General features: G+C 65.7%; 59 protein-coding genes (2 of these 59 running past the window's edge). 24 read left to right on the top strand and 35 right to left on the bottom strand.

What is annotated here, in order from left to right; translation table 11 throughout:
- From KYG_RS16645 to KYG_RS16610, 8 genes are all read left to right on the top strand, one after another.
- Nucleotide 1: a 1-nt sliver of an enoyl-CoA hydratase gene (locus KYG_RS16645; protein ID WP_008906101.1), read on the top strand. The gene continues 791 nt to the left of window position 1, outside the view; a 1-nt sliver of its 792-nt coding sequence is all that appears in the window; the start codon falls outside the window, past its left edge; its stop codon straddles the left edge of the window (only 1 of its three bases is visible, at nt 1).
- Nucleotides 2-6: 5 nt separating this feature from the next.
- The gene (locus tag KYG_RS16640; RefSeq protein ID WP_008906100.1) at nt 7-1,353 is read left to right on the top strand and encodes a mechanosensitive ion channel family protein; all 1,347 of its coding nucleotides are present in this window, start codon (nt 7-9) and stop codon (nt 1,351-1,353) included.
- Between the two features lie 195 nt (nt 1,354-1,548).
- Nucleotides 1,549-2,298: an electron transfer flavoprotein subunit beta/FixA family protein gene (locus KYG_RS16635; protein WP_008906099.1), complete on the top strand. Its 750-nt coding sequence runs from the start codon at nt 1,549-1,551 to the stop codon at nt 2,296-2,298.
- On the top strand, nt 2,299-3,231 hold the full coding sequence (locus tag KYG_RS16630) for an electron transfer flavoprotein subunit alpha/FixB family protein (protein ID WP_008906098.1): 933 nt from the start codon (nt 2,299-2,301) through the stop codon (nt 3,229-3,231).
- A gap of 76 nt (nt 3,232-3,307) precedes the next feature.
- The gene (locus KYG_RS16625) at nt 3,308-5,098 is read left to right on the top strand and encodes an acyl-CoA dehydrogenase (RefSeq protein ID WP_008906097.1); all 1,791 of its coding nucleotides are present in this window, start codon (nt 3,308-3,310) and stop codon (nt 5,096-5,098) included.
- A gap of 131 nt (nt 5,099-5,229) precedes the next feature.
- Nucleotides 5,230-6,183 (top strand): nitronate monooxygenase family protein, encoded by a 954-nt coding sequence (locus tag KYG_RS16620; RefSeq protein WP_008906096.1) that lies wholly within the window; start codon nt 5,230-5,232, stop codon nt 6,181-6,183.
- Between the two features lie 312 nt (nt 6,184-6,495).
- Entirely contained in the window at nt 6,496-7,629 is a 1,134-nt protein-coding gene (locus tag KYG_RS16615; RefSeq protein ID WP_008906095.1) for an ABC transporter substrate-binding protein, read from the top strand.
- 148 nt (nt 7,630-7,777) lie between these two features.
- Nucleotides 7,778-8,896, top strand: coding sequence for an acyltransferase (locus tag KYG_RS16610; RefSeq protein ID WP_034695013.1), 1,119 nt, complete (start codon nt 7,778-7,780; stop codon nt 8,894-8,896).
- Nucleotides 8,897-8,930: 34 nt separating this feature from the next.
- Here the strand turns inward: KYG_RS16610 and tolA are convergent, their stop codons facing one another.
- From tolA to KYG_RS16555, 11 genes are all read right to left on the bottom strand, one after another.
- Nucleotides 8,931-9,839, bottom strand: a complete 909-nt coding sequence (tolA, locus tag KYG_RS16605) for a cell envelope integrity protein TolA (protein ID WP_008906093.1) — start codon at nt 9,837-9,839, stop codon at nt 8,931-8,933.
- Between the two features lie 25 nt (nt 9,840-9,864).
- Nucleotides 9,865-10,293, bottom strand: coding sequence for an ExbD/TolR family protein (locus KYG_RS16600; protein WP_008906092.1), 429 nt, complete (start codon nt 10,291-10,293; stop codon nt 9,865-9,867).
- An 11-nt stretch (nt 10,294-10,304) separates the two neighbouring features.
- The gene (gene tolQ, locus KYG_RS16595) at nt 10,305-11,018 is read right to left on the bottom strand and encodes a protein TolQ (protein WP_008906091.1); all 714 of its coding nucleotides are present in this window, start codon (nt 11,016-11,018) and stop codon (nt 10,305-10,307) included.
- Entirely contained in the window at nt 11,015-11,434 is a 420-nt protein-coding gene (gene ybgC, locus KYG_RS16590) for a tol-pal system-associated acyl-CoA thioesterase (RefSeq protein ID WP_008906090.1), read from the bottom strand. The genes tolQ and ybgC overlap by 4 nt, the downstream gene beginning before the upstream one ends.
- A 6-nt stretch (nt 11,435-11,440) precedes the next feature.
- A complete protein-coding gene (locus KYG_RS16585) occupies nt 11,441-12,625 on the bottom strand; it encodes a pyridoxal phosphate-dependent aminotransferase (protein ID WP_008906089.1) in 1,185 nt (394 codons plus the stop codon).
- A gap of 106 nt (nt 12,626-12,731) precedes the next feature.
- Complete coding sequence (gene nusB, locus KYG_RS16580) at nt 12,732-13,289, bottom strand: transcription antitermination factor NusB (RefSeq protein ID WP_008906088.1); 558 nt, start codon at nt 13,287-13,289, stop codon at nt 12,732-12,734.
- On the bottom strand, nt 13,286-13,750 hold the full coding sequence (ribH, locus tag KYG_RS16575) for a 6,7-dimethyl-8-ribityllumazine synthase (protein WP_008906087.1): 465 nt from the start codon (nt 13,748-13,750) through the stop codon (nt 13,286-13,288). Before ribH ends, nusB begins: the two co-directional genes overlap by 4 nt.
- 19 nt (nt 13,751-13,769) lie before the next feature.
- Nucleotides 13,770-14,891 carry a bifunctional 3,4-dihydroxy-2-butanone-4-phosphate synthase/GTP cyclohydrolase II gene (gene ribBA, locus KYG_RS16570; RefSeq protein ID WP_008906086.1) on the bottom strand — a complete coding sequence of 374 codons (1,122 nt, stop codon included), beginning with the start codon at nt 14,889-14,891 and terminating at the stop codon, nt 13,770-13,772.
- A gap of 384 nt (nt 14,892-15,275) precedes the next feature.
- The gene (locus tag KYG_RS16565) at nt 15,276-15,572 is read right to left on the bottom strand and encodes a 2Fe-2S iron-sulfur cluster-binding protein (RefSeq protein ID WP_008906085.1); all 297 of its coding nucleotides are present in this window, start codon (nt 15,570-15,572) and stop codon (nt 15,276-15,278) included.
- 13 nt (nt 15,573-15,585) lie between these two features.
- The gene (locus KYG_RS16560; RefSeq protein ID WP_008906084.1) at nt 15,586-16,224 is read right to left on the bottom strand and encodes a DUF938 domain-containing protein; all 639 of its coding nucleotides are present in this window, start codon (nt 16,222-16,224) and stop codon (nt 15,586-15,588) included.
- Nucleotides 16,225-16,779: 555 nt separating this feature from the next.
- The gene (locus KYG_RS16555) at nt 16,780-17,061 is read right to left on the bottom strand and encodes a DUF427 domain-containing protein (protein WP_008906083.1); all 282 of its coding nucleotides are present in this window, start codon (nt 17,059-17,061) and stop codon (nt 16,780-16,782) included.
- Nucleotides 17,062-17,389: 328 nt separating this feature from the next.
- Between KYG_RS16555 and KYG_RS16550 the strand changes: the two genes are divergently transcribed.
- Both KYG_RS16550 and gshA read left to right on the top strand, forming a co-directional pair.
- Nucleotides 17,390-18,298: an SDR family oxidoreductase gene (locus tag KYG_RS16550; protein ID WP_008906082.1), complete on the top strand. Its 909-nt coding sequence runs from the start codon at nt 17,390-17,392 to the stop codon at nt 18,296-18,298.
- Nucleotides 18,299-18,369: 71 nt separating this feature from the next.
- A complete protein-coding gene (gshA, locus tag KYG_RS16545; RefSeq protein ID WP_008906081.1) occupies nt 18,370-19,896 on the top strand; it encodes a glutamate--cysteine ligase in 1,527 nt (508 codons plus the stop codon).
- Nucleotides 19,897-20,093: 197 nt separating this feature from the next.
- On the opposite strand, the gene KYG_RS16540 is transcribed toward gshA, so the two are convergent.
- Together KYG_RS16540 and KYG_RS16535 are read right to left on the bottom strand one after the other, a co-directional pair.
- Nucleotides 20,094-20,309, bottom strand: coding sequence for an oxidoreductase-like domain-containing protein (locus tag KYG_RS16540; protein ID WP_008906080.1), 216 nt, complete (start codon nt 20,307-20,309; stop codon nt 20,094-20,096).
- Between the two features lie 11 nt (nt 20,310-20,320).
- Nucleotides 20,321-20,572, bottom strand: a complete 252-nt coding sequence (locus tag KYG_RS16535) for a hypothetical protein (protein WP_008906079.1) — start codon at nt 20,570-20,572, stop codon at nt 20,321-20,323.
- Nucleotides 20,573-20,657: 85 nt separating this feature from the next.
- Between KYG_RS16535 and ylqF the strand changes: the two genes are divergently transcribed.
- Together ylqF and KYG_RS16525 are read left to right on the top strand one after the other, a co-directional pair.
- Nucleotides 20,658-21,635 carry a ribosome biogenesis GTPase YlqF gene (ylqF, locus tag KYG_RS16530; protein ID WP_008906078.1) on the top strand — a complete coding sequence of 326 codons (978 nt, stop codon included), beginning with the start codon at nt 20,658-20,660 and terminating at the stop codon, nt 21,633-21,635.
- Between the two features lie 155 nt (nt 21,636-21,790).
- On the top strand, nt 21,791-24,097 hold the full coding sequence (locus KYG_RS16525) for a bifunctional diguanylate cyclase/phosphodiesterase (protein WP_008906077.1): 2,307 nt from the start codon (nt 21,791-21,793) through the stop codon (nt 24,095-24,097).
- 104 nt (nt 24,098-24,201) lie between these two features.
- On the opposite strand, the gene KYG_RS24865 is transcribed toward KYG_RS16525, so the two are convergent.
- Together KYG_RS24865 and KYG_RS16520 are read right to left on the bottom strand one after the other, a co-directional pair.
- A complete protein-coding gene (locus KYG_RS24865; protein ID WP_008906076.1) occupies nt 24,202-24,345 on the bottom strand; it encodes a hypothetical protein in 144 nt (47 codons plus the stop codon).
- A 248-nt stretch (nt 24,346-24,593) separates the two neighbouring features.
- Nucleotides 24,594-27,686 (bottom strand): hypothetical protein, encoded by a 3,093-nt coding sequence (locus tag KYG_RS16520; RefSeq protein WP_008906075.1) that lies wholly within the window; start codon nt 27,684-27,686, stop codon nt 24,594-24,596.
- 105 nt (nt 27,687-27,791) lie between these two features.
- On the opposite strand from KYG_RS16520, the gene KYG_RS16515 reads away from it, so the two are divergent.
- A complete protein-coding gene (locus KYG_RS16515; protein ID WP_008906074.1) occupies nt 27,792-28,727 on the top strand; it encodes a succinylglutamate desuccinylase/aspartoacylase family protein in 936 nt (311 codons plus the stop codon).
- A gap of 19 nt (nt 28,728-28,746) precedes the next feature.
- On the opposite strand, the gene KYG_RS16510 is transcribed toward KYG_RS16515, so the two are convergent.
- The 3 genes from KYG_RS16510 to rnk form a co-directional block, all read right to left on the bottom strand.
- The gene (locus tag KYG_RS16510) at nt 28,747-29,286 is read right to left on the bottom strand and encodes a DUF924 family protein (RefSeq protein ID WP_008906073.1); all 540 of its coding nucleotides are present in this window, start codon (nt 29,284-29,286) and stop codon (nt 28,747-28,749) included.
- A 114-nt stretch (nt 29,287-29,400) separates the two neighbouring features.
- Nucleotides 29,401-29,799 (bottom strand): hypothetical protein, encoded by a 399-nt coding sequence (locus KYG_RS16505; protein WP_008906072.1) that lies wholly within the window; start codon nt 29,797-29,799, stop codon nt 29,401-29,403.
- 77 nt (nt 29,800-29,876) lie between these two features.
- On the bottom strand, nt 29,877-30,290 hold the full coding sequence (gene rnk / locus KYG_RS16500) for a nucleoside diphosphate kinase regulator (protein WP_008906071.1): 414 nt from the start codon (nt 30,288-30,290) through the stop codon (nt 29,877-29,879).
- A gap of 209 nt (nt 30,291-30,499) precedes the next feature.
- Between rnk and KYG_RS16495 the strand changes: the two genes are divergently transcribed.
- The gene (locus tag KYG_RS16495) at nt 30,500-31,663 is read left to right on the top strand and encodes a PA0069 family radical SAM protein (protein ID WP_050813885.1); all 1,164 of its coding nucleotides are present in this window, start codon (nt 30,500-30,502) and stop codon (nt 31,661-31,663) included.
- A gap of 97 nt (nt 31,664-31,760) precedes the next feature.
- On the opposite strand, the gene KYG_RS16490 is transcribed toward KYG_RS16495, so the two are convergent.
- Nucleotides 31,761-32,831, bottom strand: a complete 1,071-nt coding sequence (locus KYG_RS16490) for a sodium-dependent bicarbonate transport family permease (protein ID WP_034695050.1) — start codon at nt 32,829-32,831, stop codon at nt 31,761-31,763.
- Between the two features lie 85 nt (nt 32,832-32,916).
- Between KYG_RS16490 and KYG_RS16485 the strand changes: the two genes are divergently transcribed.
- Nucleotides 32,917-33,816 carry a LysR family transcriptional regulator gene (locus tag KYG_RS16485; RefSeq protein WP_008906068.1) on the top strand — a complete coding sequence of 300 codons (900 nt, stop codon included), beginning with the start codon at nt 32,917-32,919 and terminating at the stop codon, nt 33,814-33,816.
- A gap of 11 nt (nt 33,817-33,827) precedes the next feature.
- Here the strand turns inward: KYG_RS16485 and KYG_RS16480 are convergent, their stop codons facing one another.
- The gene (locus KYG_RS16480; RefSeq protein ID WP_008906067.1) at nt 33,828-34,220 is read right to left on the bottom strand and encodes a Rid family hydrolase; all 393 of its coding nucleotides are present in this window, start codon (nt 34,218-34,220) and stop codon (nt 33,828-33,830) included.
- A gap of 121 nt (nt 34,221-34,341) precedes the next feature.
- Here KYG_RS16480 and KYG_RS16475 point away from each other — a divergent pair, with 121 nt between their 5' ends.
- The 7 genes from KYG_RS16475 (at nt 34,342) to sufT (ending at nt 41,292) form a co-directional block, all read left to right on the top strand.
- On the top strand, nt 34,342-35,277 hold the full coding sequence (locus KYG_RS16475) for a LysR family transcriptional regulator (RefSeq protein ID WP_008906066.1): 936 nt from the start codon (nt 34,342-34,344) through the stop codon (nt 35,275-35,277).
- Between the two features lie 185 nt (nt 35,278-35,462).
- Entirely contained in the window at nt 35,463-36,917 is a 1,455-nt protein-coding gene (sufB, locus tag KYG_RS16470) for a Fe-S cluster assembly protein SufB (protein ID WP_008906065.1), read from the top strand.
- Between the two features lie 33 nt (nt 36,918-36,950).
- Nucleotides 36,951-37,721, top strand: coding sequence for a Fe-S cluster assembly ATPase SufC (gene sufC / locus KYG_RS16465; protein ID WP_008906064.1), 771 nt, complete (start codon nt 36,951-36,953; stop codon nt 37,719-37,721).
- Nucleotides 37,722-37,723: 2 nt separating this feature from the next.
- Nucleotides 37,724-39,028 (top strand): SufD family Fe-S cluster assembly protein, encoded by a 1,305-nt coding sequence (locus KYG_RS16460; RefSeq protein ID WP_008906063.1) that lies wholly within the window; start codon nt 37,724-37,726, stop codon nt 39,026-39,028.
- Nucleotides 39,021-40,277 carry an aminotransferase class V-fold PLP-dependent enzyme gene (locus tag KYG_RS16455; protein WP_008906062.1) on the top strand — a complete coding sequence of 419 codons (1,257 nt, stop codon included), beginning with the start codon at nt 39,021-39,023 and terminating at the stop codon, nt 40,275-40,277. Before KYG_RS16460 ends, KYG_RS16455 begins: the two co-directional genes overlap by 8 nt.
- Entirely contained in the window at nt 40,274-40,747 is a 474-nt protein-coding gene (gene sufU, locus KYG_RS16450) for a Fe-S cluster assembly sulfur transfer protein SufU (RefSeq protein WP_008906061.1), read from the top strand. The genes KYG_RS16455 and sufU overlap by 4 nt, the downstream gene beginning before the upstream one ends.
- The gene (gene sufT, locus KYG_RS16445) at nt 40,744-41,292 is read left to right on the top strand and encodes a putative Fe-S cluster assembly protein SufT (protein ID WP_008906060.1); all 549 of its coding nucleotides are present in this window, start codon (nt 40,744-40,746) and stop codon (nt 41,290-41,292) included. Before sufU ends, sufT begins: the two co-directional genes overlap by 4 nt.
- Before the next feature lie 22 nt (nt 41,293-41,314).
- Here the strand turns inward: sufT and fdxA are convergent, their stop codons facing one another.
- The 3 genes from fdxA to KYG_RS16430 form a co-directional block, all read right to left on the bottom strand.
- Complete coding sequence (gene fdxA, locus KYG_RS16440; RefSeq protein ID WP_008906059.1) at nt 41,315-41,638, bottom strand: ferredoxin FdxA; 324 nt, start codon at nt 41,636-41,638, stop codon at nt 41,315-41,317.
- Between the two features lie 15 nt (nt 41,639-41,653).
- Complete coding sequence (locus tag KYG_RS16435; RefSeq protein ID WP_008906058.1) at nt 41,654-41,950, bottom strand: DUF2249 domain-containing protein; 297 nt, start codon at nt 41,948-41,950, stop codon at nt 41,654-41,656.
- 65 nt (nt 41,951-42,015) lie between these two features.
- Entirely contained in the window at nt 42,016-43,233 is a 1,218-nt protein-coding gene (locus KYG_RS16430) for an NnrS family protein (RefSeq protein WP_008906057.1), read from the bottom strand.
- A gap of 120 nt (nt 43,234-43,353) precedes the next feature.
- Between KYG_RS16430 and KYG_RS16425 the strand changes: the two genes are divergently transcribed.
- Both KYG_RS16425 and KYG_RS16420 read left to right on the top strand, forming a co-directional pair.
- Nucleotides 43,354-43,923 carry an Rrf2 family transcriptional regulator gene (locus tag KYG_RS16425; RefSeq protein WP_008906056.1) on the top strand — a complete coding sequence of 190 codons (570 nt, stop codon included), beginning with the start codon at nt 43,354-43,356 and terminating at the stop codon, nt 43,921-43,923.
- Between the two features lie 42 nt (nt 43,924-43,965).
- Nucleotides 43,966-44,223, top strand: coding sequence for a DUF2249 domain-containing protein (locus KYG_RS16420; protein WP_085942601.1), 258 nt, complete (start codon nt 43,966-43,968; stop codon nt 44,221-44,223).
- On the opposite strand, the gene KYG_RS16415 is transcribed toward KYG_RS16420, so the two are convergent.
- From KYG_RS16415 to KYG_RS16360, 12 genes are all read right to left on the bottom strand, one after another.
- Nucleotides 44,210-44,509, bottom strand: coding sequence for a GNAT family N-acetyltransferase (locus KYG_RS16415; RefSeq protein WP_008906054.1), 300 nt, complete (start codon nt 44,507-44,509; stop codon nt 44,210-44,212). The genes KYG_RS16420 and KYG_RS16415 overlap by 14 nt on opposite strands.
- A 112-nt stretch (nt 44,510-44,621) precedes the next feature.
- Nucleotides 44,622-46,367, bottom strand: coding sequence for a phosphoethanolamine transferase (locus KYG_RS16410; RefSeq protein ID WP_008906053.1), 1,746 nt, complete (start codon nt 46,365-46,367; stop codon nt 44,622-44,624).
- Nucleotides 46,368-46,458: 91 nt separating this feature from the next.
- A complete protein-coding gene (gene fghA / locus KYG_RS16405) occupies nt 46,459-47,331 on the bottom strand; it encodes an S-formylglutathione hydrolase (RefSeq protein ID WP_034695006.1) in 873 nt (290 codons plus the stop codon).
- Nucleotides 47,332-47,416: 85 nt separating this feature from the next.
- The gene (locus tag KYG_RS16400) at nt 47,417-48,532 is read right to left on the bottom strand and encodes an S-(hydroxymethyl)glutathione dehydrogenase/class III alcohol dehydrogenase (RefSeq protein WP_008906051.1); all 1,116 of its coding nucleotides are present in this window, start codon (nt 48,530-48,532) and stop codon (nt 47,417-47,419) included.
- A gap of 47 nt (nt 48,533-48,579) precedes the next feature.
- Nucleotides 48,580-48,846, bottom strand: a complete 267-nt coding sequence (locus KYG_RS16395; RefSeq protein ID WP_008906050.1) for a metal/formaldehyde-sensitive transcriptional repressor — start codon at nt 48,844-48,846, stop codon at nt 48,580-48,582.
- A gap of 216 nt (nt 48,847-49,062) precedes the next feature.
- Complete coding sequence (locus tag KYG_RS16390) at nt 49,063-50,373, bottom strand: citrate synthase (RefSeq protein ID WP_008906049.1); 1,311 nt, start codon at nt 50,371-50,373, stop codon at nt 49,063-49,065.
- A gap of 78 nt (nt 50,374-50,451) precedes the next feature.
- On the bottom strand, nt 50,452-50,772 hold the full coding sequence (locus tag KYG_RS16385; protein ID WP_008906048.1) for a succinate dehydrogenase assembly factor 2: 321 nt from the start codon (nt 50,770-50,772) through the stop codon (nt 50,452-50,454).
- A gap of 18 nt (nt 50,773-50,790) precedes the next feature.
- Entirely contained in the window at nt 50,791-51,495 is a 705-nt protein-coding gene (locus tag KYG_RS16380) for a succinate dehydrogenase iron-sulfur subunit (RefSeq protein ID WP_008906047.1), read from the bottom strand.
- A 21-nt stretch (nt 51,496-51,516) separates the two neighbouring features.
- Nucleotides 51,517-53,325, bottom strand: a complete 1,809-nt coding sequence (gene sdhA / locus KYG_RS16375) for a succinate dehydrogenase flavoprotein subunit (protein ID WP_008906046.1) — start codon at nt 53,323-53,325, stop codon at nt 51,517-51,519.
- A gap of 22 nt (nt 53,326-53,347) precedes the next feature.
- On the bottom strand, nt 53,348-53,713 hold the full coding sequence (gene sdhD, locus KYG_RS16370) for a succinate dehydrogenase, hydrophobic membrane anchor protein (RefSeq protein ID WP_008906045.1): 366 nt from the start codon (nt 53,711-53,713) through the stop codon (nt 53,348-53,350).
- A 64-nt stretch (nt 53,714-53,777) separates the two neighbouring features.
- Nucleotides 53,778-54,212, bottom strand: a complete 435-nt coding sequence (sdhC, locus tag KYG_RS16365) for a succinate dehydrogenase, cytochrome b556 subunit (RefSeq protein ID WP_008906044.1) — start codon at nt 54,210-54,212, stop codon at nt 53,778-53,780.
- A gap of 134 nt (nt 54,213-54,346) precedes the next feature.
- Nucleotides 54,347-54,865: the 3' portion of a GntR family transcriptional regulator gene (locus KYG_RS16360; protein ID WP_008906043.1), read on the bottom strand. 270 nt of this gene lie beyond the right edge of the window; the window shows 519 of its 789 coding nt (coding positions 271-789); its start codon lies beyond the right edge, outside the window — the gene reads right to left on this strand; it ends in the stop codon at nt 54,347-54,349.

Below are 54,865 nucleotides of genomic sequence, written 5' to 3'. Positions count from 1 at the left end.
AACCCCATGGCTGCGACCGACCTGCCCATGCTGCAAGACCTGGGCCGCTGGGCCGAGGGGTTTGTTCGGCCCACCGTGCTGATCGAGCTGGCAACGCTGGCTGCGTGTGTCGGCCTGGCTTGGTTGCTGGTGTCCGCGCTTCAGCGCGGGCTTCACCGGGGGGATCCCCGTTCCATTCTGTTTGGCGCGCGGATCGTGGACGGTGCGCTGTTCCCGCTCGCCCTGCTGGGCCTGGCCTATGTGTCGCGCACCTTGCTGGTGCTGTGGTTTCCCCTGGCCGTTTTCAAGGTGGCTGTGCCGGTGCTGGTGTCGCTGGTGGTGATCCGCATTGGCGTCAAGGTCCTGCAGGTGGCTTACCCGGATGCGGCCTGGGTGCGCCCGATGGAGCGATCGATCTCCTGGCTGGCATGGCTGGGCATGGTGCTGTGGGTGACAGGGCTGCTGCCGCTCGTGCTGGACGAGCTCGACAAGATCCAGTGGAAAGTGGGGGGCGCCACCCTGTCGGTGCGAACGCTGATCGAGGGCGCGCTGACCGCCGGGGCGGTGCTGCTCATTGCACTGTGGATATCTGCCGCCATCGAGGCGCGCCTGATGCGCTCGGCCACCGGCGCAGAGCTGTCGCTGCGAAAGGCAGTGAGCAATGCCGTGCGCGCGCTGCTGATTTTCGTCGGGCTGATCATGGCGCTGTCGGCTGTGGGCATTGACCTGACCGCGCTGTCGGTGCTGGGCGGTGCCGTGGGTGTGGGCATTGGCTTTGGCCTGCAGAAGCTGGCGTCCAACTATGTGAGTGGCTTTGTGATTCTGGCCGAACGCAGCATGCGCATTGGCGACAACGTGCGGGTGGACAACTTCGAGGGGCGCATCACCGGCATCAACGCGCGCTACACCGTGGTGCGTTCGCCGGCAGGCCGCGAGTCCATCGTGCCCAACGAGATGCTGATCATCCAGCGGGTGGAGAACCTGTCGCTGGCAGACCCGCGGGTGTGGTTGTCCACCGTGGTCAGCGTGGGGTACGACAGCGATGTGGACCTGGTCACCCGGCTGCTGGGCGAGTCAGCACTTGTCAACCCCCGGGTGCTGCGCGATCCGGCCCCCAGCGTGGCCCTGTCGGCATTTGGGGCAGACGGCCTGGAGTTCACCGTGGGCTTCTGGATCGCCGACCCCGAGAACGGGTCGCTGGGGCTGCGCTCGGACATCAACCGGGCCATCCTCGCGGCCCTGCGCGCCCACAAGATCGAAATCCCTTATCCGCAGCGGGTCATGCATGTGCAGGTGGAGGGGCCAGTTCCGGTGGCTGGGGCCGTGGTGGAACAGGTGGCATCGCGTGCCGACCAGCCCCCACGGCAGCGCTGAGCATGTTGTTCGCCCAGGCGACAGCAAACTCTAGACAGCGCGCCCGCTGCGTCGCCTATAATTCTGAAAAAGCACGATCGTTCTTTTTTGATCGCGTGGTCTATGTCCCGGCTCCGTAGCGATTTCGCTGCAGTGCGACATAGAATGATCCAGTTTACGTAAACGTCAATTCAACCAACTCTAGGAGCCGCAGCAATGAAGGTCTTGGTCCCTGTCAAGCGCGTGGTGGACTACAACGTGAAGGTCCGCGTGAAGTCGGACAACACGGGTGTGGACATCGCCAACGTGAAGATGAGCATGAACCCCTTTGACGAAATCGCCGTTGAAGAGGCCGTGCGCCTGAAAGAAAAAGGCCTGGTGACCGAAGTCATCGCTGTCTCCTGCGGCGTGGCCCAGTGCCAGGAAACCCTGCGCACCGCCATGGCCATTGGTGCCGACCGTGCCATCCTGGTCGAGACCGACGTGGAACTGCAGCCCCTGGCCGTGGCCAAGCTCCTGAAGGCCCTGGTGGACAAGGAACAACCTTCGCTGGTGATCCTGGGCAAGCAAGCCATCGACGACGACGCCAACCAGACCGGCCAGATGCTGGCGGCCCTGGCCGACCTGCCCCAGGCCACGTTTGCCAGCAAGGTGGAACTCGCTGCTGACAAGGTCAGCGTGACCCGCGAAGTGGACGGCGGCCTGGAAACCCTGCAGCTCACGCTGCCCGCCGTCATCACCACCGACCTGCGCCTGAACGAGCCCCGCTACGTCACCTTGCCCAACATCATGAAGGCCAAGAAGAAGCAGCTCGACACCGTCAAGCCCGAAGACCTCGGTGTGGACGTGGCGCCTCGCCTGAAGACCCTCAAGGTGACCGAGCCCGCCAAGCGCGGCGCTGGTGTGAAGGTGGCTGACGTTGCTGCCTTGGTCGAAAAACTCAAGAACGAAGCGAAGGTGATCTAAATGTCGGTACTCGTTATTGCTGAACACGACAACGCGTCCATCAAGGGCGCCACGCTGAACACCGTGACGGCCGCTGTAGCCTGCGGTGGCGACGTGCACGTGCTGGTGGCCGGCCACAATGCCGGCGCTGCTGCCGCTGCTGCCGGCCAGATCGCCGGTGTTGCCAAGGTCATCCACGCTGATGCCCCCGGCCTGGAACACGGCCTGGCCGAAAACGTGGCCGCGCAGGTGCTCGCCATCGCCTCCAGCTACAGCCACATCCTGTTCTCCGCCACGGCCAGCGGCCGCAACATCGCCCCCCGCGTGGCGGCCAAGCTCGATGTGGCCCAGGTCAGTGACATCACCAAGGTGATCTCCGCCGATACCTTCGAGCGCCCCATCTACGCCGGCAACGCCATTGCCACCGTGCAAAGCGCCGACAGCGTGAAGGTCATCACCGTGCGCGCCACGGGCTTTGATGCCGCAGCCGCCACCGGTGGCTCTGCCGCGGTGGAAACGGCTGCCGCCACGGCAGACAACGGCAAGAGCACGTTCATGGGCAGCGAAATCGCCAAGAGCGACCGCCCCGAGCTGACGGCTGCCAAGGTCATCGTCTCCGGCGGCCGCGCCCTGGGCAGCAAGGAAAAGTTCGACGAAGTGATGACCCCCCTGGCCGACAAGCTGGGTGCCGCTTTGGGCGCCAGCCGCGCTGCGGTGGACGCAGGCTACGCCCCCAACGACTGGCAAGTGGGCCAGACCGGCAAGATCGTGGCGCCGCAGCTGTACATCGCCGCTGGCATCTCGGGTGCCATCCAGCATTTGGCCGGCATGAAGGACTCCAAGGTGATCGTGGCGATCAACAAGGATCCTGAGGCGCCGATCTTCAGCGTGGCCGACTATGGGCTGGAGGCTGATCTGTTCACGGCTGTGCCAGAACTGGTCAAGGCCCTGTAAGAACGCCACTGTGCACACAAAGGCATCGCTTGCGATGCCTTTTTTTTGACGAAATTTCGCTTTCCCGGAGACACCCATGAGCTACACCGCCCCCGTCAAGGACATGTTGTTCGCCATCGAGCACCTGGCCAACATTGAACAGATCGCCCAGATCCCCGGCTTTGAAGACGCCGGCCTGGACACGGCGGCTGCCGTGCTGGAAGAGTGCGCCAAGTTCAATGAAGGGGTGCTGTCGCCGCTCAACTGGGAAGGCGACAAGAACCCGTCGAGCTGGAAGGACGGCGTGGTCACCACCACCCCTGGCTTCAAGGAGGCCTTCCGCCAGTACGCTGACGGTGGCTGGCAGGGCCTGCAGCACCCCGCCGACTTTGGCGGCCAGGGCCTGCCCAAGACGATTGGCGCCGCCTGCATCGAGATGACCAACAGCGCCAACATGAGCTTTGCGCTGTGCCCGCTGCTGACCGACGGCGCCATCGAGGCGCTGCTCACCGCAGGCAGCGATGAACTCAAGGCCACGTACCTCGAAAAGCTGGTGACCGGCCAATGGACCGGCACCATGAACCTGACCGAACCCCAGGCAGGCTCGGACCTGGCCCTGGTGCGCACGCGCGCCGAACCCCAGCCCGACGGCACCTACAAGATCTTCGGCACCAAGATCTTCATCACCTACGGTGAGCACGACATGGCTGAGAACATCATCCACCTGGTGCTGGCCCGTGTGCAGGGCGCGCCCGAGGGCGTCAAGGGCATCAGCCTGTTCGTGGTGCCCAAGTTCATGGTCAACAAGGACGGCACGCTGGGCGCGCGGAACGACGCGCATTGCGTGAGCATCGAGCACAAGCTGGGCATCAAGGCATCGCCCACCGCCGTGCTGCAGTTTGGCGACCACGGCGGCGCTGTGGGTTACCTGGTGGGCCAGGAAAACCGCGGCCTTGAATACATGTTCATCATGATGAACGCCGCCCGCTATGCCGTGGGCATGCAGGGCATTGCGATCTCCGAGCGCGCCTACCAGAAGGCCGTGCAGTACGCCAAAGACCGCGTGCAGAGCCGCCCGGTGGATGGCAGCATCAACGCCAGCGCCGCCATCATCCACCACCCCGATGTGAAGCGCATGCTCATGACGATGCGCGCTACCGTCGAGGGTTGCCGCGCCATGGCCACGGTGGCCGCAGCAGCGTTCGATGCTGCCCACCACCACCCCGATGCGGAAACGCGCAAGCAGAACCAGGCGTTCTATGAATTCATGGTGCCGCTGGTCAAGGGCTACAGCACCGAGACCAGCCTGGAAGTGACCAGCCTGGGCGTACAGGTGCACGGTGGCATGGGGTTCATTGAAGAAACCGGCGCGGCGCAGTACTACCGCGACGCCAAGATCCTGACCATCTACGAAGGCACCACCGCCATCCAGGCCAACGACCTCGTGGGCCGCAAGACGGCGCGTGACGGCGGCCAGACGGCCAAGGGCATCGCTGCGCAGATCGAGAAGACCGAGGCCGACCTGCTGGCCAGCGGCACACCCGCTGCACTGGCCGTGGCCAAGCGCCTCACGGCTGCGCGCAAGGCGCTGCTCGATGTGATTGACTTCGTGGCCGGCGGCACCAAGGCCCAGCCCAACGCCGTGTTCGCGGGCAGCGTGCCCTACCTGATGCTGGCGGGCAGTGTGGTGGCGGGCTGGCAGCTGGCGCGCAGCCTGCTGGTGGCGCAAGAGCTGTTGCAAAAGGGACAGGACGCAGCCTTCATGCGCGCAAAAATCACTACGGCCCAGTTCTACGCTGATCACATCCTGGTGAAGGCCCCGGGCCTGCGCGACAGCATCGTGGAAGGCGCGGCCAGCGTGACCGAACTCGCGCTGGAAGCGTTCTGAAGTTCGATCGTGTTGTGAGGAGACGGCCCCGTTCATGGGGCTTGTTGATATAAAAATGATAGCTTTTGGCGCTTGATGGATAAGCGCTAGAGGCTTGTTTCATATAAATTTCTGTCCTGGAAGTTGTTGCCATGTCCAAACTGCCCGCCGCACTGCAAAACCTCTCGCTGCCCGTCATCGGCTCGCCGCTGTTCATCATCAGCAACCCCAAGCTCGTGATCGAGCAGTGCAAGGCCGGCGTAGTGGGCTCCATGCCTGCGCTCAATGCCCGCCCCGCCGAACTGCTCGACGAATGGCTGGCCGAGATCACCGAAACCCTGGCTGCCTACAACAAGGCCAACCCCGACAAGCCCGCCGCGCCTTTTGCCATCAACCAGATCGTGCACAAGAGCAACGACCGGCTGGAGCACGACATGCAGGTGTGCGCCAAGTACAAGGTGCCGATCATCATTACCAGCCTGGGCGCGCGCGAGGATGTCAACCAGGCCGTGCATGCCTGGGGCGGCGTGGTGCTGCACGACATCATCAACAACAAGTTTGCGCACAAGGCGATCGAGAAGGGCGCTGACGGCCTGATCGCCGTGGCCGCGGGTGCGGGCGGCCATGCGGGCGTGAAAAGCCCCTTCGCCCTGATCCAGGAAATCCGCCAGTGGTTCGACGGCCCCGTAGCGCTCAGTGGTTCCATCGCCAGCGGCGATGCCGTGCTGGCAGCGCAGGCCATGGGCGCGGACTTTGGCTACATCGGCTCGGCCTTCATCGCCACGCACGAAGCCCGCGCCAGCGATGCCTACAAGCAGGCCATCGTGGACGGCAGCTCCGACGACATCGTCTACAGCAACCTGTTCACCGGTGTGCACGGCAACTACCTGGCCCCGTCGATCCGCGCTGCGGGCATGGACCCCGACAACCTGCCCGAGTCCGACCCCAGCAAGATGAACTTTGGCGGCGACGCCAAGAAGGCCTGGAAAGACATCTGGGGCTGCGGCCAGGGCATTGGCGCCATCAACGCCGTGACCAGCACGGCCGAGCTGGTGGCCCGCCTGCGCAGCGAGTACGAGGCCGCCCGCGCGCGCCTGAAGTTGTAATGCTCTAACGCTCGAATCGGCTGGGGGTTGTGATGGGTCTGCCCTGCAACTTGCAACGCCCGTAGACACCGCTGTTTTCATTTCGCCCGCCCTGTGCATCCGCGCAGGGCGGGCGATGTGCTTTTGGGCGGCACGCACAAGGGCAAACCCCCATCAATACTTTGGAGGTTGCGGGGAAAATGGTGATATTAAGTAACTAAATGCCGATGGCCGTGCAGCGCCGCGGCATGGCTGCTGACGTTATACAGGGTGCGTTCCGCCGGATGACTTGCGCGGTTGCACCCCCGTGTGTCCAACAAGGAGGGAGAAGTTTTGCGCAATTTCATGATGATGCTGGTGTTGGCGCTGGGCATGGCCGGAGCGGGCCATGCCCGCAACGAAGGGGTGACCGACACCGAAATCCACCTGGGCGCGTCGGTCGTGCTTTCAGGGCCTTTGGGGCCGCAGACGGTGCAGTACACCGAAGGCTCGCGGCTGCTGTTCGAGTCCGTCAATGCCAAGGGTGGAGTGCACGGCCGCCAGATCCGCTACACCACGCTGGACGACGGCTTCGACGCCCAGAAGGCCGTGGCCAACACGCGCCAGCTGCTCGAAGCGGACAAGGTATTCATGATCTACCACAGCACGGGCACGGCGCAGACCGCTGCCATCCTGCCCCTGGTCAATGAGCACCGCACCTTGCTGTTCGGGCCCGTCACCGGCGCCTCTGCGCTGCGCGAAACCTTCAACCCCCTGGTGTTTCACGTGCGCGCGGGCTACGCGAGCGAAGCGCAGAAGATCGTCTCACAGCTGCAGCGCCAGGGCATCACCCGCGTGGCGGTTCTTTATCTGGACGATGGCCTGGGCAAGGCCCTCGTGGCAGAGCTGCGCAAGGCATCGGAGGCACTGCAGCTGCCCTTCATGGCGGAGTTCAAAGTCGATCCGCAGAAGCCGGACTTCGCTGCAGCGGCGGCGGCCACGGACAAAGCACAGCCGCAGGCCGTGATCGTGGCGACGGGGGGCGCCTCCTTCACCAACTACATCTTGGAGGTGCAGACCACCAGTGCGCGGCCCGCCTACTATGGTTTCTCGGTCATGAGCCTGGACGTGATCAACCGCGAGCTCAAGGAAAAAGCGCGCGGCATCATCCTGGCGCAGATCATGCCGTCGCTGCGCAACACCACCATCCCGGTGGTGGCCGACTACCTCAACCTGCTGCGCGCCAAATCACCTGGCGCCCAGCCGTCGGCAGCGCAGTTTGACGGGTTTGTGCATGCGCGGCTGCTGGTCGAGGGACTGCGCCGCACGGGACGCAACCTGACCACCGAGAGCTTCATCAAGGCCATGGAAGATGCGGGCGAAATCTCGTTCGGCCGTTTCAACGTGAAGTACTCCCCCAAGAGCCGCAATGGCTCGACGTATGTGGAACTGGCCATCGTGGATGCAGAGGGCAGTCTGCGCTACTGAATCATCTCCACGGAGGGTTGTGCGGTGAGGCCCGGCGCGGCGGTGCAGACAGCAGGGTGGCAAGCCGCCCATCCTGACCGGCGACAATAGCGCCTGGGCCTCACGCGGACGGCGCGGGAAGATGGGGCCGGTTTTCGGCTACCTTCGCATGTCCTCCCCCAGCTCCCGCACGCCCCTGATCGACATGGTCAAGGGGCTCGCCTGCATCACGATCATCTGGCACCACCTGGCGTTCTACGGGCCCATGTCGGACATTGCCCAGCCTTTGGCGCCTGCGCTGATGGCATGGCTGTATGACTACGGTCGCATGGCGGTACAGGTGTTTCTGGTACTGGGCGGGTATCTGGCGGCTGCAAGCCTTGCGCCCCACGGGGTGGCGCGTTTCGACCATGCAGGACATGCGGTGGCCAAGCGGTTTGTGCGGCTGGTGGTGCCCTATGCGGTGGCGGTGCTGCTGGCGGTGGTAGCTGCTGCAGCGGTGCGCGGGGTTACGGACCATCCGTCCGTTCCCGACGAGCCCACGCTGGCCCAGCTTCTGGCCCATGCGCTGCTGCTGCAGGACATCGTGGGCGAAGACGCCCTGTCAGCGGGTGTCTGGTACGTCGCCATTGATTTCCAGCTGTTTGTGTGCAGCGTGCTTTTGTTGACGGGCGTGCGCGCCTTGCCGGGCGCGTGGGCCAGGCGCCACGGCGCCCGCCTGGTCCAGGCTGGCGTGGTGGTGGGCGTGGCTGCATCGCTGTGGGTGTTCAACCGCATGGCCGAGCTGGACATGTGGGCCATCTACTTTCTGGGTGCCTACGGCCTGGGCATGCTGGCGTATTGGGCCGTGCAGTCCCCTCGCCCGCTCGTGTGGGTGGGCCTCATCGTGGCGCTGGGCGGGATCGCCTTGGTGCTGGATTTCCGGGGGCGCATCGTGGTGGCACTGGTCACCGCACTGTGCCTGGTGGGCGCCTTGCGAACCGGACCTTTGCGCGCCTGGTGTGGCCTTGCGCCGCTGGTGCGCCTGGGCCAGATGTCGTACTCGATCTTTCTGGTGCACTTTGCAGTGTGTCTGGTGGTCAACACCGTGGTGGGCCGGCTGTGGCCCGAGGCGCCGGTGCCCAACATGCTGGGCATGGTGCTGGCGTTTGTCCTGTCGCTGGCCGCCGGGCGACAGCTGTATGTGCGGGTAGAGCAGCATGTGCCATCGTGGTCCACAGCCCTCAGGTGGCAAGTGGGTTTGGTGGGCACGGGCATGTTGGTCGCGGGGCTGAACAACTGGGCATGAGCCCAGCCATATCGGCCTGTGGAGCTGACGGATCTCAGTCCTGCGGCCGGAATCCGATGGTCAGCGAGGCGGGCACTCGCCCATCCACATCGCGCGGCAGGGTTTCGGTTTTATCGAGGGCGCGCAGCACTGCGTCATCCCAGGCCTTGTTTCCGCTGGACTGCACCAGCCGCTTGCCCACGATGGTGCCATCAGGTGACAGCCGCACTTCCACTTCCGCACGCGGATTGCCGGAAATGAGGTCGGGGTACACGATGTTGGGCCGGACCTTGGCAGCCACCCTGCCGCCATAGCCGCCCGAAGGGCCTGCACTGCGTTGGGCGGTGCCCGTTGCGGTCTCGCTGCCGGTCGCGCCTGCCAGGCCTTGAATGCGGCGCAGATTTGCTTCGCGCTGCTCGGCCAGTTGCCGGGCCTGCTGCTCTTCCTTGCGCTTTTCCTCTGCCAGCCGTTTCTGCTTTTCCTGTTCGGCCTTCTTCTGCTCGGCCAGCTGTTTCTCGCGCTGCTCTTTTTTCTCTTGCTCCAGGCGCTCGCGGCGCTCGGCTTCCTTGCGCTCGCGTTCGCGTTTCTCGCGCTCCAGTTGCTGCTCGCGCGCTTTCTTTTCCTGCTCCAGGCGCTTCTTTTCGCGCTCGATGGCGATGTCGGCCTCCCGGGTGTCGGGGGGCTCAACGGCACGTGGGGTCGGTGCAGGGGCGGGGGCTGGCTGCCTTACCTCGGGGGTGGGAGGTGGGGGTGGGGGTTCTGCGGCACGTGGGGCCGCCTGCTGGGGCACCGCGGCCCAGAGTTCGGCTTCTACGGCGGGTTGATCGGCGCTGTTCTTCCAGTTCACGCCCCAGGTGAGCGCACCGATCAGCACCACATGCACCAGCACCGCAAGCGACACGGCGCGCAGGCGTGCCGGGGGCCTGGGTGGGGCAAACTGGTCGAGGTCGTTGTGGGCGTGCATGGAACAGCGGATTCGCGTGACCGGCTCAGCCACCCTGTTTGACGGACAAGCCGACGCGCTGCACGCCCGCCTTTTGCAAAGCGTCCATGGCCTTCACCACGGTTTCGTATTGCACGCCCTTGTCGGCACTGATCACGACTGCGCTCGCGCTGTCAGCGCCCTGGGCTTTCTGCCAGCGGCTCGCGGCCTCGCCAATCTCGCGCTGGTTCAGGCTGCGTGTGGCTTCGGGCGTCTTGAATTGCAGCGAGCCATCCTTGTTGACGATGACCTGTGCCACGACCTTGGGCATGTTCTTGCCTTTGCCCACGCTGGGCACATCAACCACACCGGGCGTCAGCATGGGCGCAGTCACCATGAAGATGATGAGCAGCACCAGCATCACGTCGATGAAGGGCACCATGTTGATCTCGTTGATGGTGCGGCGGCCGCGGCCGCGGGATGCCATGGCGGGCATGGGCGTATCCCTCAGTGGCCCGAGGCCGTATGGCCTGCGGGGGCGGGCTGGGCGCCCAGGTTGCGCTGGAGAATGTTGGAGAACTCTTCAATGAAGGTCTCCTGGTGCGTGGCCACGCGGTCAATGTCGCGCGCGAAGCGGTTGTAGGCGATCACGGCCGGGATGGCGGCAAACAGGCCCAGGGCCGTGGCGACCAGCGCCTCGGCAATACCGGGTGCCACGGTGGCGAGCGTGACCTGCTCCATGCCAGCAAAGCCGGTGAACGCATGCATGATGCCCCACACCGTGCCGAACAGGCCCACGTACGGCGACACCGAGCCCACCGATGCCAGGAATGAAAGGCTCGACTCCACCACGTCCATTTCGCGCTGGAAGCTGGCGCGCATGGCGCGGCGTGCGCCGTCGAGCAACGTACCGGTGTCCGCTATGCGGCGCTCGCGCAGCTTCTGGTATTCGCGCATGCCACTGGCAAAAATGCGTTCCATGGGCCCGGCCTGCTTGGCGTTTTGCGCGGCGGCGGCGTACAGGTCATTCAGGCTGGTGCCCGACCAGAATTCGCGCTCGAAGTCTTCGTTCAGTGTCTTCACGCGCTTCAAGGCAAACAGCTTGCGGAAGATGGCGGCCCAGCTGGCCACCGAGACGATCAGCAGCAACAGCATGACGAGTTGCACCACCCAGCTGGCGTGCAGCACCAGGTTGATGATGGACATGTCTTGGGAGTTCATGGTGTGAGTTGTTCCAGAAGGGAGTTCGGGATTCGTGCGGGGCGCAGGGTGGCGGCATCCACCCATCCGATGCGGATGGTGCCTTCGCTCAGCAACAACGGGGTCTGTTCGGTCATCTGCTCTGGTTTCAGGAGCGCACTCTGCACTATTGTCAACGATGCGCGGCCTGCAGCCTGCAAGGCGGCGGTAACAATGAGTTCGTCGTCCAGCCGTGCCGGCCGGTGGTAGCGCAGCTGGGCATCCGTTACGACAAACATGCCCCCGGTTTGTTCCCGCAATTGCTGCTGGCCCACGCCCAGCGAGCGCAGCCATTCGGTGCGCGCGCGCTCAAAAAACTTGAGGTAGTTGGCGTAGAACACGATGCCGCCGGCATCGGTGTCCTCCCAGTACACACGGATGGGAAACTCGAACGCCATGGCGCTTTACCCCAGCACACTGCGCAGGCGCGCCACCGACTCCTGCAGCTGCGCCATGGAATTGGCCGTGGAAAAGCGCACGAAACGTTCGGGTTCGGCCGTGCCAAAGTCGCGTCCCGGTGTGACGGCAATGTGCGCGCGGCGCATCAGCTCGAACGCACACTCCCAGCTGCCGGTCACGCCGAGCTGCTGCGCGGCCTGCGTGCAATCGGCCCAGGCATAAAAAGCGCCATCGGGCATCACGGGCACATTCAGGCCCAGCGACTGCAGCGCGGGGATGAAGAAGTCGCGCCGCGCCTTGAACTCGGCGCGGCGGCGTTCGTACTCGGCAATGCTCTCGGGCTCGAAGCAGGCCAGCGCCGCATGTTGCGACACCGTGCTGGCGCAGATGAACAGGTTCTGCGCCAGGCGCTCGACCACCGGCACCATGGCGTCGGGCACCACCATCCAGCCCAGGCGCCAGCCGGTCATGTTGAAGTACTTGCTGAAGCTGTTGATGCTGATGATGTTGTCGTCGATGGCAAGGGCCGTGTGGCCAAACTCTTCCTCGTACGAAAGCCCCAGGTAGATCTCGTCGATCATCGTGATGCCGTCGTGCGCGCGCACCACGTCATGGATGCGCCGCAGCTCGTCGGGCGCAATCGAGGTGCCGGTGGGGTTGGACGGCGAGGCCAGCAGCACGCCGCGCGTTTTTTCATTCCATGCGGCACGCACCTTGTCGGCGCTCAGCTGGTAGCGCTCTGCCGCCGTGGTGGGCAGCAGCACGGCCTTGCCCTCGGCGGCGCTCACAAAGTGGCGGTTGCAGGGGTAGCTGGGGTCGGGCATCAAAATTTCGTCGCCCGACTCGATGAGCGCCAAACACGCCAGCTGCAGTGCGGCCGATGCCCCCGCCGTGACCACGATGCGGCGTGCTGGCACGTTCACGCCAAAGCGGCTCTGGTACCAGCCGCTGATGCGTTCGCGCAGGGGCTCCAGGCCCAGGGCGTTGGTGTACTGCGTGGTGCCGCTGTGCACGGCGCGCAGTGCAGCTTCCTGCACCAGCGGGGGCGCGGTGAAGTCGGGCTCGCCGATGTTCAGAAAAATCATCGGCTCGCGCGTGCCCGCCACCTCGCGGGCCAGAGCCTGCGCAGCCTTGGCCACTTCCATCACGTAGAACGGTTCGATGCGCTCGGCGCGCGTGGAAAACTTCATGGGACGGTGTCCTGCCCGAGCGGATCGGGGGGTGGGGAGATCAGGGGGGCGCCCTGTGCGTGGCCGCAGAAAGCGCTACACAGCAGGGCGGGCGGATGGGGCCCGCTCAGGCTTCGTCGGCGGGCGCGGGCGGTGTGGCGCCAGAGGCCTTGTCGGCGGCCACCTCCTGTGCGCGCAGCTTGGGGGCCAGGCCGTTGAGCACGGCGTTCACATACTTGTGGCCGTCGGTGCCGCCAAACTCCTTGGCCAGCTCAATACATTCGTTGAGCACCACGCGCCAGGGCACATCCAGGCAGTGCTGGAACTCGTACACGCCGATCCACATGCAGGCGTGCTCGATGGGCGAGATTTCCGCCATCTTGCGGTCCAGCAGCGGGGTGACCAGGGCGTCCAGGTCGGCAGCGTTTTCAATGCAGCCATGCAGCAGGGCGTCGTAGTGCGCCGAGTCGGCCTTGTGAAAACCCGCCAGGTCGCGCGTGAACGCGTCGATGGCCGTGGCGTCGTTGCCACCCACAAGGTGCTGGTACAGCGCCTGCAGCGCAAACTCGCGCGCGCGGCTGCGGTTGGACTTGGAGGCTGCCTTGCGCGCCCCCGTGCTCGTGAGACCGGTGCGGGTTTGCTTGGGTGGGCGTGCCGACGACGGCGTGGGGGTGTGTTCGCTCATGACAGCTCATCCAGCAGGTTGGCCATTTCCACCGCCACGCGGGCCGCGTCCACGCCCTTTTCGGTCTGGCGGGCGACGGCTTGTTCCATGTTCTCGGTGGTGATGATGGCGTTGGCAATCGGTATCTGGTAGTCCAGCGACAGGCGCGTGACGCCCGCGCCGGATTCATTGGCCACCAGTTCAAAGTGGTAGGTCTCGCCACGGATGATGCAGCCCAGCGCGATCAGCGCGTCGTATTCGTCGCTCTCGGCCATGGCCTGCAGGGCCACGGGTACTTCGAGTGCGCCAGGCACCAGCACATGCTTGATGTGCTTTTCCTGCACGCCCAGGGCCAGCAGCTCGGTGCGGCAGGCAGTGGCCAGGGTGTTGGTAATGCTCTCGTTGAAACGGGCCTGCACGATGCCGATGTGCAGCTTCTTGCCGTCCAGTTTGTCTGCGGTGCCTTTGTCTGCGCCAAACATAGTGATCCTGTTCCTGTCTTTATTCTTTGGGGATGAAGCCGGTGATTTCGAGGCCATAGCCCGCCATGCTGGGCATGCGGCGCGGCTGGCCCATCAGGGCCATCTTTTGCACGCCGCATTCACGCAGGATCTGCGCGCCCACGCCATAGGTGCGCAGGTCCATGCGGCCGCGCTCGGGTGCCTGGGCCGAGCGCGCAGTGCCTTCAAACTGGGCCAGTAGCTGGGTGGCGCTTTCGCCGCAGTTGAGCAGCACAGCCACGCCCTTGCCTTGTTTGGCCAGGTATTGCAGGCTGGTGTCCAGGCCCCACGAGTGCATGGAGCGGTTGACTTCGAGCGCATCGAGCACCGACAGCGGCTCGTGCACACGCACGGGCACCACGTCGTCGGCGCTCCACTGGCCCTTGACCAGCGCCAGATGCACGGCCTGGCTGGGCTTGTCGCGGAAGGCGTGGGCGGTGAACTCGCCATACGCCGTCTGCAGCGTGCGGGTGCCGACTTTTTCTACCAATGACTCGTTGCGGCTGCGGTGTTCGATAAGGTCGGCGATGGTGCCGATCTTGATGCCGTGCTCGGCCGCAAACAGCTGCAGATCGGGCAGGCGGGCCATGGTGCCGTCGTCCTTCATGATCTCGCAGATCACCGATGCGGGGCTGCAGCCTGCCATGGCGGCCAGATCACACCCGGCTTCGGTGTGCCCTGCGCGCATCAGCACGCCGCCGTCCACCGCCTGCAGCGGGAAGATGTGGCCGGGCTGCACCAGGTCGCTGGGCTGGCTGTTGCGGTCCACCGCCACCTGCACGGTGCGGGCGCGGTCAGCCGCCGAGATGCCGGTGGTCACGCCTTCTGCCGCCTCGATGGAGACGGTGAAAGCCGTGCTGTACACCGTGCCGTTGCGTGCGGCCATGGGCGGCAGCTTGAGGAACTCGCAACGCTCGCGGGTGAGCGTCAGGCAGATCAGGCCCCGGCCGAAGCGGGCCATGAAGTTGATGGCCTCGGGCGTCACGTGGTCGGCGGCCAGGACGAGGTCGCCTTCGTTTTCGCGGTCTTCTTCATCCACCAGGATGACGATGCGCCCGGCGCGCATCTCGGCCACGATGTCCTCGACGGGCGAGATCGGCACGGGGTTAAGGGGGGTGTTCATGGAAGGCTGGGGCTTTCTGTGGAGCCGCTGGCGACTTGCCAGCTGGCGGTGTGCTGCAGCACAGGTTCCTGTGGCCGGGGGCCATGGTGTGCCCCCAAGAAACCGCCCCAAAGAACATGCGATGCGGCGCTGCCGCACGTCAAAGGAGCTGGGGAGCCTCTACATGAATCATCGCACCGCGTGCATCTGCGGTCTCGGGCGGACTGCTGCGTTGCAAATGCTCGCAATAGCCCCGCTATTGCTGTGCTTTGCGCCTTGCAACCCATCCCGATCCGCAGCGCACACGCCGCGTCATTCATGCAGAGGCTCCCTTGCCCCCGAAGCCCCGGATTTTAGTGCACCGGGGCCTGCTTGGCTTCTGAAAGGTCCGGCGCCTGACGCAGATCAGATGGCGCTGCCCTGCAGCACCACATCCGACGCGGGGTAGGCCACACAGGGCAGCACGCAGCCTTCGGCCTGTTCTTCGGCGCTCAGGCCCGGCCATTCGATGGCGTAGCGCACCGTGCCCTCGACCAGCTGGCCAAGGCAGGTGCGGCAGGTGCCGTTGCGGCAGGAGCTGGGCCAGTCGATGCCGCCCTGCTCCATCGACAGCAGCAGGGGCTGTTCGGGCCAGGCGTCGCACTGGGCGCCGTCGGGCTCGATCCTGGCGGTGAAGAAGGGGGCGGTGTCGGGTGTGCTCATGGGGGCGTTTTGTTCAAGCGTTGCGTGTGGCGTGGGTCCACACCAGCAGCAGGTTGTTGGCGGGCAGGGCGTGCCGTGCGGCCAGGTGCAAGCCGGCCTGGGCGGCCACAGCGGCCACGTCTTCGAGGCGGCGGATGCCCCAGGCGGCGTCTTGTGCACGCAGGCTGGCATCAAAGGCCAGGTTGCCGGGGGCTGTGGGCACGTCGTCTTCCAGGTAGGGGCCGTAGGTGACCAAGTGGCCGCCCGGCGCCAGGTGGCGGGCGGCGCCCTGCATCAGCCCCGTGCAGCAGGCCCAGGGGGCGATGTGCAGCATGTTGGCACAGTAGATCAGGTCGAACGCGGCGGCGCCGAAAGCGGGGCCCTCGCTGGGCCAGCGGTCGCGCAGCACGTCCAGCCGCCGTGGCGCCTGCACGTTGCGGGCACCAGCCTGCGCTGCCCAGCCGGTGATCGAGGTGAAATGCGTGTCGTGCAGGTCGGTGGGCTGCCAGGTCCAGCCGGGCAGGGCGGCGGCAAAGTGCGCCGCGTGCTGGCCGGTACCGCTGGCGATCTCCAGCGCGGCGCCGCTTGGGGGCAGCACGGCCAGTAGTTGCGCCAGGATAGGCGTCTGGTTGCGCTCGGCGGCGGGGCTGTGCTGAAGGGGTGTGGGAGACACTGAGAATATGGGGTTTTTGGCTTCTGGCGCTTATCCATAAAGCGCTGACAGCTATGAAATTATGAGCGTTTTATGGCGCGCCGCTGTGCACTGTACCGCAGACGCTTTACCCGGGTGGCACTGCCTGTTTTTTGGGCGAGACAAGAAGTTGGCTTGCAAATCAACGACTTATGTCTGTCATACAAGGCTTGTTCAGAGTTATCCACAAGATTGTCCAGTGTGGACAGGGATAACCGGGTGTTTTCTGGCCTTGCAAAGGGTGACCAACGTAGGGCTGGAAAGGGTCTGGCAATTGCCTGTTTTTTGTGCGGATCAAGGATAGTCCTTTTAAATCAAGCACTTAAAACGCTCATACAAGGCTTGTTCAAACTTATCCACACCATTGTCCAGTGATGGCAGGGATAACCCATCCCAAGGGCGTCTTGTATTGCCTAAAAATGAGGCAATACGGTGTGTTTCTTTACAAATCAAGCACTTGGCGCTGTCATACAGCGCTTGTCAAAACTTATCCACATGATTGTCCAGCGCTGGCAGGGATAACCTGCTGGCAGACATTCAGGGGGTCACTGTCACGCCCTTCCAGAACGCCACGCGGCCTTTGATTTCTTCGGCTTCGGGCTTGGGGTCGGCGTAGAACCAGGCCGCATCGGTGTTCATTTCGCCGTTGACCAGCAGCGACAGGTAACTGGCCTGGCCCTTCCAGGCGCAGGTGGTCTTGTGGTTGCTGAAGGTGAAGTGTTCGCGCTTGAGTGCGCTTTCGGGGAAGTAGTGATTGCCTTCGACCACCACGGTGTCGTCGCTCTCGGCAACCACGACGCCGTTCCAGACTGCTTTCATGGGAAATCCTTGGTAAAAATGGCCTCTAGCGCTTGATAGGTAAGCGCTGATAGCTATGAAATTGTGAGTGATACGGTGCCGCCGCAGGTGCGCCCCCGGTAACGGGTTTGCGAGGCCGATTATTCCCAATGCGCCGCGGCTGTGCACGTGCCCGTGGCAACGCGGGGTCTTCGGGCGTGTGATTCAGTCGCCTGCGCAACCGGCTGCCCCCCGCGCGTGGCTTACAGTGCAGCGCGCGGCGCCAACGCCTTCGAGCAGGTGCCAGGTTTTTTCGCTTCGTTCAGTCATTCATTCATCGACCCATTGAGACAACAGGAGAACCTTCACCATGGTTATTGATTTCAAAGGCCGTGTGGCCATCGTCACAGGCGCCGGTGGCGGCCTGGGCCGCCAGCATGCGCTGGCGCTGGCCAGGCGGGGCGCCAAGGTGCTGGTCAACGATCTGGGCGGCGCAGTGGACGGCAGCGGCGGCACGGTGACGGCTGCGCAGGCCGTGGTCGATGAGATCCGTGCCGCAGGCGGTGAGGCGCTGGCCAATGGCGCGTCGGTCACCGACTTTGCCGCCGTCGAGGCCATGGTGCAGCAGGCCATCGATGCCTGGGGCCGGGTGGACATCCTGGTCAACAACGCGGGCATCCTGCGCGACAAGTCGTTTGCCAAGATGAGCATGGATGATTTCCGCCTGGTGGTGGATGTGCACCTGATGGGCGCTGCCAACTGCTGCAAGGCCGTGTGGCCACACATGGTGGCCCAGCAATATGGCCGCATCGTCATGACCACGTCGTCCACCGGCTTGTACGGCAACTTCGGCCAAAGCAATTACGGCGCCGCCAAGCTGGCCCAGGTGGGGCTGATGCAGACCCTGGCCATCGAAGGCGCCAAGTACAACATCCACGTCAACGCCCTGGCCCCCACGGCCGCCACGCGCATGACCGAGGGCCTGATGCCCCAGGAAGTGCTGGACGCCCTGAAGCCCGAGGCAGTTGTGCCCGCCATGCTGGTGCTGGCGCACGAGAGCGCGCCCACGCGCACCATCCTGTGTGCGGGCGCGGGCACGTTTGAAGCGGCTCACATCACCCTCACGCAGGGCATCCATCTGGGCATTGGCGCTGATGTGCCCGAGCAACTGGCCGCCCGCCTGGCCGAGGTGACCGAGCGCGCAGGCGAGCAAGTACCACAAAGCGGCGCAGCGCAGGGCACCAACGAAGTTGGACGCGCTTTGGCGGCAAGGGCTTGATGCCCGTTCAGGCGGGTCAGCGCTCGGCGTGCTAAGTTCCGGGCCGACAGAAGTTGGATCGGTAAAAAACCATGAGCACATTGCACGAGAGACTGGCCGCCTGCCCGGCGGACGCCCTGGGGGGGATTCGCCGCGGCATTGAAAAGGAAGGGCTGCGCGTGCTGCCCACCGGCGGCCTGGCCCTCACGCCACACCCGCTGGCCCTGGGCTCAGCCCTTACACACCCCCTGATCACGACCGATTACAGCGAGTCGCAGCTGGAGCTGATCACCGGCGCCCACAAGGGCGTGCAGCAGTGCCTGGACGAGTTGACCGAGGTGCACCAGTTCGTGCACCACACCCTGAAGGACCACGGTGGCGAGCTGCTCTGGGCCTCCAGCATGCCCTGCGGCCTGCCCACCGACGAAACGATACCGCTGGCGCGTTATGGCAGCTCCAACATCGGCCGCGCCAAAAGCGTGTACCGCATGGGCCTGGGCCACCGCTATGGCCGCCGCATGCAGACCATTTCGGGCATTCACTACAACTGGTCGCTGCCGGGCGTAACGAGCGAACAATACTTTTCGCTCATCCGCAATTTCCGCCGACACGCGTTTGTGCTGCTGTACCTGTTCGGCGCATCGCCCGCCTTGTGCCCCTGTTTTGTGGAAGGGCGCGAACATCGCCTGCAGCGCATGGAAGGTGGCAGCGCGCTGTACCTGCCGCACGCCACCTCGCTGCGCATGGGCCGCCTGGGCTACCAGAGCGACGCGCAGGCCACGCTGGCCGTGAGCTACAACGGCCTCGCCGGCTACGCCAACTCGCTGCACGAGGCGCTGACCAAGCCGTACCCCGCCTACGAAACCGTGGGCGTGCGCAACCCCGGCGGCGACTACAACCAGCTGGGCACCAGCCTGCTGCAGATCGAAAACGAGTTCTACGGCACCATCCGCCCCAAGCGCACCGTGCGCACCGGCGAACGCCCGCTGCACGCGCTGCGCGAGCGGGGTGTGGAATACGTGGAAGTGCGCCTGATGGACCTGGACCCGTTCGTGCCCGTGGGCATCACCGCGCCCACCATGCGCCTGCTCGACGTGTTCCTGCTGCACTGCCTGCTGTCCGACAGCCCGCCCGACACGCCGGCCGAGATTGCCGAACTCAAGCAGAACCAGCACCTCACCGCAGAGCGGGGCCGCGAGCCCGGCCTGCACCTGTCGCGCAACGGCCAGAGCGTGCTGCTGACCGAATGGGGTGCCGAGGTGCTGGCCGCCTGCGAGCCGCTGGCCGCCGCGCTGGATGCCACCCATGGCACCGATGACTACAGCGCCGCGCTGCGCGACGCCCGCGCCCTGATGGCTGCGCCCGAGCGCACACCGTCGGCCCGCGTGCTGGGCAGCATCGTGCACAGCCACCAGCACAGCTTTGAAGCCTTTGCCCGCCAGCAGTCCATGGCTGCGCGCGATGCGCTGCTGGGCCTGCCCTGGACGCCTGAGCAGCAGGCGCGCTACCTGGCGATGGCCGATGAATCGATCGCTGCGCAAAAGGCCATCGAGGCGGCAGACACGCTGCCGTTTGAGGAATGGCGCGAGCAGTACATGGCAGTAAAAGAGTTGGGGTGACCCCCTGAGCGGCTGCGCCGCTTCCCCCAAGGGGGACGCCACCGGTGGCCTGGCGAAGCCAGTTCCACGGTGGCACTGGATTTGGGCCGCGCCAGTTTCAGGCGACGCCTGCTACATGGCAGAATTGTTGGGTACTCTGAATTTGATAGCTGCTAGCGCTTATCCATCAAGCGCTAGAGGCTAATTTGGCTTGAAATTCAGCCCTGTAGCTGCAGCAGCGCCTCTTGCCGCCAGTATTCGGCGGCGTCCAGGAATCCTTCCCACACGCAGCCATTGCAACCGCGCCCGCAGCAGGTGGTGGGCTCGGGCGGCGGGTTGCGCAGCGTGATGCCTGCATTCGCAGCGCGTTGCTGCAGCGCCAGGAACATCTGCTGCGCGCTCTCGCCGTCCACCGCACGGGCCGGGGTTGCCATGGTGAGTGAAGTCACAGCTTGCGGCGCCCGGCCTTGGCGCGGCGCAGGCCGTATTGCACGCCAAACGCGATGCCCAGCACCAGCGCAAACCAGCCCACCAGGGCCGCCTGGCTCATCAGATCGCGCACGCTGGCGGAGCGGGCCACATGAGGCGCCAGCAAGATGACCAGGCCAATCAGGGCCAGGGTCACGCTCTTGAACAGCAGCTCCTTGTCGGCCTTGGTGGCGTTGGGCTTGCGCGGGGTGTCGAGAGGTGCTGGCATGCAGATAAAAACGCCGGGGCGTGGGCAGAAGGAAGACCGCGATTATCCTTGCCACCCTTAGAACACAGAAGAAAGTACCCCCCGCATGGCCATCCAGTGGTTCCCCGGTCACATGCACCTGACCCGCAAAGCCATCACCGAACGCATCAAGGACATTGACGTGGTGATCGAGGTGCTGGACGCGCGCCTGCCCGGCTCCAGCGCCAACCCGCTGCTGGCCGAGATCACGGGCCACAAGCCCACGCTCAAGGTGCTCAACAAGCAGGACGTGGCCGACCCCGAGCGCACGGCGCTGTGGGTGGACTGGTACAACGCCCAGAGCGACACGCGCGCCTTGCCACTCGATGCATCCGACCCGGCCCCCACGCGCAAGCTGATTGACGCGTGCCACCTGCTGTCGCCCAACCGGGGCGGCATGGCCAAGCCCATGCGCGTGCTGATCTGCGGCGTGCCCAACGTGGGCAAGTCCACGCTGATCAATACCCTCAGCAACAAGCGCCAGGCCAAGACGGGTGACGAGGCCGGCATTACCAAGCTGGAGCAGCGCATCACGCTGGCCGACGACTTTTATCTGTGGGACACGCCCGGCATGCTGTGGCCGCGCATTGTGGTGCCCGAAAGCGGCTACAACCTGGCCGCCAGCGGTGCCGTAGGCCGCAATGCGTACGACGAGGAACTGGTGGCGCTGGAGCTGCTGCGCCGCCTGCAGAAAAACTATGCGCCCTTGCTGGAAGCGCGCTACAAGCTGGGCCTGCCTGCGGGTGCCGTCGCCACGATGCACGACGAAGAACTGCTCGAAGCCATTGGCCGCAAGCGCGGCGCCATGCTGGGCGGCGGCAAGGTCAACCTGCAAAAGACGGCCGAGATCGTGATGACGGACTTTCGCACCGCCATCCTGGGCCGCATCACGCTGGAGACGCCCGCCGAGTTTGAAGCCTGGCGCGCTGCGGGCCTGGCCGAAGATGCCAAGCGCCAGGCCAAAAAGGATGCGCGCACCAAGGCCAAAGGCAAGGGCTCGGGGGTGCGCGAGCCCGCGCCCGGCAGCAACGACGGCGCGGACTGACCGCGCCCCGCGCCGCGCGCCGGCGGGCGTGCGAGCGTGCGGCGCCCCTCGCCCGAGAGCCTGCGTTGCGTGCCGGCCGCTGTGGGCGTTTTGCAGGTAGGCGAACCGCAAGGCTGCGGTTAGGATGGCTTTCCCCCTACCGCACCCACGTCGCCATGGCCGAAGCCACCGCTGCTGTTCCGCTGCCCGACCACGAAGACGCCACCACACGCCATCTGGTGCGTGTGGCAGGGTGGTCCGTGATGCTGCTCGGCGGCACCATTGGCGTGTTGCTGATGTTTGACGACCCCGTGCAGCCCATGCGCATTGCGCTGAACCTGGTGGCGGCCACGGTGGGCGCCGTGGCGCTGTGGCTGGCGCGCCAGCGGCGGTGGACGCAGGCGGCCCACCTGCTGGTGTGGGGCGTGTGGGTGTCGGTGTCGCTGGTGGCGGCACGCAATGGCGGGGTCAATGGCCCCAACCTGCTCAACTACCCGGTACTCATCGTGCTGGCCGGATGGCTGCTGGGTTCCCGGGCCACCCTGACGCTGGTGGGCCTCACGGCGCTGCTGTTTCTGGGGTTCATCTGGGCCGATATCGAGGGCATGTTCAAGCCGGTGCAGGTGGCCAACCGGGTGGCCGGTGCGGTGTACCTGGCCGGTATTCTGGTGCTCACGGCCGCGGCCACGCTGCTGTCGCGCCGCAATTACATGCGCCGGGTGAGAGAGGCGCAGCAGACCGCTGCCCACCTGGCCGCGAGCGAGGCCGAATTGCGCAAACTGCTGCGGGCGGTCGAGCAAAGCCCCGAGAGCATTGTCATCACCGATCTGAAGGAAGACATCGAGTACGTGAACGAGGCCTTCGTGCGCCGCACGGGCTATGCGCGCGACGAGGTGATGGGCAAGGCATCGGCCGCGTACTCCAGCAATGGCCTGGCGCCCGCGCAGCGGGACGGCCTGCGTGCCACCCTGGCGCGGGGCGACAGCTGGGCGGGCGAACAGGTCAATTTCCGCAAGGACGGGCAGGCGGTGACCGAGTCGGTCGTGATGGCCCCCATCCGCCAGCCCGACGGTCGCATCAGCCACTTTGTAGAGCTCAAGCAGGACATCACCGAGCGCAAACGCGCGGCGCAGGAGATCCACCGCCTGGCGCATTTCGACAGCCTCACGGGTCTGCCCAACCGCTTCACGCTGGTGGAGCGCCTCGCGGCGCTGCAGGCACGCGGAGGGCGCGCGCGAGCGGCGCAGCACGCCCTGCTGCTGCTGGACCTGGACCGCTTCACCACCTTCAACGATGCGCGCGGAAGCGAGATGGGCGACCGCCTGCTGTGCGCCGTGGCGCTGCGCCTGTCCGAGATACTGCCCCCGCAGGGCCTGCTGGTGCGCGTGGCGGGCGACGAATTTGCCGTGGTGCTGCACGGCCTGGGCGCAGACGCCTCGCTGGCGGGCCGGCGTGCGCTGGCCTTTGCCGAAAAGCTGCAGACGGCGTTGCTGCGGCCTTTGCACCTTCAAGACAACGACACCGAACAAGCCCAGCTCGGCGCGAGCGTGGGCATCACGCTCTACCCGCAAAGCGCCAACGATGTGGCGCACGACGCCCTGCGCCGCGCGGGCACCGCACTGCACCGCGCCAAGCAAGCCGGTGGCGGGCGCGCGGCCTTCTTCGAGCAGGGCATGGGCGAGGCGGCCGAGCAGCGCTTTCGGGTGGAGCGCGAGCTGCGCCAGGCCATCGGCGCGGGTGAGCTGCGGCTGTACCTGCAGTCGCAGGTGGACGTGTTGGGCCAGCTTACGGGAGCTGAGGTGCTGGTACGCTGGCAGCACCCGCGCGACGGACTGGTGGCCCCGGCGGTGTTCATCCCTGTGGCCGAGGAGTCGGATCTCATCGTGAGCCTGGGCGGCTGGGTGCTGACCCATGCCTGTGCGCTGCTGGCCCAGCCCGTGTTTCACGAGCGGCGCCTGCGGCTGTCGGTCAACCTGAGCGCGCGGCAGTTCCGGCAGGCGGGGTTTGTGCCGCAGCTGCGCGCCCTGCTCGCGGCCAGCGGTGCCGACCCGCGCCTGCTGACGCTGGAAGTCACCGAAGGCCTGGTGATCGACGACTTCGAAGGTGCGGTGGCCAAGATGAGCGAGCTGGCGGCGCAGGGGGTGGACATCTCGCTGGACGACTTTGGCACCGGGTATTCGTCGCTGGCGTATCTGAAGCGCCTGCCGATCCAGGAGATCAAGATCGACCGCTCTTTTGTGCACGATGCACCCACCAATGCCGACGACGGCGTGTTGGTGGAGGGCATCCTGTCGGTGGCCCGCCACTTTGGCCTGCGTGTGGTGGCCGAGGGGGTGGAGACCCGCGAGCAGGCCGATTTTTTGAGCCGGCGCGCCCCCGACATCGTGTACCAGGGCTACCTCTTCGGGCGGCCCGAGCCCGAAGCCGACTGGCTGGCCCGTGCCGCGCAGACGTACCCCGCGCTTGCCGGGCAGGGTGTCTGAAATTTACATAAAAATAGCTGCCAGCGCTTATGGGTAAAGCGCTGGCAGCTACATAAAGCGTAGCAAAAGATGGGTTGGCGCACGAGCGCCACTGCACGGTGCCGTTACTTGTTCTTGTCCTTGCCGCGCGGAATGACGGTGGTCACCGGTGGCATCGGGCGGTCAGAGCCGCCACTTTCCTTCGGGGGCGAAGTGTCCTTTTTGGGCTTCTTCGCCATCTTGTTGTTGTGCATCTGTCCTTTGGCCATGGGGCCTCCTTGAAAGGTCTCGGGATGGGACCGTTCCGGGATGGTACGTCACAAACCGGTGGGCTCTGTGCCGTCGTGCGGGTACTGCCGGTGTGGCCGCAGGTTCTGCGAGCATGCCATCGAGCCCTTGCCCAGGAGTGCCGGGCCGCCGCAGGGAGCCATCCTTGCCTGACCCGTTCGACGAATGGGGGTACGGTTTGTTTTGACGCTGGTGAACTCCGTTGACAGCAGGGTTTCAGAGGCGCCGCCTACCAGCGCAATGCGGCCGCCTCATCCGTCCAGAATATCCACCGCCGCACTTCCGCATACGGCGAAGTGCCTATGGAATACGGGTCCATCCCTGTCTCCACGCGCTCCAGGTGCACCAGGTAGCCGCCGTAACTGGCCGCCCACAGTGTGCTGCCGTCGGGCGACATCTCCAGTGCGCTGAGGGTGCTGCCAATGTGGTGGCGCCACAGCGGGCGCCCGTCGTCGCTGAGGGCGTGCAGGTAGCCGTCGGCATCGCCCAGCACCACCATGCCGGGCAGGGTGGCAGAGGCATACACGCGGCAGCGTTCGTCGAGCGGCGGGGCGTCTTCGTCCGCTACATCGTGCAGCGCGCAGCCCACGGGAATCGCACGGGTGTTGCCCCCATACAGATGGCAGGAGTTGGCGAACAGGCGCGTGCCGTCGTGCGAGAAGGTGGCGTGGTGCGGGTAGGAGGACAGCGCTTCGTATTCAGCCACCCGCTTGCCTTTCGCGTCCAGCAGGATGTGATTGCTGTCCTGGTCGCCCACGGCGATGTGGCGCTCGTCCGGTGACAGGGCCATGTGCAGCATGTCGAGCGCGAGCATCGTGATTTCGGTGCCATTCACCGTTTCATCCTGCTGGTTCTTGGGCCAGGTGTAGGGGCCGTCGTCGTCAAATGTCTGGGGGTGCAGGCGTTGCACACCGTGGTTGCCCTGGCTGCTCAAGAGGTAGATGCCCGTGGGGTTGCGCAACAGCACACGCTGGCCATCGTTGAACGGGATCAGCTCGTCGCAGCGCTGGCCCAGCGGGCCGGGCGACACCTGCACGTGGGGTGGCAGTGCTTCGTTGCCCTGGGGCAGTGCAAATCGGGCCATCACGGGGCCAGCAAAACCGTCGTGTGTGGTGATGTGCTGGCCGTCGCTTTGCGCAAAGCAGCGCCGGTTGGGCGAGCGGCCCAGGCCGCGCAGTGCAGGCAGGGGGACGTACCGCAGGCCCTGCAGCTCCACCCAATGGGCGGTGTCGTCATAGGGGGCTCCGATGCGCGCCAGCACGCGGCCGTCGTCCAAGGCGAACACCGGGCCGATGAAGCGGCCTGCATTGGCGGCGTGCCGCACGAAGGCGTCGGGGGCAAATGCAAAGCGCTGGCGAAAGCGGTCGGCCAGGTCTTCGTCGGCGTGGGTGCTGACCACGCGGGCCAGTTGCAGCACGGTCGCGGCAACCGCCTTGCGCGGGTCGGCGGGCGGGTCGCTGTCGTCGTGTTCTTCTTCCTGTTCTTCCTCGGCATCGCCGTTGCCTTCGTGCGCCTCGGCCGCATCCAGGGCGAGCTGGCGCGCACGGATGGCGGCCACATAGCTTTGCCCGTCGGCCTGCCATTGGTCGGACAGCGTCATCAGCTCCACGGGGAAGACCGCTGCATCGGGCAGGTCGGGCGCCAGCGGGGGCGTGGCCAGCAGGTGCACGGCGGCTTCAATGCGCCGCGCCTCGGCCTGGTGGGCCTGCTCGTGTTCGTGCTGGGCGCGCACGCGTCCCTCGACCGCAACGTAAAAACGCAGCAGCCGCGCAATGTGGTCGGCGGCGCTGCGGGGCAGGGGGGTGCGGGCATCGCTCTGGCGCTGCGCCGAGGTGAACTCCACCGCCGCAGGCCCGGCCAGTGCAGGTTCGATGTTGATCTGGTAGGCGCTGTGGGCGTTGTCATCGTCATCGCCGGGGGCTTCGTCGCCGTTTTCCCAGCTGAGCTTGAGGGCGCGGCCCCAGGGCTCGCCTTCGTGCATGCAGGGCTGGCGCGCACCCACCCACACGTCGCCTTCCCACCAGCCGTTCTTGTCGCTGTCCCACCAGTCGTTGTAGCGCTCGGTGAACACGGGCAGGCTGGTGAAGTCCTCGATGCGCTCTGCGGTCAGCTCGGCCCGCAGGCGCTGGTACAGCGGGTAGCGGGCGCGGTGCTGGCCTACGGCCTTGCGCAGGTAGTCCAGCACGCCGCGCCAGGCCAGCGTGCAGGCCTGCCAGGCCTGGGGGCTGGTGTCGGGCGCCAGGGGCAGCCACTCGCCGGGTTGGCCGCCCTGGTAGGCGCGGTGCACCAGCGTGAGCTGTGCGGTGGTGGGCACCTTGCGGCCCTGCACGGCGGCGGCCAGGCGCGCCAGCAATCCTTGGCGCTCGGGCTCTTGCGATACCGCCAGATAGAAGTCCCAGGTCTTCCAGACGGTGATGAAAACGCTGTCATCGCGCGGGTCGCCATCGGCGTCCACATGCCGCTGGCACAGCAAAAAATCGGTCTGCTGAAACCAGCCGGTGGCCGTGTGCTCCTTGGGGCCCATCACCGGCGTGTGCACGGCGGTCAGGATGTTGCGCACGCTGATGGCCTCGTCGGCAAACAGCCCTGCCTCCTGGGGCATCAACGCGTGGATCTCGGCGCTGCTGCGCGTGGCGTTGTCGCCCGCGCGCACGGCGGCCAACACGCGGGGGCGGCTGAGCATGCTGCTGATGCCGTGCTCGCCATCGTCGATGCCGTCATGGAACTCGGGCGTGAACACGATGCCCGCGATCTCGCTGGCGAACTCCGCCAGGTGCGGCACGCCGCGCACCTCGTCCATGAGGAACTCCACCTGCTCGGGCCCGGCGATTTCCACCTTGTATTCGCCGGTGAACAGCGCCACCCGCGCCGTGAGGCCACCCCTTACGGTGAGCCCGCCATGGGGGCCGTGGCCCCACAGCAGGTCGGCCACTTGCAGCGCGCCCTGCACATACAGCAGCTGGCCGCCTACCACGGCGTTGTGCAGGCGCGCGTCGCCCAGAACGATGAGGTGGGTGGCGCCATCGGTGTCGTCGCAGGTGAGCGCGCCGTCGATCTGCAGATGACCTTCGATCAGCACCAGAAAGGGTGGGCCTGTGGGGGCTGGGGCGTCGATGCCACCTTGCAACAGCGCCCGCAGCGGGCCGCCGCTGGCCAGGGGCGCATCCAGGTGCAGCTCGGGCACCTGCACATCACCGGTGATGCAGAGTACGGTGTCCGTGGCCAGTGCATCCGTGGCCTCTGCCAGGCGCTGGGCGATCCAGCTGTCGGCGGGCAGTCGGGCAGCCACATCGGCCAGCGGGCAAAGTCGGGCAGTGGGCATGGGGCAACAGAGTGGTGGGTCCAGGGGCGGGGCATCGTACACCGCAGGCCCCGGGGTTTCTGTTTTGCGCAGAGAATGATGTGTTGTCTTATCAATTGCCTGCCCATGACGCAAAACGCCCCCGTCTTCGAAGTTCTCCCCCGTGACCTGTCTGCCTACCGGCAGGGCAATGTGGGCATCGACTATGTGCATCGGTTTGAATCGGGACAGCCGGGGCCTCATGTGCTCATCAATGCCCTCACGCATGGCAACGAGATCTGCGGCATGGTGGCGGCCTCGCACCTGCTGGATACGGGGGTGCGCCCCCGCATCGGCACGCTGACCATCAGCTTTGCCAACGTGGCCGCCTACGAATCGTTTGACCAGGCCCGTCCGTTCGAGAGCCGCCAGCTGGTGCACAACCTCAACCGCATCTGGTCGGCCGGTGAGCTGGACGGCACGGCTGCAAGCCCCGAGCTGGACCGCGCGCGGGTGCTGCGCCCGGTGGTGGCTGCGGCCGACCACATCCTGGACATCCACTCCACCAGCCAGGACGTGCAGCCCTTCTGGGTGTACCCCGGTTACCAGCGCAATGCGGATGTGGCGCAGGCCATCGGCCGCCCGCCCGTACACCTGGTGATGCCCAGCGGGCTGGGTTCGGGCACACCGCTCATCCAGCATGGCCGCCATGGCCTGGCCGAGAGTGAGGGCGTGGCGCTGGTGGTGGAGTGTGGCCAGCACTTTCGCCAATCGGCCGCCGACGTGGCGACGGCCGCTGCGCTGGATTTTCTGGCGCACTTTGGCCTGATCGAACCGGTGGCGAGCCGCCCCGCACCGGGCCCGCAGCACCGCTATGAGCTGCTGGAGACCTGCATGGTGCGCACGCCGGACTTCCGCTTTGCACGGCCTTTGCTGGGCTTTGAGGTGTTTGCCCGGGGTGAGCTCATTGCCACCGACGGCCCGCACGAAATCCGCGCGCTGTGTGACGACTGCACGGTGATGATGCCCACGCGCGAGCCCATCGTGGGCCGCGAGGCGGTGTACCTGACCCGCCCGCTCTGACCGGCGTAGCCCGGCCCGCTCAGAAGGACGAGCCGGGCTGGGCGAGGAAGGCCAGCTCCTGCGCGGTGGAGGTGCGGCCCAGCACGGCGTTGCGGTGCGGGTAGCGCCCGAAGCGCGCAATGATGTCGCGGTGCGCCACCTCGAACTTGAGGTTGTTCTCCAGCCCCGGCTGGTCAAACAGCACCATCGCCTGGGCGTGCACCACCAGCGACTCGCTGTGCATGTAGGGCATGTAGGCAAACGCGCGCTGGGCAGGGGCCAGCGCCTGGTCGTGCCGCCCGGCCACCAGCTCCTGCGCCAGGGCCAGTGCGTGGGCATCCTGCGCAAAGGCCAGCGGCGAGCCCCGGTGGATGTTGCGCGAGAACTGGTCCAGCACCAGGATTTCCGCCAGCCGCCCCTGGGGCGTGCTGCGCCAGCCCCACAGCTCGCACTGCCGCGCCGCCTGCAGCGTGGCCCCGAAGCGGACACGGATCATGGCGTCGATGGCGTCCTCCTGGGCGAAGTGCTGTTCGGGGCTGAGTTCTTCGAACCAGAAGTGCAGGATGTCGTCGGCTTGCATGGTTTTTGATTAAAAAGTGGCCCTGGCGCTTGGTGGTAAAGCGCTGGTAGCTATTATTTCAGTAGCAGTTGGTGGCGATTGTGTGTGCGCATGCATGCACCGGAGTGCACTGGCCTAGGGGCGCTGCAGCTTGCGCGCGCGGCGCTTGCGCTGCCGGTCCAGAAACCACGCCATGAAGGGCAGGATGAGCATGGAGCCGGGAATCACCCACACGAAGAGGTAAGGGCTGACTGAGGATGCCGAGCGCATCACATCGCGCAGGTGGGCGCGCTCGGCGGCCGTCCAGTTGCCCTGGCGGCGCTGCTGCACCATCCACACCACCGAGCCTTTCACCGTTGCCATCTCGCGCTTCAGGCGGCTTTTTTCGCGGCTGTTGCCGGCGAGAAAGGAGCAGAACCACTGCGGCGCGTACTCCATCTTGCGCTGAAAGGCGAGCGTGGAGTCGGGGTCGAACGGCTCTGCGGCAATCAGCGCAGGGTCCGGGGCCGGGTTGGATGGCTGCTCGGTGGTCATGGCGCAGCGATTGTCGCCGCACCGCCGTTTCGCGCCAAGCGGCCCATCGGCTGCTGGCGATGTGGGCAGGGGCCGGCTCAGCGGTGCATTTCGCCCGAGCTTTCGGGCTGGTACAGGATGGCCTTCACCTTCACCGTCATGGATTTGCCGCCCGGGCCCGGCCAGGCCAGCTCGTCACCCACCGACAGGCCCAGAAGCGCGCTGCCCACGGGCGCAAAGATGGATATGCGGTCGGTGCTGCCGTCCATGTCGCGGGGGTACACCAGCGTCAGGCAGAACTCCTTGCCCGTTTCCACGATGGAGAACTGTACGGTGGAGTTCATCGTCACCACATGGGGCGGAATCTCCTCGGGCGCCACCACGTCGGCGCGGTCCAGCTCGGCCTGCAGCTCTGCCTTGCCCGGGAAAACACTGGCCGGAATAGCGGCCAGCAGGGCCTCTATGCGGTCCACGTCCAGGGACGACAGGATGATCTGGGGCTTGCGCGCCATGGCGGTACCTCGGTGGTTGGTTGCAAAGGTCGGGACTGTAGACCATGGCGAATCTCGCACTGCCCTGCGCGGGCATTGGGCAGGGTGTGAAGCTTGCGCCAGACAGGCCCTGGTGGTGCCGTGCAGGGCTTGTGCGCAAAGGAGGTTGTGGGAATGGAGGGCAAAATACTGTGTAAATAATCAGTAGTCTTGGTACGATGCGGGTTGCCATGCCGCGCCCCACCACCGATCTGTCTGACGTGCCGCCCGCTCCCGAAGCGGTGCATATTCCCCTGCAAGCCATTCGCGGCCGGGGTGCGGCCACGGCCATGGCGCACCGGTTTGTGCGCGACGCGCGCGAGGTGGTGGACGATGGCTGGGGCCACCCACCCTGGCAGGAAGCAGAAGACGAAGGCGCCGCCCCCGCGCTGGCCACCCGCGTGCACCTGGAAACCGCCCGCAGCGCCATCTGCGCCAACGACTCGCCGGACATCTTCTTCGAGTTGTCTGTCAACCCGTATCGCGGTTGTGAGCACGGGTGTATCTACTGCTACGCCAGGCCCACACACAGTTATCTCAACTTTTCACCCGGGCTGGACTTTGAAACGCAGATCGTCGCCAAAGAGAACATAGCCGCGCTGTTGCGCACCGAGCTGTGCGCGCCACGCTATGTGCCGCGCTTGCTCAACATCGGCTCGGCCACCGACTGCTACCAGCCCGTGGAGCGCGACCTCAAGCTCACCCGCAGCCTCATCGAAGTGATGCGCGACGCGCGCCACCCGTTTTCGCTCATCACCAAATCCAGCGGGGTCGAGCGCGATCTGGACCTGCTGGCCCCGCTGGCCGCCCAGCGGCTGGCCGCCGTGTACATCACCATCACCACGCTCGATGCTGCCCTGGCGCGCCGCATGGAGCCCCGCGCCGCTGCGCCCCACCGGCGCCTGCGCACCATCCGCGCGCTGGCCGAAGCGGGCGTGCCCGTGGGGGTGAGCGTGGCGCCACAGATCCCGTTCATCACCGAAGACATGGAACAGGTGCTGGAGGCCGCGTACGACGCCGGGGCCCGCAGCGCCTTCTACACCGTGCTGCGTCTGCCCTGGGAGCTGGATGCGCTGTTCCGCGAATGGCTTGAGGTGCACTACCCGCAGCGCGCAGCCCGCGTGATGGCGCGGGTGCAAGACCTGCACAACCTCTCGGACGCCCAGCGCGGCGCCGGCAAAACCTACAACAGTGATTACGTATCGCGCATGAAAGGCAGCGGCCTGTGGGCCGACCTGCTGCGCCAGCGGTTTGCCGCCACCTGCCGAAAGCTGGGGCTGAACCGGGAGCGGGTGGAGCTCGATCTGACGCAGTTCCGGCCCGGGCTGCTGCAAGGGCAGGCCAGCCTGTTCTGACGGATTTCGCTGGAAATTTTGAACCAAATTGACCGCCAGCGCTTATCCATAAAGCGCGGGCAGCTATCAATACAGTAGTGCGCCGCTGCGCTGGGCGTCACGCCCCCCACAGGCCCAGCACGACCTGCGTGTACAGCGGAATCCCCAGCACGATGTTGAGCGGAAACGTCAGCCCCAGCGACAGGCTCACGTAGAGCGAGGGGTCTGCCTCGGGGATGGCAAACCGCACCACCGCAGGCACCGCGATGTATGACGCACTGGCCGCCAGCACCATCAGCAGCACAGCGTCGCCCGCGGGCACCTTGGCCACCCAGGCCAGTGCCAGCGCCAGGGTGGCGTGCACCAGGGGGCCCAGCACCGCGTAGGCCAGCAGCCAGGGGGACTGATGCCGCACGGCGGGCAGGTTGCGCGCCGTGGCAAGCCCCATGTCCAGCAGGAACAGGCACAGCATGCCCTTGAACAGATCGCCCGAGAACGGCTGCATGGCCGCCTTGCCAGCATCGCCGGTTACCAGCCCGATCACCATGGCCCCGAGCAGCAGCAGCTGCGTGCCGTCGGTGAACGATTCGTGCAGGATCTTGCCCATCGACAGACCCGGCCCGCCATGGCCCGCGCGTGGCGCGGGGGCGGCCATCCCACCCCCGCCCGGCGCCGCCATGGCCAGCACCGGCTGGCCGTGAACCGCACGCAGCGAAGCCGGCGTGCTGGCCGCAGCAGCCAGCCGCTGGCGCTGCGCATTGGCCAGCATCACTGCCAGGATGATGGCGGGCGACTCCATCAGCGCCATCGCGGCCGCCATGTAGCCGCCGTAGGGCACCGATTGCGATTCAAGAAACTGGGTGGCGGTCACAAAGGTCACCGCGCTCACCGACCCGTACGTGGCCGCCACCGCCGCAGCGTTGAAGCCCGACAGCACCCGCCGCAGCAGCACATAACCCACCAGCGGCACCACCACCGCCAGCAGCATGGCAAGGCCCAGGCTGCTCACCACGCTCGGCGTGAGGCCCGAGGCAGCCAGGGCAAAACCGCCCTTGAGGCCCAGCGCCATCAGCAGGTAGATCGACAGAAACTTCGAGATGGCCGCAGGCATCTCCAGGTTCGATCGGACAAGGCCCGCAAACACCCCCAGGGCAAAAAACAGGATCGCAGGGTCCAACAGGCTTTGCATCATTCACTCCTTTTGCAGCGATGGTAGGCAGGGCAAGGTGCAAAGTAAAATCGATTTGAATGCGGCTATCTATAGATAAAAACCTATGAATATCACCTTCCGGCAGTTGCGGCTTTTCCTGGCGCTGGCAGAAACCGGCAGTGTCAGCGCAGCGGCCCGCGTCATGCACGTCACCCAGCCCACCGCGTCCATGCAGCTGCGCGAGGTGACCCAGGCCGTGGGCCTGCCGCTGTATGAAGTCATCTCGCGCCGCGTGCACCTTACCGAGGCCGGCCAGGCCCTGGCCCGCACCGCGCGCGCGATTGCGGGCGAGTGGGATGCGTTCGAGCAGCGGGTGTCGGGCGCCAAGGGCCTCACCAGCGGGCGCCTGAAGGTGGCGGTGGTCAGCACGGCCAAGTACTTTGTGCCGCGCCTGCTGGGCAGCTTCTGCAAGCTGCACCCGCAGATCGACATTTCGCTGGAGGTGCTCAACCGCGACCACGTCATCCACCGGCTGCGCAGCAACCTGGACGACCTTTACGTGATGTCCATGCCCCCGGCCGACCTGCCGCTGGAGGACCAGATCCTCATGCCCAACCCGCTCGTGGTCATCGCACCCGCCGGGCATCCCCTGGCGCTCAAAAAGCGCGTCAGGCTCGACCAGCTGCAGGCAGAGCGCTTCATCCTGCGTGAAAGAGGCTCCGGCACCCGCATGGCCACCGACGCACATCTGCGCCAGCTGGGCTTTGCCCCCGGTGCGGTGCTGGAGCTGGGCAGCAACGAGGCGATCAAGGAGTCGGTGGAGGGGCAGCTGGGCGTGTCCATCGTCTCGCGCCATGCGCTGGGTGAGCACCACGAGGGCCTGGCCGTGCTCAACGTGCAAGGCTTTCCCATCCGGTCGCAATGGCACCTGGTCTGGCCCAGGGGCAAGCAGCTGTCACCCATTGCCGAGGTGTTCCGCGGGCATCTGATGGGCCAGGTGGAGGGGTGGATGGGCCCTGCATAAGGCCGGGTGGCTCAGCCCGGCAACCTGGCGATCACCTTGATTTCGAACTGAAATCCCGAGAGCCAGGTGACGCCGATGCCGGTCAGTGCCGGGTACGGCGCGCTGCCCCAGTACTCAGGCACCACCTGCCAGATGCGGGCCAGGTTCTTCTCCGGATCGACCACGAACACGGTCACATCGACCACGTCATCGAAGGTGCAGCCGGCAGCAGCCAGCACGGCGTTCAGGTTGTCGAAAGCGCGCCGCACCTGGGCCTCCAGCCCCGGCTCGGGGGATCCGTCATCGCGGCTGCCGACCTGGCCCGACACAAAGAGAAAGCCGTTGGACCGGACGGCCGGTGAGTAGTGGTTCTTTTCGTAGAGAGCCTGCGGGCCCGCAGGAAAAACAGCATCGCGTGGGGTCATCACATGCCTTTGTTGGATTGGAGAAGGGCACTGTAGGAAATTCGATCGTTTGGATAAACCGGAAAGTCTTGCCAAGACTGTTTGCATAATTCAAACAATTGAACCCATCCGCAGGACCGCCATGGACCGTTTCGATGCCATGCTGGCGTTTGCACGTGTGGTGGAGACCCGCAGCTTCACCCAGGCAGCGCAGACGCTGCACATGAGCAAGACCACCGTGACCCAGCTGGTGCAGCAACTGGAAGCGCGCCTGCGCGTCAAGCTGCTGAACCGCACCACCCGCCGGGTGAACGTGACGGCCGACGGCGCCGCCTATTACGAGCGCGTCGTGCGCCTGCTGGCCGACATGGACGATGCCGAGAGCAGCGTGACCCGCGCTTCCAGCGCACCGCGCGGCCGCTTGCGGGTGGATGTGCCCAGCCCGCTCGCACGCATGATCCTGGCGCCAGCGTTTGCTGCCTTCCATGCGCGCTACCCCGACATCCAGGTGCACATGGGCGTGAGCGACCGGATGGTCGATCCGATCGATGAGAACGTCGATTGCGTGGTGCGCGGCGGTGACCCGGGTGATCTCGCACTGGCGGCGCGGCATGTGGGTGACCTGGCCATCGGGCTGTACGCAGCGCCTGCGTACCTCGCTGATGTGGGAAAACCGTCCCACCCCGGTGCGCTGGAGTCTGCGCCCCACCACATCGTGGGCTTCCTGCGGTCGGCAAGCGGCCGCATCCTGCCCTGCACGTTCCGGCGCGGTGTCGAATGTGTGCAGGTGCTGGGCCGGTACGCCATTGCGATGGACGATGGCAACGCCTATCTGGCAGCCGGTGTGGCAGGCCTGGGCGCGCTCTGGCTGCCGCACTACATGGCTGCGCCGCATCTGGCGAGTGGTGAGCTCGTACCGCTGCTGGAGGATTGGTCCATCGAGCCGATGCCGCTGTATCTGGCCTTTCCCCCCAACCGCCACATGAGCGCCCGGCTGCGCGTTTTCATCGACTGGGTGGTCGAACTCATGGAGGTTCACGCGCCACTCGCCCACGGCAACGTGCGCGCTCAGGGATAGACGGGCGCAGAAGGGGGCTGAAGGGCCCCGCGACTGGGTGCCAATGACCCTGGCAGGCAAGCGGGCAAGAGTCGCAGGTTGTGCGTGCGGTTTAAAGATGCATAATAAATGAATCTTTAAGGCCCGGGGCATTGAATCCGTTTGGTGGCGTCGGGCCTGCCACCCATCGTTCAAGGATTGACGCCATGACCACCGTTGAACAAGCACCGCCGCTGACCCGGGCTTTGCAGCAGTCCTACCGGCACGGGTTCACGACCGACGTGGAAAGCGATTCGCTGCCGCCCGGGCTGGATGCCGACACCGTGCGGGCCATCTCGCGGCGCAAGCGGGAGCCGGATTTCCTGCTGCAATGGCGTCTTGCGGCACTGGAGCGCTGGCAGTCGATGATGCATCCGCACTGGGGCCAGCTTCGGATCGAGCCGGTGGACTTTCAGGCGCTGAGCTACTACTCGGCGCCCAGGTCGCACAAGGACGGCCCCAAGAGTTTGGCCGAGGTGGACCCCAAGTTGCTGGAGACCTACGAAAAGCTCGGTGTGCCGCTGCACGAACGCGCCCGGCTGGCCGGGGTGGCGGTGGATGCGGTGTTCGACTCGGTGTCGGTGGGCACCACCTTCCGTGAGCAGCTGGCCGAAGTCGGCGTGATCTTCTGCTCGTTCTCGCACGCGGTGCAACACCACCCCGAGTTGATCGAGCGCTACCTGGGCACCGTGGTGCCGCCGGGCGACAACTTCTATGCAGCGCTGAATTCGGCGGTGTTTTCCGATGGCTCCTTTGTCTACATCCCCAAGGGCGTGCGCTGCCCGATGGAGCTTTCGTCGTACTTTCGCATCAACGCGGCCAACACCGGGCAGTTCGAGCGCACGCTGATCATTGCCGAGGAAGGCAGCCATGTGAGCTACCTTGAAGGCTGCACGGCGCCGCAGCGCGATGAGCACCAGCTGCATGCGGCGGTGGTTGAGCTCGTTGCCCACGACGACGCCCACATCAAGTATTCGACAGTGCAGAACTGGTACCCCGGCGACGAGCAGGGCCGTGGCGGCATCTACAACTTTGTCACCAAGCGCGGCCTGTGCGCGGGCCAGCGCTCGCACATCGCCTGGACGCAGATCGAGACCGGCTCGGCCATCACCTGGAAGTACCCCAGCGTGGTGCTGCGCGGCGACGATTCGCGCGGAGAGTTCCATTCGATTGCCGTGAGCAACCACTTCCAGCAGGCCGACACCGGCACCAAGATGATCCATCTGGGCCGCAACACCAAGAGCCGCATCGTCTCCAAAGGCATCAGCGCGGGGCATGCGCAGAACAGCTACCGCGGCCTGGTGCGCGTGGCGCCCACCGCGGCCGGCGCCCACAACCACACGCAGTGCGACTCGCTGCTCATCGGTCCCGACTGCGGGGCCCACACCTTCCCCTACATCGAGGCCGCGCGCGACGACGCCATGGTGGAACACGAAGCCACCACCACCCGCATTTCCGAAGAACGCCTGTTCTATTGCCAGCAGCGCGGCATCCACCCGCAGGACGCCACCGCCCTCATCGTTGGCGGCTTCTGCCAAGCGGTACTGGACGAGCTGCCGATGGAGTTCGCGCTCGAAGCCAAGGCGTTGCTGGCCGTCTCGCTCGAAGGTGCCGTCGGCTGAGCCCACCCCCCGATTTCCCAGGAGAGACCCACCATGACCCATGCCGAACCCCTGTTGCACGTACGCGATCTGCGCGTTGACGTTGGCGGCCGCCACGTTCTGAAGTCGATTTCGCTCGATGTACCGGCCGGTGCGCTGGTGGTGCTCATGGGCGCCAACGGCAGCGGCAAGAGCACCCTGGGCCTGACGCTGGCCGGGCATCCGCGCTACAGCGTGGTGGGCGGCCAGGCCCGGTTTGCCGGCCAGGACCTGCTGGCCCTGAGCCCCGAGGCGCGTGCCCGTGCCGGGCTGTTTGTTTCCTTCCAGGCGCCGCCCGAGATCCCCGGCGTGAAGAACAACCTGTTCATCCGCACGGCCCTCAATGCCGTGCGCGAGGCGCGTGGCGAGGCACCGCTCGACGCTTTCGACTTCCTGGGCGATGCGCGGGCCACGGCCACCCGCCTGGGCCTGCCTGAGGCGATGCTGGCGCGCCCCGTCAACGACGGCTTTTCGGGCGGCGAGCGCAAGCGCAACGAACTGCTGCAGCTGGCCCTGCTGCGCCCGCGCCTGGCGCTGCTCGACGAGATCGACTCGGGCATGGACGTGGATGGCACGCGCGCGGTGGTGGAGCTGGTGCAGTCGCTGCGTGCCCAGGGCACGGCGTTCGTGGTGGTGTCGCATTACCTGCGCCTGATCGAATCGCTGCAGCCCGACGCAGTGCTGCGGCTCGACCAGGGCTGCATCGCCGAGACCGGCGGCCTGGAGCTGGCCCGCGAGATCGAGCGGACCGGGTTCGTGCGCGCGGCCGACGAGCTGGAGGCCTGAGCATGGACACCGCACGCGCCGACATCCTGGCCGCCCGCCACCGCCTGGAAGACGCCGGCTGGATCCCCCGCAGCGCCGACGCGTTTCGCCACCTGCCGCCACCCCCGGCCGCCGTCTGGCTGGGCGAGACATCCGAGGCTGTGACCGCCCGCTGCGACGCCCGCCCGCTCAGCGGCGCCGGCTGGGCCCTGCACCCCATCGGCAAAACGCCGCAAGGCCGCGTGGATGCCCGCTGGCTGGACGCCGCCGACCCGGCCCAGCGCCAGGAACTGTTCGCCGGGCTGCGGCCGACGACCGGCACGGAGAATGCAGGCCGCCCGGGCGACGCGGCCCGGCAGGATGCCGCGCCGTTCACCTGGGTGCACCGCGCGTTGTGCCGTCACGGCCTGCGGCTGCACATCGGCGGTGAACAGGCCCACCACCGCGGTGCGGCCGAAACCGTGTGGATACAGCTGCAGCACCAGCCGCGCAGCGCGGTGGAGGCGCCGATGCTGGTGATCGACGTGCAAGACGGCGTGCACTGTGTGCTGGTGGAAACCCATCACCGTGAACCTCATGCCTGTGAGCAGCCGGTGGTGCAGAACCTGCACGCCCACATCTGCCTGGGCGCGGGCGCCACGCTGCAGCACCTGCGCAGCGTGCGCCCCGGGCCCGACGATCAGGTCGCCCACCACCTGCAACTGCAGCTGGGGCAGGGCGCGCGCTACGAACAGGGCCTGCTCGCCACTGGCAGCCGCTACCACCTGCAACGCCAGGAGGTTGAGTTGGAGGGCGACCGCGCCCAGGCCCGCAGCGGTGGCCTGCTCCTGGCGGCCAGCGCCAACGTCGAACAACAGGTGCGCATGCTGCACACCGGCGAGCGCACGCACAGCACCATCGAGACACTGGCGCTGGCCAGCGGCGCGGCGCGCGCGGTGGTCAACGCCCACACCCGCATTGCACCGCACGCAGCCGATGCCGAGGTGCGGCAGCGGCTGACGGGCGTGCCCACTGGCGGCCAGCCCCGCCTGGTGCTGCGCCCGCACCTGGAGATTCACCACGACCAGGTGCAGGCCGCCCACGGCGCCACCTGGGGCGCCTTGCCGGAGGACGCGCTGTTCTATGCACGCCAGCGGGGCGTGGACGAACGCAGCGCGCGCGGGCTGATCATCGAAGGCATGGCCAGCGCCTTGCTCTCGCGGGCGTTCGGCGATCCCCAGTTGATCGACTCGCTGGACCTCACGGCCCTGCTGCGCCAAGCGGTGGCTGAGCACCTGGGCGGCGGTCCTGCAGCCCCCATTGCCCAAGAGGAGGCAGAACATGGGTGACGCCTTTTTGATCGACCCGCTGGCGCCCGATGCGGTGCGTGCGCAGTTCCCGGTGCTCGCGCAGCGAATCCACGGTGCGGAGCTGGCTTACCTCGACAACGCCGCCACGACCCAGATGGCCCTGCCTGTGCAGGATGCGATGCGTGCCTTCGAGCAGCATGACCGGGCGAACATCCACCGGGGCGTGCACGCGCTGAGCCACCGCGCCACCGACGCGTTCGAGCACGCGCGCAGCACGCTCAAGCGCTTTGTCGGCGCGGGCGCAGACCACGAACTGGTGTTCACCTCGGGCACTACCGATGCGCTCAACATGGTGGCCCATGGGCTCTCCACCAGCGGCATTCGGTCCGCATGGCTGCGCGCCGGAGACGAGATCGTGGTGAGCGGCCTGGAACACCATGCCAACCTCGTGCCCTGGCAGCAGGCTGCGCGGCGCACCGGGGCCGTGCTGCGCGTGCTGCGGCCCGATGGCGAAGGGCGTCTGCACGCCGCCGACCTGCGCCCCCTGCTCAATGCCCGCACCCGCGTGCTGGCGCTCACCGCCTGTGCCAATGCCACCGGCGAGCGGCCGCCCTATGAAGACTTGCTCCAGCTGGCCGCCGACGCGGGTGCGTTGACCGTGCTCGACGCGGCACAGGCCATGGCCCACGGTGCGCCCGACCTGTCTGCGCTGGCCTGCGACTTCATGGCCTTCTCGGGCCACAAGATGTATGGCCCCATGGGCACCGGCGCACTGGTGGGCCGACGTGCTGCGCTGGAACGCCTGGAGCCTTTGCGCTACGGCGGTGATATGGTGGCCTGGGTCAGCGCCACAGAAGCCAGCTTTGCCGAATTGCCCGCGCGGCTGGAAGGCGGCACCCCCCATGTGGCTGGCGCGATCGGCATGGCCGCTGCTGCGAGCTTCATTGAGCAGATCGGGCGTGACCGCATCCATGCCCAATTGAGCGCCCTGCGCGAACACGCGGTGGAGGGCCTGGCCGCGATGCCCGGCGTCACGGTGCTGGCGGCGCACAGCCGCGCATCGGCCATCGTGTCGTTTGTGGCCGAGGGCGTGCACCCACACGACATCGGCACCCTGCTGGACCAGCGCGGCATCGCGGTGCGCACCGGCCACCACTGTGCCCAACCGCTGCTCGAACACCTGGGCCTGGGGCCCACCACGCGCGCTTCGTTTGCGCTCTACAACACGCACGCCGAGGTGGAGCGCCTGCTCGCCGGCGTGGCACATGCCCTCAAGGTACTGCAATGACGTCAGAAACTGCCGCCGAACTCGACCTCTATCAGGAGGTGGTGATGGACCACAAACGCGCGCCGCGCCATTTCGGCGCGCTGGCCGCGCCGACCCACCAGGCGCGTGGCCACAACCCGCAATGTGGGGACGACCTGGAGGTGGACCTGGTGGTGGGGGACGGGCGGGTGAGCGACATCCGCTTCCACGGCCAAGGCTGCGCGATCTGCATCGCATCGGCCTCCATGATGACCGACGCGGTGCTGGGGCAGGAGGTGGCATGGGCACAGGCCCTGCAGGCGCGTTTTCGGGCTGTGCTGACTGGCCAGATGCCCGCCGAAGAAGCCCACCTGGGCAAGCTGGTCAGCCTGGCGGGCGTACGCCACTACCCCGGCCGCATCAAGTGCGCCCTGCTGGGCTGGCATGCCCTGATGCATGCCCTGGCCGCCGAGGTCAAGAGCGACAGCTCCGCGCTGGAGGTCACACCATGAGCGCCCGGCGCGAGCGGGTGATCGTCCGCCGCGATGTTGAGGTGGCTTGCGTGCCCGACGGAACCCCGGCAGAACTGCCCGCCGGTACGCTGGTGCAGATCACACAGGCGCTGGGTGCATCGTTCACCTTGCTGGTCGAGGGCCAGCTGATGCGCCTGGCCGGCGCGGACGCCGACGCCATCGGCAAGCCGGTGCCGGTGGTTCCGGTGCTGGCGCAAGCGAAAGACGCAGAGGGTGTGCGGACGCAGGCCTGGCAAACGCTCAAGACCTGCTACGACCCCGAGATTCCGGTGGACATCGTGGAGCTGGGCCTGGTCTATGTGTGCGAGGTGCTGCCGCTGGACGGCAGTGATGATTTCAGGGTGTCCATCGAGATGACCCTGACAGCGCCCGGCTGCGGCATGGGGGACCTGCTGGTGGAGGAGATCCACGAGAAACTGCTGGCCTTGCCCCGCGTGGCGCAGGTGGATCTGGAGTTTGTGTTCGATCCACCCTGGGACCGGTCCCGGATGTCTGAAGGGGCATTGTTGTCGCTAGGGCTGTAAAGGGCCCGGCGCGGTTGAAGTTTCAGCGTTCGAGCTGGTCGCGCTTGTCCTGCACCTTGCTCCAGGCGTCTGCGTCGGGCAGCGCGGGCTGGGTGCGGGTGATTGGTTTCCACGTCCGCGCCAGTTCGGCGTTGAGCGGGATGAAGTCCCGCTGGTCTTTGGGCACGTCTTCCTCGGCGTAGATTGCCGCCACTGGGCATTCGGGAACGCAGACTGCGCAGTCGATGCACTCGTCGGGGTTGATCACCAGAAAGTTCGGCCCTTCGCAAAATGCGTCCACCGGGCAAACGTCCACGCAGTCGGTGTACTTGCAACGGATGCAGGCTTCGGTGACCACGAAGGTCATGGCAATGCCTCCCGGTCAGCCGCCGCAGGCGCCGCAGCAGGAGTCCACCCCGTGCACGGGCTTGCTGTCTGCGGGTTTGACGATCTCCACGCGCCATTGCTCCGGCCCATTCTCTAGCGCGGTCCAGCTGAAGGCGCCGAAAAGACCGCTGTCGAACTGACCGCGCAGCGGCAGCGGGTTGTGGTCGTTGATGACTTCCAGCGCCGCGCCGGGTGGCAGGACTTTGAACGTGGTGAACACCAGCGAGTGGCGGTTGTGCGGCGCGACGCTGCGCAGATCCACGGTAGCGGATGGAGTTTGGGGCGTGTTCATTGAAATGTCCTGGGGTTGGGGGGTAAAGGATTCGGCTCGAAAGCCGAGCGGGATGAGAAACGGGCTCAGCCATCCTTGCCGTCAAAGCGTGTCTTGAGCAGCCAGGGGGTGTAGATGAAGAGGTAGATTGCAAAGGCCGCCGCCCAGCCCGTTGCAGACAGCACCAGGGCCAGTGGCAGCCAGAGCGGCATGGCCAGCGGCAGCAGGACGCGCAGGGCTGCTGCCAGCATGACCAGCACATACGCTGCAATCTCCGCGCGCGAAACTTGCAGTGCGCGCCCTGTGTGGCCACGGGCGGTGCGGGTCATCATGCCGATGATGAGTCCGCCGGTGGCGCCGATGGCCAGCGCATGCACGCCCGCCGACATGCTCAGCACGCCGAAACGGGCCGCCGCGAGCAAGGCAAGACCCACGGGAATCCATGCATACGAGAGGTGCAGGATCCACAGGATCGGGCGATGGCGTGTGATGGCAGGCTGCCATTGCAGCAGCCGCCCGACCTGGGCCAGTGCTGCAAGCACCAATGTAAAACCACCCAACATGTTCCAGCCTGCCTCTGCCGGAGCAAACACCCACAGCAGCAAGGCCAGCGCGGTCAGCGCCAGCGCGGCCCGTTCCACGGGCGCGCGCACCTTGAGCTTCAGACCCGGGGTTGCGCTCATGGTGAACGCCGGGATCACCCGGCCTGCAATCACGCATTCGATCATCACGATCAGGGCGAGGGCCGCATACAGAGGGGCCAGCGGGGAGACATCCAGAACGCCAATCAGACCGAGGTGAAAAACACCGTTGGCCAAGGCGAGCAGCATCAGCATCGCGGCGAGCGGCAGGTTGCGCCGGTTGCGCGCGCGCAGAAGCAGGCGCGTGAGCATCGCCGCCACCAGGGGCAGCAACGCCAGGTCCAGCGCGGCATACAACGTGTAGGGCCCCGTCACGGCCGCTACCCGCGCCGCGAGCCACAGCAGTGCAAGAGCGCCCAAAGCAGCGCCGCGCGGCGTGGCCAGCCCTGTCCAGGCTTTGACCGCAGTGAGCAGAAAACCCAGGATCACCGCGACCGCAAAGCCGAACAGCATTTCGTGCGCGTGCCACAGCAGCGGTGGCAGCGCCATGGCCAGATTCCATTGGCCCAGGTACACGGCCACCCACAGCGGAATCGAGAGCAGCGCGAAAGCCGCTGCCCCCACGTAGAAGGGCCTGAAGCCCAGTCTCAGCAGCGGCCAGCCCGAAAGCTGTGGCGCTGCGGTGGGCTCGGCGGGCGAGGTGTGCAAGGGCAGGCTGGACATGATGGTTGGGCAATGCAGGTTGGAGGGACCTTGCAAAAACCTTTTAATAGGCACGTGATATGAATCTTATATCCAAAGCATCTTTAAAAGAATATAGTTCATGCATCTTTAGGGGCATCCATGCGACTTGCTGAGTACACCGACTACACACTGCGCGTTCTGATGTACTGCGCGGCGCGCCCGCAGCAGCTGGTGACCATCAGCGAGCTGGCCGTGCACCACGCGGTGTCCAGAAACCATTTGATGAAAATCGTCAACGATCTGGCCCGGCAGGGTGTGCTGGCCACCACGCGCGGGCGGGGCGGTGGTCTGCGGTTGCTGAAGACCCCGGCCGAGCTGCGCATCGGGGATGTGGTGCGCGCCTGTGAAACCGATTTCCGGTTGGTCGAGTGTTTTGACCCCGACTCCAACCAGTGCACGTTGTCGTTGACGTGCCGCCTCAAGGGGCTCTTCGGCGCCGCGCTCCAGGCCTACTTTGCCGAGCTCGATGCAATGACCCTGGCCGATATCACAGAGCCCATCGACCTTGTGGCCACCGGGCCCGCCATGCACCCCGGGGAGGCTCCGGTGATGTTTCCGCAAAGTCTTCGCAAGCCCGCCAGCGTGGCAAAGCGCAAAGCGCAGGTGCCTTGTGGTGACGAGGCACCAGGGCCCGCCGTTCGCGCGGCCGGGCCGATCCCCTGTGCCTGACGCTCAGCGCCAGGTTTTTCAAACTTCAACCAAGGAGCTTGCATCACGCAACCCCATCCCGGCCTGTCTGCCGCCACCATCTACCCATTCGACGCGCGTGGCGTGGCAAAGCGGTTTCGGCACGCTGCCATCTTTGGCGCGCTGGACAGCCTGCAGCCGGGTGAAACCATGCGCTTTGCCAATGACCACGACCCTTTGCCGCTGCTGGCACAGATTGCGCAGCGCTACGGAGGACGTATTGGTGTGGAGTACCAGCAGCGTGAGCCCGGCGCGATCGTGATCGACTTCAGCGTGCACTGAGAGCCAGCACGTCGCGGTAAGCCGCCACCTTGTCCAGCTGTGCTTTCACATAGGGGCATTGCGGGACCACCTTGGTGTGCGTTGCGCGCGCCCATTGCACCAGCGCGCCCAGCAGTTCGCGGCCCACGCCCTGGCCGCCGAGCGACGGGTCCACTTCGGTGTGGTCCACGATGACCGTCGTCGCGTTGGTGCGGCTGTAGGTCATCTCGGCGAGGCGCTGTCCATTTTCTTCAAGGTAGAAGGCGCCTTGCGCGCCGTCGTCGTGGTGCTGGATGGTGTGCGGCATGGCTTTGCGGATCAGGCAGGTGGGAGGGTGCCTGAGTATGGCGCAACGCGCCGCTCGCGCCTGTGCCGGTATGTGACTGCGCGTGCGCGGCAAACCCCCCATGCGACCCGCGTCAGCCCGCAGCTTTTGGCTTGGCCGCTGACGCGTGCCTGCACGCCGCGTACATGTCCAGGTCGGGGTTGTAGGCGCCGGTCTTTACATCCAGCAAGCCCAGCACCGAGTGAAAGTAGTTGTCGTGCGTGATGCGCCGCTCGGCCAGGTCGCGCTGCAGGCAGCTGGTGGCCAGCTGCGTGCGCGCCTGCATGGCGGGGGAAAGCCAGGTGATCCAGGGCACATGCTTTTGCACGTCAGGTGCCACGGAATACGGCAGGCCATGCAGGTAGAGGTTGTTCTCGCCCAGGGATTCGCCATGATCTGCTACGTAAACCATAGCTGTATGCGCTTTTCTGTCTTGCGTTGCGAGCCATTTGAGCACTGAATCGAGAAAATGGTCGGTCTCGACGATGCTGTTGTCGTAGGCGTTGACGACCTGCTGGCGGTCGCATTCCTGCAGCGATGTGGACGTGCACTCGGGGCCAAACTTCTTGTTGTCCGGCGCCGAGCGCTTGTAGTACGCGGGGCCGTGGCTACCCATCTGGTGCAGCACCACCACGGTGCCGCGCTGGCGCTGCTCGGCGGGCAGGGCGGCGATGCGGGTGTCCAGGTCTTGCAGCATCACGCGGTCCAGGCACTCGCTGCCGGTGCACAGGGCTGGGTCTGGCGCCGGGCTTTTTTGCGCGCTGGTGAGGGTCTCGCCAACGCGGTCGCACACGCCTTTGCAGCCGGACTGGTTGTCCACCCATAGCACGGCCAGGCCTGCGTGGTGCAGCACGTCGATCAGGCTTTCGAAGTTCGCGGCGCGTGCGTCGTAGCCCGTGCGGCCCAGGTGCGAGAACATGCAGGGCACCGATGCGGCGGTGCTGGTGCCGCACGACCACGCATTGCGGGCGCTGACCAGGTCGGTGCGGGCAGCGAGCAGCGGTGTGGTGTTGCGCTCATAGCCGTTGATGCCGAAGTTGTCGCTGCGGCCGGTTTCGCCCAGCACCAGCACCAGCAGCGGGGGCCTGGCCTGGCCTGCGTAGCTGGCGCCCAGTTGCGCATCGCGGCCGACGGGCAGCAGCTTGCTGGTGTCCATGCGCAGGGGCTTGGTGGCGATGTTGCCCAAGGCGTACACGCTGTTGAGTGGGTTGATCAGGTAGCGCAGCTTGGTGTGGTTGCGCATGGTGGAGGCAAAGTCCTGGAACACCAGCAGCAGGCACACCACGATGACGGCGATGGCGCCTGCCAGCAGCAGCCCGTTGTGCGCCGCGTGGCGCAGCAGGCTCAGCCGCAAAACGGGGCGGCGCAGCAGCCACCACAGCGGCGGCACGGCCAGCGCGAGCACGGTGGCCAGCATGCGCCAGTTGAGCAGGTCGCCCGCTTCCTTCACATCGGTCTGCAGCACGTTCGTCAGCATGCTGGCATCAATGGCCACGCCGTAGGCCAGCATGAAATACGCACCAAACGCGGCCATCACCACCAGCAAGGCGGCGGCGGGCTTGAGCGTCCAGCGCCAGGCCAGCAGGCTCAGCAGTGCGGCGTTGCCTGCCGCCACGATGAACGCGAACGCGATGGCAAAGCCCCACCCGCGCAGGCTGCCCTGGCCGGGCAGTTGTGCCACTTCACGCCACAGCGGCACGTTGCAGGCCGTGGCCAGCCAGGCGCTGATGAACACCACCACCCACAGGGGGTGGATGTGGCGCTTAGCGGTGGAGGCGGGGGAGGGCTGGGTGCCCGGGGCAAGGCGGGGGAGCAGCAGGCGCTGCAGGATCAGAGGCATGGACCGCACTGTGGCGGCCCAGACTTAAGCCTGCATTAACACCCCGCTCCACGCTTCACGGGCCTGCCCGGTGGCGGGCATCCGGCGTACATCAGCGCTGCTGCAAAAGCCCCCGGGCGTGGTGCTGAAGGTGCTCGGCCATGAAGGTCTGCACAAAGTAGTAGCCGTGGTCGTACCCCGCGTGGCGGCGCAGGGTGAGTGGCTGGCCGATGGCGGCGCAGGCTTCTTCCAGCAGGTGCGGGTGCAGCTGCTCGGCCAGGAATTTGTCGCTCATGCCCTGGTCGATGAGGATGCCGGCGGGATAGGGCGCGATGGGCTGGTTTTGCATGAGCACGGTGGTGTCATGCTCCTGCCAGGCGGTGCGGTCTGCGCCCAGGTAGCTGGTGAAGGCTTTCTCGCCCCACGGGCACTGGGTGGGCGCGCAGATGGGGGCCAAGGCCGACACGGTCTTGAACTGCCCTGGGTGGCGCAGGGCCAGCGTGAGCGCGCCGTGCCCGCCCATCGAGTGGCCGAAGATGCCGATGCGCTCGCCGTCCACGGGCAGGTGCTGTGCGAGCAGCGGCAGCAGCTCGCGCACGATGTAGCTCTCCATGCGCCAGTGGGTGCGCCAGGGCTCCTGCGTGGCGTCGAGGTAAAAGCCTGCGCCAATGCCAAAGTCCCAGCTGGCGGTGGCGCCGGGCAGCGACTCCACCTGCGGGCCACGCGGACTGGTGTCGGGCGCAACCAGGGCCAGGCCCAGTTCGGCCGCCATGCGCTGGGCACCGGCCTTGGTCATGAAGGTTTCTTCGTTACAGGTCAGGCCCGCCAGGTACAGCACCGCAGGCACCGGGCCTTGTGCGGCCTGGGGCGGCAGGTACACCGAGAACTTCATTGGCAGGCCGATCTCGGCCGAGGCGTGCTGGTAAAAGCGCTGCTCGCCGCCAAAGCAGGTGTGGCTGCTGAGCAGATCCAGGGAGATGGTCATGGTGGTGCTCTGAAAATAGTAGCTGTTGGCGCTTGATGGATAAGCGCTGGAGGCCAATTTGGCCTCAAACGCTCTTCACTGCGGCTCAGGCGGCGTATTTGACAACCGAGCGGATCGACTTGCCTTCGTGCATCAGGTCAAACGCCTCGTTGATGTCCTTGAGGCCCATGGTGTGCGTGACAAACGGCGCGAGCTGGATCTTGCCGGCCATGGCGTCTTCGACCATGCCGGGCAGCTCGCTGCGGCCCTTGACGCCGCCAAACGCCGTGCCCAGCCACTTGCGGCCGGTGACAAGCTGGAAGGGGCGGGTGCTGATCTCCTGGCCCGCGCCCGCCACGCCAATGATCACGCTCTGGCCCCAGCCGCGGTGCGCGCATTCCAGTGCCGCGCGCATCACGTTCACGTTGCCGATGCACTCGAAGCTGTGGTCCACGCCCCATGTCGTCATCTCCACGATGACTTGCTGGATCGGCTTGTCGAAGTCCTTGGGGTTCACGCAATCCGTAGCGCCGAACACCTTGGCCAGGTCGAACTTGGACGGATTGGTGTCGATGGCAATGATACGCCCTGCCTTGGCCAGCTTGGCGCCCTGGATCACGGCCAGGCCAATGCCGCCGAGGCCAAACACGGCCACGGTGTCGCCCTCCTGCACCTTGGCGGTGTTCTTCACGGCGCCCAGGCCCGTGGTCACGCCGCAGCCCAGCAGGCAGACCTGCTCGGGGTTGGCATCGGGGTTGACCTTGGCGAGCGACACCTCGGCCACCACCGTGTATTCGCTGAACGTGCTGCAGCCCATGTAGTGGTAGATGGGCTGGCCGTTGTAGGAAAAGCGCGTGGTGCCGTCGGGCATCACGCCCTTGCCCTGCGTGGCGCGCACGGCCACGCACAGGTTGGTCTTGCCGCTCTTGCAAAACAGGCACTCGCCGCATTCGGCGGTGTAAAGCGGAATCACATGGTCGCCGGGCTTCACGCTGGTCACGCCTTCGCCCACTTCCACCACGATGCCTGCGCCTTCATGGCCGAGCACCACGGGGAAAAGGCCTTCGGGGTCCTCGCCGCTCAGGGTGAAGGCGTCGGTGTGGCACACACCGGTGTCGGTGATCCGGATGAGGACTTCGCCCTTTTTGGGCGGGGCCACGTCGATTTCGACGATCTGCAGGGGTTCTCCGGCTTTGAAGGCTACGGCGGCGCGGGATTTCATGGGGTGGTCCTTTCGGTCAGTCGGGTAGATGGGGTGGGGGTTTCGGTCTATTTGAGGTAAGAGCGCAGCAGGGCCAGTGTCTCGTCGATCGCTGTCTGCGAGGGTGCCGGTTTTTCCGCCAGCGTCTCGCGCACATGGCTGTCCAGCAGGTCGGCCATCAGCCCGTGCACGGCGCCTCGCATGGCCGCCAGCTGCTGCAGGATGGGGGCGCAGTCACGGCCTGCTTGCACCGCGCGCTCCAGCGCCTCGGCCTGGCCCTTGATGCGGCGAAGGCGGGTGATGGCGCGTTGTTTGTCTTCGGCAGTGTGGGGCATGGGCAAGTGGTGGCTGGGCGTTCACTGGGGTGTACTGGGTGGCAGTATAAAAGACCAGCGCTTATTCTGTTTGCGCTGGGGGTATCAAAATGCCAGTTACTCAGGGAGAGTATTCGGTTGCTTGTACGAGCTCGCAGCCGATGGCCCATAAAAAAAACCCGCAGGCACTGCCTGCGGGCTTTGATGGTGTGGACGGCGCGCGGGGCGCCGTACCGATCAGCGCTTGGCCAGGGGCGGCACGTCGCGGCGCACGGAGCCCGTGAACAGCTGGCGTGGGCGGCCGATCTTGTACTCGGGGTCGCCGATCATTTCGTTCAGCTGGGCGATCCAGCCCACGGTGCGTGCCAGCGCGAAGATGCCGGTGAACAGGTTCACGGGGATGCCGATGGCGCGCTGCACGATGCCGGAGTAGAAGTCGACGTTGGGGTAGAGCTTGCGCGAGACGAAGTATTCGTCTTCCAGGGCGATCTTCTCCAGCTCCTTGGCCAGCTTGAACAGCGGGTCGTTTTCCAGGCCCAGCTCGGCCAGCACTTCGTTGCAGGTTTCCTGCATGAGCTTGGCGCGGGGGTCGTAGTTCTTGTACACGCGGTGGCCAAAGCCCATGAGCTTGACGCCGGAGTTCTTGTCCTTGACCTGCTTGATGAACTCGCCGATCTTCTCCACGCCGCCCTGGGCCTGGATGTCGTGCAGCATGTTCAGCGCGGCTTCGTTGGCGCCGCCGTGGGCGGGGCCCCACAGGCAGGCCACGCCAGCAGCAATGGCGGCAAACGGGTTGGTGCCCGACGAGCCGCACAGGCGCACGGTCGATGTGGAGGCGTTCTGTTCGTGGTCTGCGTGCAGGATGAAGATGCGGTCGAGCGCGCGCTCGAGCACGGGGTTGACCTTGTACTCTTCGCACGGTGTGCCGAACATCATGCGCAGGAAGTTGCCCGAGTAGCTCAGGTGGTTTTGCGGGTACATGTAGGGCTGGCCCATGCCGTACTTGTAGGCCATGGCGACCAGCGTGGGCATCTTGGCGATCAGGCGGATGGCGGCGATCTCACGGTGCTGCGGATTGTTGATGTCCGTGCTGTCGTGGTAGAAGGCCGACAGGGCACCCACCAGGCCGGTCAGCACGGCCATGGGGTGGGCATCGCGGCGAAAGCCGCGCAGGAAGAACTGCATCTGCTCGTTGACCATCGTGTGGTTGGTCACAAGCTTGTGGAAGTCGGTGCGCTGGGTCTCGTTGGGCAGCTCGCCCTTGAGCAGCAGGAAGCAGGTGTCCAGGTAGTCGCATTGCGTGGCCAGCTGCTCGATCGGATAACCGCGGTACAGCAGTTCGCCCTTGTCGCCATCGATATAGGTGATGGCCGACTGGGTGGCAGCTGTGGACAGGAAGCCTGGGTCATAGGTGAACATGCCCGTCTGCGCATACAGCTTGCGGATGTCGATGACGTCCGGGCCAATGCTGCCCTGGTAGACCGGCAGGTCCACGCTGGGGCTGCCGTTGCTGAAGGACAGGGTGGCTTTGTTGTCAGCTAGCTTCATTGTTACTTTCCTTAGGTTTGCCGATGATCATCCGGTCGGGTGGGGCTGGGGGCTTTTCAGAGCGGGGGAACCCGCTTGTCAGGCCGCCAGCACGGGGGTGCCGCCGCTTCGCCGCAGCATGCCCAGCACTTCATGCACCTCGGGCGCGTCCAGCGCCTCGTCGGGTTCCTTGCGGCACAGCAGCAAGTCCAGGAGGTCGTTGTCCGCAAGGTCCATCAGGGCGGCAAGGCCCTGGGCGTGGCGCTGGTTCAGTTCGGGCTCGAAACGTGCAAAGAACTGTTCGATGAACAGATCGTTTTCCAGCAAACCACGCCGGCAACGCCAGTGCAGCTTGCTGAGTTCGCGTTCCGTCAGCAGCGGCGAGGCTGCCGAGGGGGCGGTGGTGACGGTGGCACCCATGACGGTCGTGGTCCGCGGTCAGATGGCGCGACGCACCATCAGTTCCTTGATCTTGCCAATCGCCCGGGTGGGGTTCAGGCCCTTGGGGCACACGTCCACGCAGTTCATGATGGTGTGGCAGCGGAACAGGCGGTACGGGTCTTCCAGGTTATCGAGGCGCTCCGTGGTGGCTTCGTCGCGGCTGTCGGCGATGAAGCGGTAGGCCTGCAGCAGACCGGCGGGGCCCACGAACTTGTCGGGGTTCCACCAGAAGCTGGGGCAGCTGGTGGAGCAGCTGGCGCACAGAATGCACTCGTACAGGCCGTTGAGCTCTTCGCGCTCCTCGGGCGACTGCAGGCGCTCGGTTTCGGGCGGTACGTTGTCGTTGATGAGGTACGGCTTGATGGAGTTGTACTGCTTGAAGAACTGCGTCATGTCCACGATCAGGTCGCGGATGACTGGCAGGCCGGGCAGGGGCTTCAGGACCACGGTGCCGGGCAGCGTGTTCATGTTGGTCAGGCAGGCCAGGCCATTCTTGCCGTTGATGTTCATGGCATCCGAGCCACAGACACCTTCGCGGCAGGAGCGACGGAACGACAGGGTGGGGTCTTGCGCCTTGAGCTTCATCAGGGCGTCCAGCAGCATGCGTTCGCTGCCGTCGAGTTCCACTTCGACGGTCTGCATGTAGGGCTTGGCGTCCTTGTCAGGATCGTAGCGGTAGATTTGGAAGGTGCGTTTTGCCATGGTGGGTGCTCCTGTATCCGTTTAGAACGTGCGAACCTTGGGCGGAACTGAGTCCACGGTCAGGGGTTTGAGTTTGACGGGCTTGTAGGTCAGGCTGTTGCTCTCGCTGTGCCACAGGGTGTGCTTCATCCAGTTGGCATCGTCGCGGCCCAGTGGTGCCACCGGGTCGTCTGCGGGGCGCTCGTAGTCGCTCACGGTGTGGGCGCCGCGGCATTCCTTGCGGGCGGCGGCAGACACCATGGTGGCTTGCGCAGCTTCGATCAGGTTCTCGACTTCCAGTGCTTCGATGCGGGCGGTGTTGAACACCTTGGAGTGGTCCTTCAGGCCCACGCTGTTCACGCGGTTGCGCAGCTCGGCAATCTTCTTGACGCCTTCGTCCATGCTCGCCTGCGTGCGGAACACACCGGCATGCAGTTGCATGCTGGCGCGGATGTCGTTGGCCACGTCCTGGGCGTATTCGCCGCTGCTGGCGCCTTGCAGGCGGTTGAGGCGTTCCAGGGTGCGGTCGGCCGCATCCTTGGGCAGGGGCTTGTGGTTCTTGTTCTTGTCGTTGAACTCGACGATGTGGTTGCCAGCAGCGCGGCCGAACACCAGCAGGTCCAGCAGCGAGTTGGTGCCCAGGCGGTTGGCGCCGTGCACCGATACGCAAGAGCATTCGCCCACTGCATAAAGGCCGTTGACCACGAGGTTGTCGTTGCCGCCTTGCTGCACCACGACCTGGCCATTGATGTTGGTGGGGATGCCACCCATCTGGTAGTGGATGGTGGGCACCACGGGGATCGGCTCTTTGGTGATGTCCACGTTGGCGAAGTTGACGCCGATTTCATACACCGAAGGCAGGCGCTTGTGGATGGTTTCTGCGCCCAGGTGGTCCAGCTTGAGCAGCACGTAGTCCTTGTTGGGACCACAGCCACGGCCTTCCTTGATTTCCTGGTCCATCGAGCGGGACACGAAGTCGCGCGGTGCCAGGTCCTTCAGGGTGGGCGCATAGCGCTCCATGAAGCGCTCACCATTGCTGTTGAGCAGGATGGCGCCTTCACCACGGCAGCCTTCGGTCAGCAGCACGCCCGCGCCGGCCACGCCGGTGGGGTGGAACTGCCAGAACTCCATGTCTTCCAGCGGAATGCCAGCGCGCGCGGCCATGCCCAGACCGTCACCGGTGTTGATGAAGGCGTTGGTCGATGCGGCAAAGATGCGGCCTGCGCCACCGGTGGCCAGCAGCGTGGTCTTGGCTTCCAGGATGTGCAGGTCGCCGGTTTCCATCTCCAGCGCCGTCACACCCACCACGTCGCCGTCGGCGTCGCGGATCAGGTCCAGGGCCATCCACTCCACAAAGAAGTTGGTGCGGGCCTTGACGTTTTGCTGGTACAGCGTGTGCAGCATGGCGTGGCCCGTACGGTCGGCTGCAGCGCAAGCGCGTTGCACGGGCTTTTCGCCATAGTTGGCGGTATGGCCGCCGAAGGGGCGCTGGTAGATCGTGCCGTCGGTGTTGCGGTCAAACGGCATGCCCATGTGCTCCAGGTCGTACACGACCTTGGGGGCTTCGCGGCACATGAACTCGATGGCATCTTGGTCGCCGAGCCAGTCGGAACCCTTGATGGTGTCGTAGAAGTGGTAGTGCCAGTTGTCCTCGGACATGTTGCCCAGCGACGCGCCGATGCCGCCCTGGGCCGCCACGGTGTGCGAACGGGTGGGGAATACCTTGGAGAGGACCGCAACGTTCAGGCCCGCGCGGGCCAGTTGCAGGGATGCCCGCATGCCGGAGCCACCGGCTCCGATAATGATGACGTCAAACTTGCGCTTGGTGATGTTGGCTTGTGTGTAGCTCATTGTGTACCTTCAATCGCGGGAATCAGAGACGCCACAGAACCTGGATGCCCCAGCCAGCGCAGCTGACCAGCCAGACAATGGCGAACACTTGCAGTGCCAGGCGCAGGCCCACGGGCTTGATGTAGTCCATCAGGACTTCGCGCAGGCCGACCCACGCGTGCCAGGCGATCGCGACGATCACGGAGAAGGTCAGCACCTTCATCCACTGGGCCGAGAAGATGCCCGCCCATTTGTCGTAGCCGATGGGGCCTTTGGAAAAGATGACCTGGGCCAGCAGGGCCAGGGTGAACAGCGCCATCAGCACTGCCGTGACGCGCTGGCTGAGCCAGTCGCGCAGGCCATAGTGGGCGCCGACGACGACGCGCTTGGAACCGTAATTGACGGACATGGGAAATTCCTCTCGATTTTTGTGGGCGGTCACGGCTCGGCCGTGTCTGCAAAAATGCGGTTGATCAGTACAGGCCGAAGAGCTTGGCACCCAGCACCAGGGTCAGGCCGATGCTGATGGCGAGCACCACCAGGGCCGACGTCTTGCCGAATTCCTTGTTCACGGCGCTGTGGCTCACATCCATCCACAGGTGGCGCAGCCCGGCCGTGAAGTGGTGCAGGTACGACCAGATCAGCGCCAGTGCCACCAGCTTCACGAACCAGCCCGGAACAAAGCCGATACCGGTGCTGAAGGCTGCAGAGAACCGTGCGAAAGAGTATTCGGAGGACACCGAGGTGTCGAACATCCAGATGATGAAAGGCAGCAGCAGGAACATGATCAGCCCGCTGCCCCGGTGCAGGATGGACACCCACGCTGCGGGTGTCATGCGGTAGGTCGTCAGGTCCTTGAAGGCATTGATGTTGCGGAATTCAGGCCGTTTTTTGGCGAGTTCTGTCATGTTGTGTGCTTTCGTGGATGTAACTGCTTTGTAATTTGAAGATGCAAAGAACGCAAAATTCTATTGCAACGCAACAATAAGGGTTTTGACCAGACCCGAATTATTGACGTTTGCAGTCAGGTGCCAGCCCGGTGTCAGCTCAGTTCGTTGCGGTAATGGTGGGTATCGGTGAGATAAAGCCCGCGCCGTAACTCCATCGGAACATCGTTGTAGGTGTAGGCAATACGTTCGACGCTCAAAAGGGGGGTGTTCACGGTGATCTGCAGCAGTTGCGCCTGCTCAGCGTCGGGGAGTACGGCCCGGATTTTCTCTTGGGCGCGCACCATGCGCACGCCAAAATCCAGTTCGAACATGGCGTAGGTCGGCCCCTGGTAGTTGGCGAGCTGGTCTGCCGTCAGCCCTTTGAAAGCTTGCCCGGGGAGCCAGATATCTTCCAGGATGGTCGGGACACCTGCAAAAGAAAGAATGCGCCTGGCCTGCATCACGGCGTCTCCGCTGCGCAAGGCCAGTGCGCGGGCCACATCCGCGCTCGCACGGACGCGGCGGCAGTCGATCACCGTGCGCTGGGCCGGCCCTTCCACCCGCGCATCGCCCGTATCGGGAAGCAGCTTCAAAAAGCGGTATTGAACATGTTGTTCCGCATGGGTGGCGAC

Origin of the sequence: Acidovorax sp. NO-1 (assembly GCF_000238595.1) — a bacterium.
Classification (GTDB): Bacteria; Pseudomonadota; Gammaproteobacteria; order Burkholderiales; family Burkholderiaceae_C; genus Acidovorax.
The sequence above is the reverse complement of the archived record's forward strand: the minus strand, read 5'-3'. Positions and strand labels throughout refer to the sequence as shown.

Coding starts and splice junctions, on each gene's coding strand:
- nusB (WP_008906088.1), bottom strand. CDS start 13,289: ATGAGCGAACACACCCCCACGCCGTCGTCGGCACGCCCACCCAAGCAA.
- ybgC (WP_008906090.1), bottom strand. CDS start 11,434: ATGGCGTTCGAGTTTCCCATCCGTGTGTACTGGGAGGACACCGATGCC.
- KYG_RS16380 (WP_008906047.1), bottom strand. CDS start 51,495: ATGGCAAAACGCACCTTCCAAATCTACCGCTACGATCCTGACAAGGAC.
- KYG_RS16550 (WP_008906082.1), top strand. CDS start 17,390: ATGGTTATTGATTTCAAAGGCCGTGTGGCCATCGTCACAGGCGCCGGT.
- ribH (WP_008906087.1), bottom strand. CDS start 13,750: ATGTTTGGCGCAGACAAAGGCACCGCAGACAAACTGGACGGCAAGAAG.
- KYG_RS16430 (WP_008906057.1), bottom strand. CDS start 43,233: ATGTCCAGCCTGCCCTTGCACACCTCGCCCGCCGAGCCCACCGCAGCG.
- KYG_RS16400 (WP_008906051.1), bottom strand. CDS start 48,532: ATGAAATCCCGCGCCGCCGTAGCCTTCAAAGCCGGAGAACCCCTGCAG.
- sdhC (WP_008906044.1), bottom strand. CDS start 54,212: ATGACAGAACTCGCCAAAAAACGGCCTGAATTCCGCAACATCAATGCC.
- KYG_RS16525 (WP_008906077.1), top strand. CDS start 21,791: ATGGCCGAAGCCACCGCTGCTGTTCCGCTGCCCGACCACGAAGACGCC.
- KYG_RS16635 (WP_008906099.1), top strand. CDS start 1,549: ATGAAGGTCTTGGTCCCTGTCAAGCGCGTGGTGGACTACAACGTGAAG.
- KYG_RS16415 (WP_008906054.1), bottom strand. CDS start 44,509: ATGCCGCACACCATCCAGCACCACGACGACGGCGCGCAAGGCGCCTTC.
- tolQ (WP_008906091.1), bottom strand. CDS start 11,018: ATGAACTCCCAAGACATGTCCATCATCAACCTGGTGCTGCACGCCAGC.
- KYG_RS16610 (WP_034695013.1), top strand. CDS start 7,778: ATGTCCTCCCCCAGCTCCCGCACGCCCCTGATCGACATGGTCAAGGGG.
- KYG_RS16535 (WP_008906079.1), bottom strand. CDS start 20,572: ATGCCAGCACCTCTCGACACCCCGCGCAAGCCCAACGCCACCAAGGCC.
- KYG_RS16480 (WP_008906067.1), bottom strand. CDS start 34,220: ATGACCCCACGCGATGCTGTTTTTCCTGCGGGCCCGCAGGCTCTCTAC.
- KYG_RS16505 (WP_008906072.1), bottom strand. CDS start 29,799: ATGACCACCGAGCAGCCATCCAACCCGGCCCCGGACCCTGCGCTGATT.
- KYG_RS16410 (WP_008906053.1), bottom strand. CDS start 46,367: ATGCCTCTGATCCTGCAGCGCCTGCTGCTCCCCCGCCTTGCCCCGGGC.
- KYG_RS16510 (WP_008906073.1), bottom strand. CDS start 29,286: ATGCAAGCCGACGACATCCTGCACTTCTGGTTCGAAGAACTCAGCCCC.
- sufT (WP_008906060.1), top strand. CDS start 40,744: ATGAGCGCCCGGCGCGAGCGGGTGATCGTCCGCCGCGATGTTGAGGTG.
- KYG_RS16495 (WP_050813885.1), top strand. CDS start 30,500: ATGCCGCGCCCCACCACCGATCTGTCTGACGTGCCGCCCGCTCCCGAA.
- KYG_RS16600 (WP_008906092.1), bottom strand. CDS start 10,293: ATGCCCGCCATGGCATCCCGCGGCCGCGGCCGCCGCACCATCAACGAG.
- fdxA (WP_008906059.1), bottom strand. CDS start 41,638: ATGACCTTCGTGGTCACCGAAGCCTGCATCCGTTGCAAGTACACCGAC.
- KYG_RS16640 (WP_008906100.1), top strand. CDS start 7: ATGGCTGCGACCGACCTGCCCATGCTGCAAGACCTGGGCCGCTGGGCC.
- KYG_RS16385 (WP_008906048.1), bottom strand. CDS start 50,772: ATGGGTGCCACCGTCACCACCGCCCCCTCGGCAGCCTCGCCGCTGCTG.
- ribBA (WP_008906086.1), bottom strand. CDS start 14,891: ATGAACACCCCCCTTAACCCCGTGCCGATCTCGCCCGTCGAGGACATC.
- KYG_RS16555 (WP_008906083.1), bottom strand. CDS start 17,061: ATGAAAGCAGTCTGGAACGGCGTCGTGGTTGCCGAGAGCGACGACACC.
- sufB (WP_008906065.1), top strand. CDS start 35,463: ATGACCACCGTTGAACAAGCACCGCCGCTGACCCGGGCTTTGCAGCAG.
- KYG_RS16565 (WP_008906085.1), bottom strand. CDS start 15,572: ATGAGCACACCCGACACCGCCCCCTTCTTCACCGCCAGGATCGAGCCC.
- KYG_RS16520 (WP_008906075.1), bottom strand. CDS start 27,686: ATGCCCACTGCCCGACTTTGCCCGCTGGCCGATGTGGCTGCCCGACTG.
- rnk (WP_008906071.1), bottom strand. CDS start 30,290: ATGGCGCGCAAGCCCCAGATCATCCTGTCGTCCCTGGACGTGGACCGC.
- KYG_RS16390 (WP_008906049.1), bottom strand. CDS start 50,373: ATGAAGCTAGCTGACAACAAAGCCACCCTGTCCTTCAGCAACGGCAGC.
- KYG_RS16475 (WP_008906066.1), top strand. CDS start 34,342: ATGGACCGTTTCGATGCCATGCTGGCGTTTGCACGTGTGGTGGAGACC.
- KYG_RS16620 (WP_008906096.1), top strand. CDS start 5,230: ATGTCCAAACTGCCCGCCGCACTGCAAAACCTCTCGCTGCCCGTCATC.
- gshA (WP_008906081.1), top strand. CDS start 18,370: ATGAGCACATTGCACGAGAGACTGGCCGCCTGCCCGGCGGACGCCCTG.
- KYG_RS16585 (WP_008906089.1), bottom strand. CDS start 12,625: ATGAAGTTTTCCACGCGCGCCGAGCGCATCGAACCGTTCTACGTGATG.
- KYG_RS16515 (WP_008906074.1), top strand. CDS start 27,792: ATGACGCAAAACGCCCCCGTCTTCGAAGTTCTCCCCCGTGACCTGTCT.
- KYG_RS24865 (WP_008906076.1), bottom strand. CDS start 24,345: ATGGCCAAAGGACAGATGCACAACAACAAGATGGCGAAGAAGCCCAAA.
- KYG_RS16630 (WP_008906098.1), top strand. CDS start 2,299: ATGTCGGTACTCGTTATTGCTGAACACGACAACGCGTCCATCAAGGGC.
- sdhD (WP_008906045.1), bottom strand. CDS start 53,713: ATGTCCGTCAATTACGGTTCCAAGCGCGTCGTCGTCGGCGCCCACTAT.
- KYG_RS16490 (WP_034695050.1), bottom strand. CDS start 32,831: ATGCAAAGCCTGTTGGACCCTGCGATCCTGTTTTTTGCCCTGGGGGTG.
- KYG_RS16425 (WP_008906056.1), top strand. CDS start 43,354: ATGCGACTTGCTGAGTACACCGACTACACACTGCGCGTTCTGATGTAC.
- KYG_RS16435 (WP_008906058.1), bottom strand. CDS start 41,950: ATGAACACGCCCCAAACTCCATCCGCTACCGTGGATCTGCGCAGCGTC.
- fghA (WP_034695006.1), bottom strand. CDS start 47,331: ATGACCATCTCCCTGGATCTGCTCAGCAGCCACACCTGCTTTGGCGGC.
- KYG_RS16485 (WP_008906068.1), top strand. CDS start 32,917: ATGAATATCACCTTCCGGCAGTTGCGGCTTTTCCTGGCGCTGGCAGAA.
- sdhA (WP_008906046.1), bottom strand. CDS start 53,325: ATGAGCTACACACAAGCCAACATCACCAAGCGCAAGTTTGACGTCATC.
- ylqF (WP_008906078.1), top strand. CDS start 20,658: ATGGCCATCCAGTGGTTCCCCGGTCACATGCACCTGACCCGCAAAGCC.
- sufC (WP_008906064.1), top strand. CDS start 36,951: ATGACCCATGCCGAACCCCTGTTGCACGTACGCGATCTGCGCGTTGAC.
- KYG_RS16625 (WP_008906097.1), top strand. CDS start 3,308: ATGAGCTACACCGCCCCCGTCAAGGACATGTTGTTCGCCATCGAGCAC.
- KYG_RS16395 (WP_008906050.1), bottom strand. CDS start 48,846: ATGCCCCACACTGCCGAAGACAAACAACGCGCCATCACCCGCCTTCGC.
- KYG_RS16540 (WP_008906080.1), bottom strand. CDS start 20,309: ATGGCAACCCCGGCCCGTGCGGTGGACGGCGAGAGCGCGCAGCAGATG.
- KYG_RS16455 (WP_008906062.1), top strand. CDS start 39,021: ATGGGTGACGCCTTTTTGATCGACCCGCTGGCGCCCGATGCGGTGCGT.
- sufU (WP_008906061.1), top strand. CDS start 40,274: ATGACGTCAGAAACTGCCGCCGAACTCGACCTCTATCAGGAGGTGGTG.
- tolA (WP_008906093.1), bottom strand. CDS start 9,839: ATGCACGCCCACAACGACCTCGACCAGTTTGCCCCACCCAGGCCCCCG.
- KYG_RS16460 (WP_008906063.1), top strand. CDS start 37,724: ATGGACACCGCACGCGCCGACATCCTGGCCGCCCGCCACCGCCTGGAA.